47 protein-coding genes and 1 tRNA gene (1 of these 48 running past the window's edge) are annotated in these 57,671 nt (G+C 60.2%); 19 read left to right on the top strand and 29 right to left on the bottom strand.

Going from position 1 to position 57,671, the window contains the following annotated elements; genetic code table 11:
• Nucleotides 1-58, bottom strand: the start of a protein-coding gene (gene rho, locus AAAX75_RS06530; protein WP_232219741.1) for a transcription termination factor Rho. 2,498 nt of this gene lie to the left of the window's left edge; only the first 58 of its 2,556 coding nucleotides appear in the window; the start codon lies at nucleotides 56-58; the stop codon falls past the left edge of the window.
• 528 nt (nucleotides 59-586) lie between these two features.
• A complete protein-coding gene (gene argS, locus AAAX75_RS06525) occupies nucleotides 587-2,440 on the bottom strand; it encodes an arginine--tRNA ligase (RefSeq protein WP_055286535.1) in 1,854 nt (617 codons plus the stop codon).
• A 342-nt stretch (nucleotides 2,441-2,782) separates the two neighbouring features.
• Here argS and AAAX75_RS06520 point away from each other — a divergent pair, with 342 nt between their 5' ends.
• The gene (locus tag AAAX75_RS06520) at nucleotides 2,783-3,268 is read left to right on the top strand and encodes a CarD family transcriptional regulator (RefSeq protein WP_006235480.1); all 486 of its coding nucleotides are present in this window, start codon (nucleotides 2,783-2,785) and stop codon (nucleotides 3,266-3,268) included.
• 359 nt (nucleotides 3,269-3,627) lie between these two features.
• Nucleotides 3,628-4,386 carry a transposase gene (locus tag AAAX75_RS06515; RefSeq protein WP_055310672.1) on the top strand — a complete coding sequence of 253 codons (759 nt, stop codon included), beginning with the start codon at nucleotides 3,628-3,630 and terminating at the stop codon, nucleotides 4,384-4,386.
• Between the two features lie 169 nt (nucleotides 4,387-4,555).
• On the opposite strand, the gene AAAX75_RS06510 is transcribed toward AAAX75_RS06515, so the two are convergent.
• Both AAAX75_RS06510 and AAAX75_RS06505 read right to left on the bottom strand, forming a co-directional pair.
• A complete protein-coding gene (locus tag AAAX75_RS06510) occupies nucleotides 4,556-5,155 on the bottom strand; it encodes an HD domain-containing protein (protein ID WP_349091515.1) in 600 nt (199 codons plus the stop codon).
• A gap of 171 nt (nucleotides 5,156-5,326) precedes the next feature.
• Entirely contained in the window at nucleotides 5,327-6,613 is a 1,287-nt protein-coding gene (locus tag AAAX75_RS06505; RefSeq protein ID WP_349091514.1) for a glutamate-5-semialdehyde dehydrogenase, read from the bottom strand.
• A 112-nt stretch (nucleotides 6,614-6,725) separates the two neighbouring features.
• Here AAAX75_RS06505 and AAAX75_RS06500 point away from each other — a divergent pair, with 112 nt between their 5' ends.
• Complete coding sequence (locus tag AAAX75_RS06500; protein WP_349091513.1) at nucleotides 6,726-8,144, top strand: alpha/beta fold hydrolase; 1,419 nt, start codon at nucleotides 6,726-6,728, stop codon at nucleotides 8,142-8,144.
• Between the two features lie 99 nt (nucleotides 8,145-8,243).
• Here the strand turns inward: AAAX75_RS06500 and proB are convergent, their stop codons facing one another.
• From proB to AAAX75_RS06475, 5 genes are all read right to left on the bottom strand, one after another.
• Nucleotides 8,244-9,371, bottom strand: coding sequence for a glutamate 5-kinase (proB, locus tag AAAX75_RS06495; protein ID WP_035137237.1), 1,128 nt, complete (start codon nucleotides 9,369-9,371; stop codon nucleotides 8,244-8,246).
• Between the two features lie 79 nt (nucleotides 9,372-9,450).
• Nucleotides 9,451-10,956: a nicotinate phosphoribosyltransferase gene (locus AAAX75_RS06490; protein ID WP_349091512.1), complete on the bottom strand. Its 1,506-nt coding sequence runs from the start codon at nucleotides 10,954-10,956 to the stop codon at nucleotides 9,451-9,453.
• Between the two features lie 84 nt (nucleotides 10,957-11,040).
• Nucleotides 11,041-11,499 carry a hypothetical protein gene (locus AAAX75_RS06485; RefSeq protein WP_349091511.1) on the bottom strand — a complete coding sequence of 153 codons (459 nt, stop codon included), beginning with the start codon at nucleotides 11,497-11,499 and terminating at the stop codon, nucleotides 11,041-11,043.
• A gap of 64 nt (nucleotides 11,500-11,563) precedes the next feature.
• Nucleotides 11,564-11,636, bottom strand: a tRNA-Ala gene (locus AAAX75_RS06480).
• A 150-nt stretch (nucleotides 11,637-11,786) separates the two neighbouring features.
• Nucleotides 11,787-12,725, bottom strand: a complete 939-nt coding sequence (locus tag AAAX75_RS06475; protein ID WP_349091510.1) for a radical SAM protein — start codon at nucleotides 12,723-12,725, stop codon at nucleotides 11,787-11,789.
• Nucleotides 12,726-13,250: 525 nt separating this feature from the next.
• Here AAAX75_RS06475 and AAAX75_RS06470 point away from each other — a divergent pair.
• On the top strand, nucleotides 13,251-14,450 hold the full coding sequence (locus tag AAAX75_RS06470) for an MraY family glycosyltransferase (RefSeq protein WP_349091509.1): 1,200 nt from the start codon (nucleotides 13,251-13,253) through the stop codon (nucleotides 14,448-14,450).
• Nucleotides 14,451-14,609: 159 nt separating this feature from the next.
• On the top strand, nucleotides 14,610-15,659 hold the full coding sequence (gene trpS / locus AAAX75_RS06465; RefSeq protein ID WP_217107927.1) for a tryptophan--tRNA ligase: 1,050 nt from the start codon (nucleotides 14,610-14,612) through the stop codon (nucleotides 15,657-15,659).
• Nucleotides 15,660-16,052: 393 nt separating this feature from the next.
• On the opposite strand, the gene AAAX75_RS06460 is transcribed toward trpS, so the two are convergent.
• From AAAX75_RS06460 to pckA, 5 genes are all read right to left on the bottom strand, one after another.
• Entirely contained in the window at nucleotides 16,053-16,373 is a 321-nt protein-coding gene (locus tag AAAX75_RS06460) for an MGMT family protein (protein WP_217107928.1), read from the bottom strand.
• 80 nt (nucleotides 16,374-16,453) lie between these two features.
• A complete protein-coding gene (locus AAAX75_RS06455) occupies nucleotides 16,454-17,308 on the bottom strand; it encodes a DegV family protein (RefSeq protein ID WP_349091508.1) in 855 nt (284 codons plus the stop codon).
• Nucleotides 17,309-17,427: 119 nt separating this feature from the next.
• Entirely contained in the window at nucleotides 17,428-17,877 is a 450-nt protein-coding gene (locus tag AAAX75_RS06450; RefSeq protein WP_022093866.1) for a MarR family transcriptional regulator, read from the bottom strand.
• Nucleotides 17,878-18,050: 173 nt separating this feature from the next.
• Nucleotides 18,051-18,770, bottom strand: a complete 720-nt coding sequence (locus AAAX75_RS06445; RefSeq protein ID WP_349091507.1) for a B3/4 domain-containing protein — start codon at nucleotides 18,768-18,770, stop codon at nucleotides 18,051-18,053.
• A gap of 227 nt (nucleotides 18,771-18,997) precedes the next feature.
• Nucleotides 18,998-20,668 carry a phosphoenolpyruvate carboxykinase (ATP) gene (gene pckA / locus AAAX75_RS06440; RefSeq protein ID WP_349091506.1) on the bottom strand — a complete coding sequence of 557 codons (1,671 nt, stop codon included), beginning with the start codon at nucleotides 20,666-20,668 and terminating at the stop codon, nucleotides 18,998-19,000.
• A gap of 351 nt (nucleotides 20,669-21,019) precedes the next feature.
• Here pckA and AAAX75_RS06435 point away from each other — a divergent pair, with 351 nt between their 5' ends.
• The gene (locus AAAX75_RS06435) at nucleotides 21,020-22,600 is read left to right on the top strand and encodes a lipopolysaccharide biosynthesis protein (protein ID WP_349091504.1); all 1,581 of its coding nucleotides are present in this window, start codon (nucleotides 21,020-21,022) and stop codon (nucleotides 22,598-22,600) included.
• Between the two features lie 31 nt (nucleotides 22,601-22,631).
• Here AAAX75_RS06435 and AAAX75_RS06430 read toward each other — a convergent pair whose 3' ends face one another.
• Nucleotides 22,632-23,471, bottom strand: coding sequence for a metallophosphoesterase family protein (locus AAAX75_RS06430; RefSeq protein ID WP_238023057.1), 840 nt, complete (start codon nucleotides 23,469-23,471; stop codon nucleotides 22,632-22,634).
• A 253-nt stretch (nucleotides 23,472-23,724) separates the two neighbouring features.
• Between AAAX75_RS06430 and AAAX75_RS06425 the strand changes: the two genes are divergently transcribed.
• On the top strand, nucleotides 23,725-25,326 hold the full coding sequence (locus AAAX75_RS06425; RefSeq protein WP_349091503.1) for a potassium/proton antiporter: 1,602 nt from the start codon (nucleotides 23,725-23,727) through the stop codon (nucleotides 25,324-25,326).
• A gap of 327 nt (nucleotides 25,327-25,653) precedes the next feature.
• On the opposite strand, the gene AAAX75_RS06420 is transcribed toward AAAX75_RS06425, so the two are convergent.
• The 10 genes from AAAX75_RS06420 to AAAX75_RS06375 all read right to left on the bottom strand — a co-directional run bounded on the left by AAAX75_RS06420 (nucleotide 25,654) and on the right by AAAX75_RS06375 (nucleotide 41,848).
• Nucleotides 25,654-25,845, bottom strand: coding sequence for a hypothetical protein (locus AAAX75_RS06420; protein WP_349091502.1), 192 nt, complete (start codon nucleotides 25,843-25,845; stop codon nucleotides 25,654-25,656).
• 28 nt (nucleotides 25,846-25,873) lie between these two features.
• Nucleotides 25,874-27,238, bottom strand: coding sequence for a hypothetical protein (locus AAAX75_RS06415; protein WP_349091501.1), 1,365 nt, complete (start codon nucleotides 27,236-27,238; stop codon nucleotides 25,874-25,876).
• A 74-nt stretch (nucleotides 27,239-27,312) separates the two neighbouring features.
• Nucleotides 27,313-29,679, bottom strand: a complete 2,367-nt coding sequence (gene brxL / locus AAAX75_RS06410; protein WP_349091500.1) for a protease Lon-related BREX system protein BrxL — start codon at nucleotides 29,677-29,679, stop codon at nucleotides 27,313-27,315.
• Between the two features lie 11 nt (nucleotides 29,680-29,690).
• A complete protein-coding gene (gene pglZ, locus AAAX75_RS06405; RefSeq protein ID WP_349091499.1) occupies nucleotides 29,691-32,399 on the bottom strand; it encodes a BREX-1 system phosphatase PglZ type A in 2,709 nt (902 codons plus the stop codon).
• 23 nt (nucleotides 32,400-32,422) lie between these two features.
• Entirely contained in the window at nucleotides 32,423-33,391 is a 969-nt protein-coding gene (locus tag AAAX75_RS06400) for a hypothetical protein (RefSeq protein ID WP_349091498.1), read from the bottom strand.
• 149 nt (nucleotides 33,392-33,540) lie between these two features.
• Complete coding sequence (locus tag AAAX75_RS06395; RefSeq protein ID WP_349091497.1) at nucleotides 33,541-34,194, bottom strand: hypothetical protein; 654 nt, start codon at nucleotides 34,192-34,194, stop codon at nucleotides 33,541-33,543.
• Between the two features lie 9 nt (nucleotides 34,195-34,203).
• Nucleotides 34,204-36,696 carry a BREX-1 system adenine-specific DNA-methyltransferase PglX gene (pglX, locus tag AAAX75_RS06390; RefSeq protein WP_349091496.1) on the bottom strand — a complete coding sequence of 831 codons (2,493 nt, stop codon included), beginning with the start codon at nucleotides 36,694-36,696 and terminating at the stop codon, nucleotides 34,204-34,206.
• Between the two features lie 66 nt (nucleotides 36,697-36,762).
• Nucleotides 36,763-40,425, bottom strand: a complete 3,663-nt coding sequence (gene brxC, locus AAAX75_RS06385; RefSeq protein WP_349091495.1) for a BREX system P-loop protein BrxC — start codon at nucleotides 40,423-40,425, stop codon at nucleotides 36,763-36,765.
• A 78-nt stretch (nucleotides 40,426-40,503) separates the two neighbouring features.
• Complete coding sequence (locus tag AAAX75_RS06380) at nucleotides 40,504-41,196, bottom strand: DUF1788 domain-containing protein (RefSeq protein WP_349091494.1); 693 nt, start codon at nucleotides 41,194-41,196, stop codon at nucleotides 40,504-40,506.
• A 1-nt stretch (nucleotide 41,197) separates the two neighbouring features.
• Complete coding sequence (locus tag AAAX75_RS06375; RefSeq protein WP_349091493.1) at nucleotides 41,198-41,848, bottom strand: BrxA family protein; 651 nt, start codon at nucleotides 41,846-41,848, stop codon at nucleotides 41,198-41,200.
• Between the two features lie 342 nt (nucleotides 41,849-42,190).
• Here AAAX75_RS06375 and AAAX75_RS06370 point away from each other — a divergent pair, with 342 nt between their 5' ends.
• The 5 genes from AAAX75_RS06370 (at nucleotide 42,191) to AAAX75_RS06350 (ending at nucleotide 46,981) form a co-directional block, all read left to right on the top strand.
• Entirely contained in the window at nucleotides 42,191-42,364 is a 174-nt protein-coding gene (locus tag AAAX75_RS06370) for a hypothetical protein (protein WP_158554612.1), read from the top strand.
• 132 nt (nucleotides 42,365-42,496) lie between these two features.
• Nucleotides 42,497-43,621 carry a 3-phosphoserine/phosphohydroxythreonine transaminase gene (gene serC, locus AAAX75_RS06365; RefSeq protein WP_349091492.1) on the top strand — a complete coding sequence of 375 codons (1,125 nt, stop codon included), beginning with the start codon at nucleotides 42,497-42,499 and terminating at the stop codon, nucleotides 43,619-43,621.
• 69 nt (nucleotides 43,622-43,690) lie between these two features.
• A complete protein-coding gene (locus AAAX75_RS06360) occupies nucleotides 43,691-44,854 on the top strand; it encodes a phosphoglycerate dehydrogenase (protein WP_349091491.1) in 1,164 nt (387 codons plus the stop codon).
• A gap of 177 nt (nucleotides 44,855-45,031) precedes the next feature.
• The gene (locus AAAX75_RS06355; RefSeq protein WP_349091490.1) at nucleotides 45,032-46,252 is read left to right on the top strand and encodes a M20 family metallopeptidase; all 1,221 of its coding nucleotides are present in this window, start codon (nucleotides 45,032-45,034) and stop codon (nucleotides 46,250-46,252) included.
• A gap of 39 nt (nucleotides 46,253-46,291) precedes the next feature.
• Complete coding sequence (locus AAAX75_RS06350) at nucleotides 46,292-46,981, top strand: DUF1015 family protein (protein ID WP_349091489.1); 690 nt, start codon at nucleotides 46,292-46,294, stop codon at nucleotides 46,979-46,981.
• A gap of 129 nt (nucleotides 46,982-47,110) precedes the next feature.
• Here AAAX75_RS06350 and AAAX75_RS06345 read toward each other — a convergent pair whose 3' ends face one another.
• From AAAX75_RS06345 to AAAX75_RS06335, 3 genes are all read right to left on the bottom strand, one after another.
• Complete coding sequence (locus AAAX75_RS06345; protein ID WP_349091488.1) at nucleotides 47,111-47,746, bottom strand: histidine phosphatase family protein; 636 nt, start codon at nucleotides 47,744-47,746, stop codon at nucleotides 47,111-47,113.
• A 17-nt stretch (nucleotides 47,747-47,763) separates the two neighbouring features.
• Entirely contained in the window at nucleotides 47,764-48,306 is a 543-nt protein-coding gene (locus AAAX75_RS06340; protein ID WP_346978777.1) for a histidine phosphatase family protein, read from the bottom strand.
• Nucleotides 48,307-48,389: 83 nt separating this feature from the next.
• A complete protein-coding gene (locus tag AAAX75_RS06335; RefSeq protein WP_349091487.1) occupies nucleotides 48,390-49,061 on the bottom strand; it encodes a nitroreductase family protein in 672 nt (223 codons plus the stop codon).
• Nucleotides 49,062-49,325: 264 nt separating this feature from the next.
• Here AAAX75_RS06335 and AAAX75_RS06330 point away from each other — a divergent pair, with 264 nt between their 5' ends.
• Nucleotides 49,326-49,928: a DUF308 domain-containing protein gene (locus tag AAAX75_RS06330; RefSeq protein WP_117797862.1), complete on the top strand. Its 603-nt coding sequence runs from the start codon at nucleotides 49,326-49,328 to the stop codon at nucleotides 49,926-49,928.
• On the top strand, nucleotides 49,929-50,411 hold the full coding sequence (locus AAAX75_RS06325) for a DUF188 domain-containing protein (protein WP_006235439.1): 483 nt from the start codon (nucleotides 49,929-49,931) through the stop codon (nucleotides 50,409-50,411).
• A 133-nt stretch (nucleotides 50,412-50,544) separates the two neighbouring features.
• Here AAAX75_RS06325 and AAAX75_RS06320 read toward each other — a convergent pair whose 3' ends face one another.
• Nucleotides 50,545-51,633, bottom strand: coding sequence for a putative manganese transporter (locus AAAX75_RS06320; RefSeq protein ID WP_349091485.1), 1,089 nt, complete (start codon nucleotides 51,631-51,633; stop codon nucleotides 50,545-50,547).
• A gap of 172 nt (nucleotides 51,634-51,805) precedes the next feature.
• Between AAAX75_RS06320 and AAAX75_RS06315 the strand changes: the two genes are divergently transcribed.
• The 5 genes from AAAX75_RS06315 to AAAX75_RS06295 all read left to right on the top strand — a co-directional run bounded on the left by AAAX75_RS06315 (nucleotide 51,806) and on the right by AAAX75_RS06295 (nucleotide 57,436).
• Entirely contained in the window at nucleotides 51,806-52,774 is a 969-nt protein-coding gene (locus tag AAAX75_RS06315) for a 3'-5' exonuclease (protein ID WP_148332813.1), read from the top strand.
• A 351-nt stretch (nucleotides 52,775-53,125) separates the two neighbouring features.
• On the top strand, nucleotides 53,126-54,316 hold the full coding sequence (locus tag AAAX75_RS06310; protein WP_349091483.1) for a hypothetical protein: 1,191 nt from the start codon (nucleotides 53,126-53,128) through the stop codon (nucleotides 54,314-54,316).
• A 420-nt stretch (nucleotides 54,317-54,736) separates the two neighbouring features.
• Nucleotides 54,737-55,102 carry a metalloregulator ArsR/SmtB family transcription factor gene (locus AAAX75_RS06305; RefSeq protein WP_035137284.1) on the top strand — a complete coding sequence of 122 codons (366 nt, stop codon included), beginning with the start codon at nucleotides 54,737-54,739 and terminating at the stop codon, nucleotides 55,100-55,102.
• Nucleotides 55,103-55,164: 62 nt separating this feature from the next.
• A complete protein-coding gene (locus tag AAAX75_RS06300) occupies nucleotides 55,165-55,383 on the top strand; it encodes a heavy metal-associated domain-containing protein (protein WP_035137286.1) in 219 nt (72 codons plus the stop codon).
• A 100-nt stretch (nucleotides 55,384-55,483) separates the two neighbouring features.
• Complete coding sequence (locus AAAX75_RS06295) at nucleotides 55,484-57,436, top strand: heavy metal translocating P-type ATPase (protein WP_349091481.1); 1,953 nt, start codon at nucleotides 55,484-55,486, stop codon at nucleotides 57,434-57,436.
• Nucleotides 57,437-57,671: the final 235 nt, after the last annotated feature.

The following is a 57,671-nucleotide window of genomic DNA, read 5'->3' as shown; positions in this document are numbered from 1 at the left end:
GTGCAGCGGGAGCGGCTTGCGTCGTCGTTATTTCGTTTTCTTGCTGTTGATCAGACACAGTGTTTGCTCAACTTTCTTTTCAAGCCCTGTGATCACATGCTCCCTGCATAAACCTTCAGGGCGGCTAAACAGTCTAGCTCCGTCAAATACCGACGGACATCATTGATCTGTATCGAGATATTTGCGTCATATACGCAGCGTTAGTGTAACACAACCGCAACCACCTGCAACTTAGTCATTGAGGACGTTCTTAAACGACTAGTCAAAAGGGACAATCTTTGGTTTAACACCCACAAATCTGACTGCCTCCGCCAAAACTGTGGCGGTTTACTACGATGAATCGCTCAACCGCGATCACTCCGAAACTTGTTGAACTAAAACCGCAGGTAGATGCCTTGCACTTTTTTGCGAAAAGCCGGCGTAGTTGGAATTTCTCATTTCATCGTAGTAAACCGGCATAGTTTCGTATTTCCAGCAGTTCCAAATTCGTCAATACGTCGGCGTTTGCAAAAAGCCCGACCTCCGTGGGAGATCGGGCTTTCAAGGCTTAGTTAAACCAAGTCTGTACGGTCAAATGACCCGTAGCTTACATCTGCTCGGGCGCGGAAACGCCAACGAGGGTGAGCACCAGGGCGAGCGTCACACGGACGGCATCGCAAGCGGCCAGACGGGCACGCGAAAGCTCGGGGTCGACGGGACGGCCCTCGCTCGGCAGCACCTGACAGGCAGCGTAGAAGCTGTGGAAGTCGCCGGCGAGTTCCTCAGCAAAGTGCGTCAGACGGAACGGGGCGCGGTCGCGAGCGCAGCTGGCGATGAGGTCGGTGAGCTCGTTGAGCTTGCGCGAAAGGGCGAGCTCGGTCGGGTCGGTCAGCAGCGAGTAATCGACGTTCTCACCGATGGCCTTGGCGGCGACGGCCTTCATGCCCATCTCGTCAGCCTGCTCGGGCGTAACGTCAGCGGCACGGCGCAGGATGGAGCACACGCGGGCGTGAGCGTACTGCACGTAGTACACCGGGTTGGAGTTGTCGCGCTTCTTGACGGCCTCAATATCGAAGTCGACCATCTGGTTGGAGCTCTTGGAGATGAGGGTGTACCGGGCAGCGTCGGAGCCGACCTCGTCGACGAGCTCCTGCAGGGTCACCATGGTGCCCTTACGCTTGGACATACGGACGGGCTTGCCGTTGCGCAGCAGGTTGACGAGCTGGCCCAGCAGAACCTCAAACTTGCCGGGGTAACCCAAGGCATCGCAGACGCAGCGGACGCGCTCGATGTAGCCGTGGTGGTCGGCGCCCCAGATGTCGATGACGTGGTCGACGCGCTGGAACTTATCCCAGTGATAGGCAACGTCGGAGGCGAAGTAGGTGTACTCGCCGTCGGACTTGATCAGAACGCGGTCCTTGTCATCGCCCAGGTCGGTGGAGCGGAACCACAGGGCGCCGTCCTTGGTGTAGAGATAGCCCATCTTGTCGAGCTTCTCAAAAGCGCGGTCAACGGCGGAGGTGCCGGCGGTCTCGCCCTCGGTGTCCTTCACATACAGCGAGCGCTCGGAGAACCAACGATCGAAGTCGCAGTTAACGGCATGGCAAAGGTCGCGCATGTTGTCGACCATCTTTACATAGCCGCGCTCGCGGAAGCTCTCCATGCGCTCCTGCGGATCGGCGTTGACCCACTTATCGCCGTCGGTGCGCCAGAACTCGGCGGCCTCGTCGATGATGTAGTCGCCGCCGTAGGAGTCCTTGCCCAGGGTCTCGGCAAAGTTGTCCTGATACGGATGGGTCTCGGGATGCTCGTCGTTCTCGTCGGCAACAAAGGCGTCGCGGTCGGCGATCAGCAGCTTGTGAGCCTCGTCGATATCCACGCCCTGCTTGGCGATGATGTCGGCAAGCTGCATATAGCGCGTGCTGATGGAGTTGCCGAAGGTGTTCATCTGAGAGCCGTGGTCGTTGATGTAGAACTCACGCTGGATGTCGTAACCGGCGTGATCCATAACGCGGCAGAGCGAGTCGCCCAGCGCGGCCCAGCGGCCGTGGCCGATGTGCATGGGGCCGACGGGGTTGGCGGAAACGAACTCGACCTGGGTCTTCAGGCCACCACCGACGTTGGACTTAGCGAAGTCCATACCCTTCTCGCGAGCCTCGCCAAAGATGGCATTCTTGACGGCAACGGAGAGGTAGAAGTTGATGAAGCCGGGGCCTGCGATCTCGACCTTCTCGATCGCGGGGTCCTCGGGCATATGGGCAACGATGGCCTCGGCGATCTTGCGCGGGGCGCAGTGGGCCAGCTTGGCGGACTTCAGGGCCATGGTAGAGGTCCACTCGCCATGAGAAGTGTCAGCCGGTCGCTCGATAGCGCAATCGTCAAGTTCAAATGCGGAAAGGTCGCCGGCCTCCTGGGCCGCAGCAAGCGCAGCGCGTACCAGCTCTTCAATCTTCTCGGGCATAGATCCTCCTTGTGTTAAAGCCCCCGAGCTCTTGGTCACTCGTAGGGCAAAAGCCAGAGTTTGTAGCACTCTATCACAAGCGACGGGCACTGTCGCAGGGTAAAGCTAATAGATATTGCATATGCACAAAAATGACTACAGCTTGTATGGAGTCACTCAAAGATGCCGGTCTGCCTGCAGATTATGCAGGCGTTGAAAATGCATAAAGGTGTGAATGAGCTGCGTCTGTTATCGAATACTCTTACCTATCAGAGTTGTGTGCTTTTCCTGCATAAAGTACGGGTTTGCGCACGTCAGCGTGTTATTCTAGACATACGTAAATTCGTATAAGTTGGAGGTAGCATGTTCTCAATCGGTCAACACGTCATTCATCCGGGCCAGGGAGTCTGCACCGTCGTCGGTTTTAGGGACGACACACCGCAGCCCATGCTGTTGCTCGAGACCAAGCAGGGACATGCGCAGACGATCCTCATGTACCCCGTGGCGCAGGCCGACCGTCTGCACGCCGCCATCTCTCAGCAAGATGCCGAGCACCTGCTGAGCCACTATGACGAGCTGGAGTGCGACACCTTTACCGAGCGCAACAGCTCGCTTGAGGAGACACACTTTAAGCAGCAGCTCAAGCTGGGCGCGCCCGAGACGGTCCGCGTGGCAAAGACCATGATGCACCGCATTCGCCAGGCCGAGGAAGCTGATAAAAAACCCAGCTCCTACTACATGCGCGTACTCAAGGAGGCCAAGCGCCGCTCCATCGAGGAGTTCGCCGTGGCCTTGGGCGTCACCGAGGAGGCCGCCGAAGCCCGCCTAGCCCAAGCCGCCCTCAACTAACCTGCCAAAAAGGGACAGGTTTATTTTGGCAGGTTTTATCTGGCCAAACGTCAACAAACAATCAGTAAATGGCCGAGTTCTCCGTTTTGTTTGTGAGCGCCCGGCCATTTTTCTATCGCCGTAGAAATGCGTGAAGCCCATTTGCGATGACATCATGCGAGGGGGACCGTCCAGATCGACGCAACTAACGCCCGCATCCACAACAAGCGCGCCCGTCTTGTTCAATTACCATTAAAAAGCATCAATTTGAAAACGCAATAACATTTCGGCAGGTAGCAGCTATGGTCGGTGAACTGAATCTCGACAACCGAAGCCTCCGAATGAGGTATCTTCAGCCCATCCAAGCTAAAGGAGGGGCCATGCCGAGAAAACCTCGTTCAAAGTCACCAACCGGTTATTTCCACGTCACGTTGCGTGGAAACGGAGGGCAATTGCTGTTTGACGATGCCGAGGACCGAATCGCCATGCTTCAGATCCTCGATGCGATTCTCCCCAAACACAATATCGAGCTTATCGCTTGGTGCCTTATGGGAAACCACATTCATCTGCTCATCGACGATCCGGACGACCGCAAGAGCGACGCGATGCACGCGGTAGCCGTATCGTATGCGGGCAGGTACAATGCGCGGACGGGACATATCGGCCACGTGTTTCAGGAGCGGTTTTGGGATTCGCCCATTAAGTCGGAAGTATATTTACTCGAGGCAATTCGATACATTCATCTGAATCCACAAAAAGCAGGACTGGCGGCATACGACGAATATCCCTGGAGCAGCCATCGCGAGTATCTAATGAGTGCCAGGTCACGGCCGCATGTCACCGGCAGCGTTGTCGGTGTTTTATTCCCAACACCTCGCTCATACCTTCAGCTCATGGAAAGTGCGCCGTCGCTTCCCTATCGCCCCAGCGCAACAGCCAAGGTTCGCGAGGAAGATCTATGCGAATTTGGCACGGCAATCGTGCAGAGTGTCGCAGGATGTGCTCCGACGGAACTCAAATCCGTCTCCAAGCCACTTCGCAATGAGGCGATTCTCGCGCTTCGAAAAGAAGGGTTAACGGTTAGGCAGGTTCAGCTGTTGACCGGACTAGGGACATGGATTATCAAGAACGCGTCCTAGCGTCGCGCTTGCCGAGTTACGAGTACGGCGAAGCGCAGCTGCCTGCCGCGAGGCGCCGCCATTCGCCAACGTCACCATGTCAAACAGAAAACGCTTCCGCTGAATAACGTCCAACGGAAGCGTTTTCCCAGATAAAACCTACCAAAAAAACCTGTCCCTTTTTGGCAGGTTAGGCCTGGAAGGTGTCGCGGTCGGGCGCGAAGGACTGCATGGCCGCGATGGTGCGGTCGAAAAGCTCGGGGAGCTCCCAGCCCAGCATCTCGGCGCCCTGCGTAATCACGTCGCGCGAGCAGCCGGCGGCAAAGCGCTTGTCCTTGAACTTCTTCTTGAGCGACTTGGTCGTAAAGTCCATGACGCTTTTGCTCGGACGCATGATAACGGCGGCCCCGATCAGGCCGGTAAGTTCGTCGCACGCAAATAGGATCTTCTCCATCTGCGACTCGGGCTTGGGCAGCGAGGCGTTGAAATCGGACGTGTGCGTCTGGATGGCGCGGATGAGCTCGGGCGATGCGCCCTCGCCCTCCAGAATCTTGGCAGCATAGATGGTGTGGTTCACGGGGTCGTCCTCATGCTCCTCCCAATCCAAGTCGTGCAGCAGGCCGACGATACCCCAAAACTCCTCGTTCTCGGGGTCGAACTCGCGTGCAAAGTAGCGCATGGTGCCTTCGACCGTCTCGCCGTGGGTGATGTGGAACGGATCTTTGTTGTGCTCGTTGAGCAGTTCGAACGCACGGTCACGGGTGATTCCGGCGGAAAGCGTCTGAGACATGGCAATACCTCCAGGTGAGTCGGTGCTAGGACACGGTGTCACTATCGTATATCGCCGCGGCTCAAGCCGAAAGGCAGAAAAGGCATACGGAGAAAAAAGCCGGGCGAACGCGTCGCCCGGCAAAACCGCAGATAAAACCTGCCAAAATAAACCTGTCCCTTTTTGGTAGGTTTAGGGGCGGACCTGGCCGGTGCCGCGGAGCTTGTATTTGTAGGTGGTGAGGGCCTCGGCGGCAAAGGGGCCACGGGCGTGGAGCTTTTGGGTCGAGATGCCGATCTCGGCGCCCAGGCCAAACTCGCCGCCGTCAGTGAAGCGAGTGCTGGCGTTGGAGTACACGGCCGAGGCATCGACCGCATCCAGGAAGCGCTCGCAAGCATCCGTGTCCTCGGCAACGATGGCCTCGGAGTGCATCGTGCCGTAGCGATTGATGTGTACGATGGCCTCGTCCTCGTTTGCCACGACCTTCACGCTCATCTCGAGAGCCAGGTACTCGCGACCCCAGTCCTCCTCAGTCGCGACGACGTAGTTGTCGCCCTCGGCAAGCCCAGCGTCGGCGCATGCGGCGCACGTGGCCTCGTCGCCGTGAATCAGTACGCCGTGGTCGTGCAGCACGACCAAGACCGCCGGCAAAAACGAATCTGCCACGGCACGGTCGACCAGCAGCGACTCGGCGGCATTGCACACGCCCACGCGCTGGGTCTTGGCATTGACGATAATGTTGAGCGCCTTATCAAAGTCGGCGGATTCATGCACGTAGATGTGGCAGTTGCCAGTGCCCGTCTCGATCACCGGCACAAGCGACTCGCGCACGCAGCGCTGGATCAGGCCTGCACCGCCGCGCGGAATGAGCACGTCGACGATACCGCGGAGCTTCATGAGCTCGCCAGTGGCTTCGCGGTCGGTGGACTCGATCATCGACACGGCCTCGCGCGGGAAGCCCTTGGCCTCGAGCGCATCGGCCAGCAGCTCGGCGATCATGGCACACGAGTGATAGGCCAGCGAGCCGCCGCGTAGAATGCAGGCGTTGCCGGTACGGATGCAGATGCCTGCGGCGTCGGCCGTCACGTTGGGGCGCGCCTCGTAGACCATGGCGACCAGGCCCAACGGCACGCTCACGCGGGTCAGGTCCACACCGCTCGCAAGCACGCGGTGGTCGAGCACGCGGCCGACGGGATCGGGCAGCTCGGCGAGCTTCTCCAGGCCGGCGGCCATGCCCTCGACGCGCTCGGGCGTCAGCAGCAGGCGATCGAGCAGTCCGGCCGAGGTGCCCGCATCGCGCGCGGCGGACATATCGAGCTCGTTGGCGGCGACGATGGAGTCGACACCGTTGCGCAGTGCTGCGGCCATGGCGCGCACGGCCTCCTGACGCTGCTCATCGCTCGCCGTGGCAAGCGAGGCCGACGCTGCCTTGGCGGCAACGGCAAGATCGTGGACATACGTGGCTATATCGACCGACATGGGCGGCCCTTTCTCCTAGAAGTTTGCAACCATGGTAGCCGATTTGCGCATGGCCTCGCCCGCGGCGGTAGAATTGGTCAACCCGAAACACCGCAACGAACGGAAGACTCACATGGCCCTCATCACTTCGTACCACGTCCCCGGCCTTTATGTCGAGGACCACAGCATCGACGTCCCCCTTGACTGGCGCGGCCTGGAGCCGATGCTTTTGGCCGTCGGTAGCACCATGCGCCGCGGCGCTATGCCGGCACCAATCGCCGGCGCGCCCGAGAGCATCAAGCTCTTCTACCGCGTGGTTTGCGCGCCCGACCGCATCAACGACGATCTGCCGCTGCTCCTGTTTTTGCAGGGCGGCCCCGGCGGTGAGAGCCCGCGTCCGCTGTCGCCCACAAGCGACGGCTGGATCGAGGAGGCCGTCAAGCACTTCCGCGTCGTCCTGCCCGACCAGCGCGGCACCGGGCGCAGCAGCTGTGTAGACGGGCGCACGATTGCCGCACTGGGCGAGCGCGCGACGGCGGCCGACTCCGATGCCGCACGCTCGCAGGCTGACTTCCTCAAGCGCCACCTCGCCAGCTCCATCGTGCGCGATTTTGAGTACCTGCGCCTGGTGGGCTTTGGCGGCAAGCCCTGGGTCACACTCGGGCAGAGCTACGGCGGCTTTTTGACGTTGAGCTATCTGTCGCTCTTCCCCGAGGGCATAGCGGCAAGCTTTACCTGCGGCGGCATCCCCCACGTGCCGGCGAGCGCAAGCGAGGTCTACGCGCACACCTTCCCGCGCATGGCCGCCAAGACGCAGCAGTATTACGACCGCTACCCCGCTGACGTCGACCGCGTGGCAGCCCTGGCCGATGCGCTCGAGGCCCAGAAGCCCGTGCTGCCCGACGGCTCGCCGATGACGGTCGAGCGCCTACAGCTCATGGGCAGCGACTTTGGCATGAAGCCGAGCTTTGAGCGCATGCATTGGATTATCGATCACGCGTTTGTTACTGGCGACGGTACGCTTAGCTGCGGCTCCTCGGTATCCGACAGCTTTTTGATGCGCGCCTTCGAGCGCACCAACACGCGTACAAACCCGCTGTACTGGACGCTGCAGGAGTTTATCTACGCCGACGGCGACACCATGCCCATTCGCTGGGCCGCAGCAGAGGAGAAGGCCCATCGTGCCGAGTTCGACACACTCGCGCGCCCGCTCATGTTTACCGGCGAGGCCATGTTCCCGTGGATGTTTGAGCAGATGCCCGAGCTTATGCCGTTTAAGCCCGCCATGGACCTGCTGATGGAAGACACCAGCTGGGACAAGATCTACGACCCGCAGCGCCTAGCCTGCAACGAGGTGCCACTCCAGGCCGCGGTGTATTTCGACGATATGTACGTCGATTCGGGCATGCAGCTCGATACGCTCAGCCGCGTGGGCAACTCGCATGCCTGGGTGACCAACGAGTTCGAGCACGACGGCCTGCACGGCAGCGTGGTGTTCAAGCACCTCTTCGACGAAGCGCTCAACCGCGGAGACCTGCGCCGGATCTTCTAGCTAAGGAGTGTCCCAAAGTGCCGGCACATAAGGAACGTCCCCAAGTGCCGGCACGAGAAAGACAGCGCTGCAGGAAACGATCCGCAGCGCTGTCTTTCTTTATGCAAATACGATCAAGTTATCCCTGTGTATCGCCGGCTTCTCGGCCAGGTTAGCGAGCAGGCGGTTGCTGGCGATCTGGTCCTGGCGGCGGCCGGCTGCAAGCTCCAGCACGTCCGAATCGGCCTCGGCGATACCGCGGGCGACGACCATACCGCTCGGATCGCACACGTCGAGCACATCGCCCTCGGCAAACTGGCCATCGACCTCGCGAATACCCACCGCAAGCAAGGAAGAGCCACGGCTAACCAGCGCCTTCGCAGCACCATCATCAACCGTCACCGACCCATGTGCCTTGTCGCCCAGCGCGATCCACAGCTTGCGGGGTGCGATGTCCAGACGCTCCGCCGGCGGATCGAACAGCGTGCCCACGCTCTCGCCGCGGGCGAGGCGCACGAGCGCATCGGGCTCCTCGCCCGAGCAAATCACGCTCTGAATGCCCGCCGTCATCAGGATGCGGCTCGCGCGGATCTTGGTAATCATGCCGCCCGTGCCCACCGATGTGGAAGAATCGCCCGCCGAGGCAATAATCTTGGCATCGATCTTATGCACGACAGGAACAAACTCGGCCGTGGGGTCCTCATGCGGATTGGCAGTATAGAGACCATCGATGTCCGAGAGCGTCACGCACAGATCGGCAGATACCAGGCAGCTCACGAGCGCCGCCAGTGTGTCGTTGTCGCCAAACTTGATCTCGTCGACGGTAACGGTGTCGTTCTCGTTGACGACCGGCACCACGCCCAGCTCCACCAGACGCAGCAGGGCGTCGCGCGCGTGCAGGTAGGACGTGCGACGCGCCGTGTCGTGACGCGTGAGCAGCACGAGCGAGGTGAGCAGGTCGCGCGCATGGAACTCCTCGTCGTAGGCCGACGAGATGATGCACTGACCAGCCGAGGCGCAGGCCTGCAGGCTCGGAAGGTCGCCGACCGGCTTGCGGTCGAAGCCCAACACGGGATAGCCACAGGCAATAGCGCCCGAGCTCACCACGACCAGACGCCAGCCGAGCTTGCGCAGCGCTGCGGCTTGATCGGCAAGTCCGCCGATAAAGGCGCGGTTGACCTTGCCATCGGCGCCCACCACCGTGGACGAACCGATCTTTACCACCATCGTTTTATAAGAAGTCGTCATACGTCAAACCAATCAACTGTTCAGCGAACGGCCGAGCTGGCGGCCAAGGGAGCGTGACTCGCCCCTACCGCCCAAGGAATCATTTTGCCCAGGGGAAAGCCGAGGACGCGGCCATGTTCTTGCGCACGAGCTCGTCGCGCACCTGAGCCAGGCCCTGCTCCATGCCCACCACATAGGTCTGCGGGTACAGGAAGCGCTTGAAAGCTGCGTCCAGATGATCGAGCGCCCAAACACAGCGCTCGCGCGCGTCCTGGATGCTCTCACGCGGAGCCACTGCACTGCCATCGCGCACGATCGGCACCAGCAGCTCGCGATACTCAAGCTCCGACACGTCGGTCACCAGGGCGGCATCATTCACGGCCACGAGGGTATTGCCGCGCGCGGCGCCCTCCCCCACCAGATGGTCCTCGTCGTAGATCATGTCGCAGACCGGGCCGCCAAAGCCGTCGTAATAACGGCGCACGCGCTGCACGCCCGGGATCGTGCGCTTGTAGGGCTGTTCGGAGAGCTTGACCACCGGCGTCCACGGGTCGGCCTCGCTCGCACGGCGGGCGGAAAGCTTGTACACGCCGCCCAGCGCCGGCTGGTCGTAGCAGGTCGCGAGCTTGGTGCCCACGCCAAAGCTATCGATGGGCGCGCCCTGGTCGAGCAGCGACTGAATCGTGTACTCATCCAGATCGTTAGAAACCGAGATCCCCACATAGGGCAGGCCCTCGGCATCGAAACGACCGCGGACATACTTGGAGAGCTTGGCGAGATCGCCCGAGTCAATGCGAATAGCCGACAGGCGCTCGCCCACCGCCTCCATCTCCTTGGCGACCGTAATGGCATGCTCGCAGCCCTCGCGCACGTCATAGGTGTCGATGAGCAGTGTACAGTTCTTGGGGCTCGACTTGGCAAAGGCGCGGAAGGCCTCGAGCTCGGAATCGAAGCTCATCACCCAGCTGTGCGCATGCGTGCCAAAGACGGGAATACCGTAGCGGCGGCCGGCGAGCACATTGGACGTAGAGGAGCAGCCGGCAACGTAGCTCGCGCGCGCAACGGCCAGGCCGCCATCGGGACCCTGGGCTCGGCGCAGGCCAAACTCCGCCACGGGGCGACCGTCGGCGGCGAGCACCACGCGCGCCGTCTTGGTGGCGACAAGCGTCTGGAACCCGACGATGTTGAGCAGCGCCGTCTCGAGCAGCTGGCACTCCAGCGCGGGGCCGGTGACGCGCACCATGGGCTCGCGCGGAAAGACGAGCTCGCCCTCGGGCACGGCGTCGATGTTTACATGCGCACGAAAATCGCGCAGATAGTCGAGGAATGCGGACTTGAACATCGCGCCGCCGGCCGGGGCCTCAAGCGAGGCAAGGTAGTCGATGTCCTCGGGCGTAAAGCGCAGATTCTCGACTAGCTCGGGCAGCTCGGCGGTGCCGCACATGACGGCATAGGCGCTGCCAAAGGGATGGTCGCGGTAAAACGCGGTAAAACAACCCTGCTCATTGGCCTTGCCGCTCTCCCACAGGCCCTGGGCCATAGTGAGTTCGTACAGATCGGTGAGCATTGCGATGTCGGTGGGATGAGAGATATCGGTCAAAGCCATGGGGCGACCTTTCGGATGTGTGGTGCAGAATTTGAGGGTTGGACGAGAGCAGAGCATGCGGACATGACGCCCGATGCAAATCGGTTAGAGCAGGCCCATGCTGGTCAGGATCGTGTAGCCCATAAAGATGACAAACGCGATGAGGGCAAGGACAATGATGATTTTTTGAGCCGGCGCCATGCCAGGGATCTCGTTCTCGCCCGTAGGTTCCTTGGAGGTAACCATGCGCTGGGCAAAGGTCATCTCGTCACGGCTCGGCTTGGGCTCGACGGACTTAAGACGAGCGGCCTTTTTAGGCTGAGGTTTGGGCGCGGCAGGTGCAGGCTTCGCAGCAGCGGGCTTGGGTGCGGGCGCGGGCTTGCGCTCGGATGCGGCGTTCGAGGCGACCTCCTCGGCCTTCGCACGCTCGGCGCGCAGGGCAGCCAGCTCCTCACGCTCGCGACGGGCCTCTTCCCGAGCCTCGCGGCGGGCCTTCTCAGCGCGGAGCTCTTCCAACTCAGCGCGCTCCTCGTCGGACAATGGTTGGGACTCAAGCTCTGCCATGGTATAGCCCTTTCTTTTAAAAAAAGCCGCCGACACAATGTCAGCGGCTTATCAAATCCAAGGGTGGAGACGAAGGGAGTCGAACCCTCGGCCTCTGCCATGCGACGGCAGCGCTCTCCCAACTGAGCTACGTCCCCAGGACAAGTCGATATTTTACCTACGGCTCGCCAACTGTCAACGCCCAATAACCAGTCTTTTTGGGGCGCGGCTATTTTGGCAACTTTTCGAACAGGCGATCCTCTCGATGATTTTTTATCCCCGTCCCAGAAAAATCATCGACGAACGCACTACTTTGCGCTGGTAAGAACACCGGTGGTGTCGAAGGCCGGGGTGAAGCTCTCGTCTACCGCGCCGCCCTCTTGCCAGAACATCGTCGTAAAACCCAGGTCGTCGGCATGGTCGAGCACCTGCTCGTACTCCTCACGCGTCACGGCGCGTGCCAGGTCGCCGCCCTGCTCGCGCATGAGCGCATTGGGCGTGTACTGGTTCATGACCGAGATCGGCACGTCGCCCACCGTCTGCCACACTAGGTCCAGTACGCGACACGAATCGTCCGCATGCCCCGGAAGCACCAGGTGGCGCACGATCATACCGCGCTTCATAAGCCCGTCCTCGTCCACCAACTCTCCCCCGCGGCGCTCGATCTCGCGCGCCATCTGGGCCAGGCCCGACACGGCCACACACGGATAGTCCTTAATATGAGAAAGCGACTGCGCAAGCTCGGCATCGGCATATTTAAAGTCGGTAAGCCACACATCGACCAGGTCGCCGAGCGCCGCCACGGCACTCGCGCGCTCATAACCGCTCGTGTTGTAGACGATTGGGATGACCAGCCCGCGCGCCCGTGCCGCGGCAATCGCGGCAGGCAACAGGTGCGCATAGTGCGTCGCCGTCACCAAATTGATGTTGTTGGCACCCTGGTCCTGCAGTTCCAGCATAATCTCGACCAGGCGCTCAGGCGAAATCTCAAGGCCAAAATTGCCGGTCGAGATCTCGTGGTTCTGGCAGTAGATACATTTGAGCGAGCAGCCGCTAAAGAAGATCGTGCCCGAACCGGCCTCGCCCGAGATAGGCGGCTCCTCCCACATATGAAGCGCGGCGCGGGCCACCTTGAGCGTGTCGTTAGCACCGCAGACGCCGTGCGCACCCTCATCGCGCGCCGCACCGCAACCGCGCGGACACAAATGACAGGCGGGCGAAAAAAGTTCGGTCAACGACGTCGGCATAAAACCATGCTCCAAAACAACGATTCAGCAGCTCAAACGTAAAGGGATCAACCCCACAGACGGCTCGAGCCCAAGGCGCCGTAATCGTCCGACACGATTTTTGTAATGTCAAGACTGGAATCGATAAAGTGCCGCTTTATGATGTAGGTATTCCGCCCCCCGCGGAGCAACTGGGTGAACCGTCGCGTTTATTTAGGGAGCCCACACAGTCGTACCTAGTACAGGTATCCTTCGTTGTTAAGGACGCTGGAACAGTCGATGAGGGCACCCACCTGTTTTAGGTGGGTTCATTTTCGTAACGTGGGGGGTGGTTTTCTTTTGCCGAAAATCACCATTACAGTCCATATGGATCCCCGCCGGCATCCCGACAAGCCATCGACAACATCCCAATATCTGGTAAGCGCGTGATTATCGCTGCGTGCAATTCCATGCACCCCCCTTGGTCGAGTATTATGGTCCGGCTATGCCCTTTGCGCATGGCGTTCTTCTGACCTTTTCCTTCGACGCTTGGCGGTTTTTAGATTCATGGCTTCATCCCCGAACTACATACCGTACCTATGCGTGGCAGCGGCGGCCTTTATCACGACCTTCCTCGCGGTGCCCCTGGTCAAGCGCTTGGCAATTAAGCTCGATGCCGTCGACTATCCTTCTAAGCGCCGCATCAACACCAAGCCCATCCCACGTTTGGGCGGAGCGGCGGTGTTTTTGGGCCTGGTCGTTGCCTGCATTGTGCAAATCCTAGGCACCTGGTACCTAGGCTGGCCACCCGTCCTGGTGCCGCACCCGCGCCTTCACATTAGCTATCCCATGCTGGCGCTCTCCTTTACCGTCATCTTTGCGACCGGCGCTATCGACGACGTCTTCCAGCTCACGCCCAAGCAAAAGCTGGCCGGACAAGTCCTCGCCGCGCTTATCGCCTGTATCGGCGGCCTAAAAATCGGCGTCATCGTCAACCCGTTTGCCCCCGGCGAGATCATGCTCGGATGGCTCGCCTACCCCATCACCGTGATCTATCTGGTGGCATTCACCAACATCATTAACCTCATCGACGGCCTCGACGGCTTGGCCACGGGCATCTGCGGCATCGCGTCATTCACCATGTTCTCGATGGCCGTGCTCTCGGGCCGCATCGACGCCGCCGCGCTCTCTATTGCGCTCTTTGGCGCCTGTCTAGCCTTTTTGCACTACAACTTCAACCCCGCAAGCATCTTCTTGGGCGACTCGGGGTCGCTGCTGCTGGGCTTTGCGCTGGGCTCCATCTCGCTGCTCAACGTGAGCCGCACCGCCGCACTCACCTCGCTTATCATCCCGCTCATCGTTGCCGGCGTGCCCATCATCGACACGTTTAGCGCCATTGTGCGCCGCAAGCGCGCCCACATTAGCATCGGGCAGGCCGACAAGGGCCACATCCACCACCGCCTGATCCAAGAAGGCTACAACCAAAAACAGGCCGTGCTGCTCATCTATGCCTGGTGCATCATGCTTTCGGCCGGCGCCGCCGCGATTAACCAGGTCGAGGTGCCCATGCGCGTGCTCATCTTTACCGTGCTCGCCATTGGCTCGGCGGCCTTTGCCAAGCATCTACATCTGTTTGAGCCCGTGCTGCGCCACCATTACAACAAGCGCACGCACGAGGACGAGCTCGTCACCCCCGACGACCCCGCCTTTAAGCAGGAGGAGCAGGCAGCCGAGGAGCGCAAAGAAGAGCGCCACCACAAGCTCTAGGGTAAGCTGCCGAGGATGTGCCAAGGCGTTGGCAGCCGTTCGCGCGAACGCCGCGGCGGACTTGAAAGCCGGCCCCTGGCAGTCCCTCACCCACTCACGCCCACCCCTCTCAATAAACACGCTATCATCAAAACCTGCGAACGAACGTTAGGAGCAATCATGCCAAACGAGAACAGCTACGAAGTCGCGCTGCAAAAGAGCAACGCCATTCGCGAGGGCCTGACCAAGACGCCCGAGAAGTTCACCATGCTTACCGGCGACCGCCCCACCGGCCGTCTGCACCTGGGTCACTACTTTGGCACCCTCAAGGGCCGCGTGGAGCTGCAGAACATGGGCGCCAGGACCAACGTACTCATCGCCGACTACCAGGTCATCACCGACCGCGACACCACCGAGCACATCCAGGACAACGTGTACAACATGGTCATGGACTACCTTGCCTGCGGCATCGACCCCGACAAGACCATGATCTACGCGCACTCCGCCGTGCCCGCCGCCAACCAGCTCATGCTGCCGTTCCTGTCGCTGGTGTCCGAGGCCGAGCTGGCGCGCAACCCCACGGTCAAGGCCGAGATGGAGGCCTCGGGGCACGAGCTCACCGGCCTTCTGCTCACCTACCCGGTGCACCAGGCCTGCGACATCCTGTTCTGCAAGGGCAATGTGGTGCCCGTCGGCCGCGACCAGCTGCCGCACATCGAGCTCACCCGCACCATCGCCCGCCGCTTTAACAACCGCTACGGCAAGGTGTTCCCCGAGGTCGACGCGCTGCTGTCCGAGACCCCGCTGCTGCCCGGCCTGGACGGTCGCAAGATGAGCAAGAGCTACGGCAACGCCATCAACATCTCGATGACCGCCGAGGAGACGGCCAAGCGCATCAAGAAGAGCCAGACCGACTCCGAGCGCATGATCACGTTCGATCCCGAGAACCGCCCCGGCGTGTCCGGCCTGCTTTCGACGGCCGCCATCTGCACCGGCCGTTCCGAGGTCGAGATTGCCGAGGAGATTGGCATGGGCGGCTCCGGCCAGCTCAAGAAGTACGTGACCGAGGCCGTCAACGAGTACTTCGCACCGATCCGCGAGCGTCGCCAGCGCTACGAGAACGATCTGGACTATGTGAAGGACGTCCTTCACGAGGGCAACCGTCGCGCCAACGAGATCGCCGATCAGACCCTGGCAGAGGTTCAGGACGCCATGGGCATGGTGTACTAGACCGATTTGCTGGCTTGAGCTTTCGATTGCTTTAGGGCGGGCGCTACGACGTCCGCCTTTTTCGGAGCCGGACTGCTTCGGCTCCGCCCATTGCACTCCCCCGATAAACAGGAACGGGCCCGCCGGCAGTCAGTTGCCGGCGGGCCCGTTCCCGAAGTACACCGTTGAATCGCACAGAGGGGAGGAATGCGAATCAAACTCAACAGGGCAGGCTTTTTCATCGCCTATTGCCTGCTCCGTTGCTGAAACCAATATAGTTCACCGTGGTTTACTTTGCAGGATCAATATCCGCCGCCATAGCTTCTCCATAAGTTAGCCCTGGTAAACCTGAAACAGAAAACCACCACAAAGGGGACAGGCACCTTTGTGGTGGTTCTGGCCACGGCAGAGCTGTTAGAGTCCGGCAGGCCAACGACAGACGGCCAGGTCGACGTGCATGTCGTCCTTAAACGCCACACCCTCCCCTAGCAAAAGCTCACGTTGAGCATCGGGACCGCCAAAAGCAAAACCCTCGCATATGCGCCCGTCGGCAAACACCACGCGGTGACAGGGAATCTCGCCGGGGCGCGGATTGCTATGCAGGGCATACCCCACATACCGCGCACTTCGTGGTCGACCGGCAAGCAGCGCCACCTGACCATACGTGGCGACCATCCCCTCGGGGATCTGCTCGACCACCTCGTACACCCGTTCAAAAAAGCCCTCAGACGCCATTGCTCGCTCCCTTCTACCCTGAAAAGCATAAACCACCGCAAAGGGGACAGGCACCTTTGTGGTGGTTTATGGCAGGTCGGTTAGTTGGCGGGCTGGAAGAAGGCTACGGCTACGGCGCCAGGGCCTACGTGGGTACCGATGGTGGCGCCGATGGTGTGAACGGGCAACTCGCCCTCGGTGTGGCCAGCCCAAAGTGCCGCGCTGTCCTCGATATACTTCTTGAGCACCGCATCCGAAAGACCCGTATAGCCGAGCGCCAGCGGCATGGAAAAGTCGATGCCGCCCGCCTTTTCGACCTTTTGGTTCAGCAGGTTGCGGCCGTTCTTGGAACCGCGCGCCTTGTCCAGCTGCACGATCAGACCGTCCTCGACAGCCACCACAGGCTTTACGTTGAGCAGCGTGCCCACGGCGCCGGCCGCAGCAGACAGACGACCGCCGCGCACCAGGTACTCCAGCGTCTCGAGCAGGCCGATGACGACCACGCGGTCACGGACGGCCTCGACGGCCGCCGCGATCTGGGCCGCACTACGGCCCTCGTTCACCAGGCGCAGGGCATACTCGACCAGGACACGCTCGCCCAGAGTGACGTTATTGCTATCCACCACGTACACGTCGCCGCCCGGCGCCTCGGCAAGTGCGGTACGGGCACTCTGATTTGTACCCGAAAGCTTAGCGCCCACGGTAATAATCACGGCCTCGTCGCCGGCCTCACGCGCCTCGGCGATGGCCTGCGAAAACGCGTACGGGTTGACCTGGCCGGTCTTGGGCAGCTCATCGCGCTCCACGAGCATCTCGTAAAAGCGCTGGTGATCGATGTCGATGCCATCCATGTACACATCGGTGCCAAAGGTGACGGACAGCGGCAAAACGGCCAGTGCTGGGTGCTCGGCCGGCGACATATCGCTTGCGGAATCGGTAATAATGCGGACGGACATAGCGAATCCTTTCTTGCGCAGGTCCCGCGCAGGGAATTTTGACAGCAAGGCCCCGGCACGGTATACGCGCTCAAACGGGACTATGCAGTTGTTAATGGGAAGCAAATACCTTGGCGGCCTTAGATCTCGCGCAAGGTATTGAGAATCGTGCGCAGCGACGCGTACATCTGCTCGCGCTGCTCCACGCCCATGGCCTTACCGGTGGTGTCGAGCACTTCGCGAATGATGCGATCGGCCTCGCTCATGCTCTCGCCGCCCAGGGCAGTCAGGCGCACCGGGGCACGGTACTTGACGGCCGCATCACCCGAGTCATCGACCTCGACGTAGCCGCCCTCCTCCAGATGTGCCAGTGTGCGCGAAACGGCGGCTCGGGTAACGCCGGCCATGCGGGCGAGGTCGGCGCCAGTCAGGCCGTCCTTGCTGCGCTCAAGATAGTACAGGCACATGACGTCGGAGCCCTTGAGGCCCAGCCTTGCACCTTCGGACGTCTTGATGCGCTGAATCTCCTTGTAGAGCCCGCTGATCAGTCCGACAAAGTCCTCGAAACGTGTCTCGTCGTTCTGCTGCATGGGAGACGACCGCCTTTCGCTTGCATAATGCTTACGGGTAAACATCTTAGTCGCATAAGGCGACACCCGTACCCAAATACCCCATTTGTTAACCCATCAACATAAAAACCACCACAAAGGGGACAGGCACCTTTGTGGTGGTTTTGACCGGCGAACATGATCCGCAGGCGTCGCTACAGCTCCACGCAGGGATTGTCGCGGGTCACAAGCGTCTTAACAAGAACGTTGGCGCCCAAATAGTGCTCAAGAAGCTCGGCCAAGCGATCGATGGCGGCCTGACAGTCCTCCATGCGCTCGGGCTCAACACATTCAATCGCCAAAAACGCGTCGGCCGAATCGTCGGACAGAGCCGTTCGAACGCCGTCGCGCCAGTTCCAGCAGCGGCACACGGCGCCCGCATCGTCGATGTAGGCCAGCTCGCCGGGCAGCGTCGGGTCATCCGCTTCCTCGCCAAGCGGCAAGAACGCATCGCCACCATCGGTCACCTTCAAGCGAAGATCTCCCTCAATCGCATGCAGGTCCTCGCCGCCAACGGGCAGCGCATAAGTCAACGAAATCGTGTTGTAGATATCCACCGCCGGTGTGATGTGGCCGACCGGCTTGCCTTTGAGCACGCGCTTGAGCAGGTTCTCAACTGAGCAACGCGCGCCCTTCTTGGTCTTGAACAGGCGATACGCCTCGCGCCATGCCTTAACCGGCGCGTTCTCGCTGATAGTGTCGCTGGTCAGATGACGCTCCGCATCGATATTGGCGCGGTCGAGCAACGCCGCAATCGCATCCACGTCCTCTTGAGGAATCTGAGCCGTGGGCTTCATGCCCTCCACGACCACAACACCGACCGCTGCCTGCGGAAACAGCTCCCAGAATGAATCCTCGGCAATAAAGCTCTTCATACGCTCTCCCTTCATTATGCGCGCCCGAGTGAGGGCGCCTAAACAAAAAGCGCCCTCACGACGGCCACCTTCAAAGTCCTACGGTGCCGTCACAAGAACGCTTGCGCTGTCCCCATCCGGAGAAGGGGACGATATGTCAGGCGTATTGTAACCCGAGTCATCCACGCGAGCAAAACCACCACAAAGGCGCCTGTCCCCTTTGTGGTGGATATGGACTCACGGCGAAGCTAGTGGCGAAGTCCCAGCAACCCGCGGCCGCGATGACGGGCGTCGGCGTGTACTTGAGCGTGCGGGCCGGCGGCTTTGACGGACTCGGGCAGGTGCGAGTACTTCTTCTCGAAGTTCTCCTCGAACATCACTGCCAGGTTGTGCGCGGCCTCGTCATAGCGCGCGGTGCTCTGCCAGTATTGGCGCGGCATCAGGATGCCATCGGGCACGCCGTGGCACGTCGTGGGAATGTCGACGTTAAAGATGTCGTCGTGCACGAACTCGCTGTCCTCGATGGTGCCGTCGAGGGCGCGCGCGACCAGCGAGCGCGTGTAGGCAAGCTCGATGCGATGGCCCACGCCGTAGCCGCCGCCAATCCAGCCGGTGTTGACCAGGTACACGCGCGTGCGGCCGTCGGCAATGCGCTCGCCAAGCATCTTGGCGTAAACCATGGGGTCGAGCGGCATAAACGGCTCGCCGAACAGCGAAGAGAACGTGGGCGTGGGCTCGGTGACGCCGACCTCGGTGCCGGGAATCTTAGCCGTAAAGCCCGTCACAAAGTGGTACATAGCGGCATCGGCCGTCAGGCGTGAGATGGGCGGCAGCACGCCAAAAGCGTCGCAAGTCAGGAACAGCACGACACTCGGAGTGGTGCCCATGCCCTTAGTCCACGCGTTAGGAATGTGCTCCACGGGATAGGCCACGCGCGTGTTGTGCGTGATCGAGATGTCGTCGTAGTTGGGTTTGCGGTTCTCATCGAGCACCACGTTTTCGCAAATGGCGCCAAAGCGGACAGCGTTGAAGATCTCGGGCTCGTGGAAGGCGTCCAGGCCCTCGCATTTTGCGTAGCAGCCACCCTCGATGTTGAAGATACCCATGTCGGACCAACCGTGCTCGTCGTCGCCGATCAGCAGGCGCGTGGGATTGGCCGAAAGCGTGGTCTTGCCCGTGCCGGACAGGCCAAAGAACACGGCAGTCTCGTGCGTGACGGGATCCATGCTGGCCGAGCAATGCATGGGCAGCACGTCGTCCTCGACGGGCAGCAAGTAATTCATAACGCTGAAGATGGACTTTTTGATCTCGCCGGAGTAGCCGGTACCCGCGACCAAAATCACGCGCTCCTGGAAGTTGATGACCACGGCGGCGCTGGAGTTGAGGCCCTTGATGGCAGGGTCGCATTGGTAGCCCGGCGCGGCGAGCACGCAGAAGTCCGGCTCGCCGGTGCGCGCGATTTCGCGGGCGAGCGGGCGGGCGAGCATCTGCTTAATGAAGAGCGCCTGGCTGGCACGCTCGCAGGCGACGAGCAGGCGGCGCGTGTGGTTGCGGTCGGCGCCGGCCATGCCGCGGGTGACGAACACATCGCGCTCGTTGAGATAGTCGACGATGCCGGCTTTGATGACCTCGTAGCTTTCGACGGACAGCGGGCGGTTGACGGCGCCCCAGGCAATCTTGTCGTGGACATCGGGGGTGTCAACGATAAAGCGGTCGTTGGGCGAACGTCCGGTACGCTCCCCCGTCTCGATCACCAGCGCGCCGTTGGATGCCATGCGGCCTTCGTTGCGGCGGATGGCATGCTCGACGAGCTCGGCGGCGGGTAGATCGACCAGCAGACGGGGCTGATTCTCGGCGGGATCTTCAACGAGCGTAATACCAAAGTTGGACAAAACTTCTGCAGGGGTAACACCAGGCATGGGGCCTCCTTTAAAAACGCGACACATGGACGCGGCGCGCACTTTACTCACGTAAAGCCCGTTGTACCCGATATGCAAAAACGTTTTTGCGGCAAGGGTGCCAAGCCCGCCCAACGGTCAAAAATCGCAGGCAAGCGGCCTAGTCATTGGGGACGTTCTTAAACGACTAGTCGTTGGGGACACTCTTGAACAGGCAACATTCAAGGAGTGTCCCCGGATGCCGGCACTTAAGGACGTTCCCAAAGTGCCGACTACTGAATGGCGCCGCCGAAATTATTGAACAACCTGTTCAAAAATACGAATGGATACCACCGCGACTATACTAGAGTGCAGCAATAGAAAGGACCTACTTTGAGCATCACGCCCCTCGATAGCATTCGCCGCGCCATCGCCCGCCGCAATGGCGTCGCCGACCCCGCCGTAGCGGGCAACGGCACCGCAAGGGCCCAGGGCGGACGCATCGAGAACGGCCTGTTCCCCGCCTCCCACACGGCCGAAGAGCTCGCGCGCATCCAGGAGCTGAGTCAGCGCAACGCCGGCGGGCCCGATAGCAGCCAGGCCACGCGCCGTCGCCGCGAGCGCGATCGCCAGCCCGGCCCCGTCCGCCGCATGGTCAACGCTTGGTGGAACCGTCTGCTCGGCGCCGTCTACGGCGGCGGCTTCTCCATGCAGGAAGCGGAATACGAGGAGCACGCCACCAGTCGCGACTATCTTTGGAACACCCTCGGCACCGCCGTGTGGGGCTTGGCGTTTCCGCTGCTCACCATCGTGTCTACGCAGCTCGTGGGCGCCGAAGAAGCCGGCAAGTTCTCCATCGCCTTTGTCACCGGCACGCTCATCATGATCGCGTGCAACTACGGCGTGCGCAATTTCCAGGTCTCAGACATCGACGAAAAGACGTCCTTTGCCTCCTACCAGCTCAACCGCTGGCTTTGTGGAGCGCTCGCCCTAGGCTGCGGCTTCATGTACAGCAGCGCCCGCGGCTATGACGCGCAGATGGCGACGATCGGCCTGGGCGTCTACCTGTATAAGGTCATCGACGGCGTCGCCGACGTGTACGAAGGCCGCCTGCAGCAGGCCGACAAACTCTACTTGGCTGGAATGAGCCAAACGCTACGCTCCGTCGGCGTCATCGCGGTCTTTAGCGTGGCGCTGTTCCTCACGCGCAGCATGCCCATCGCGGCCATGGTCATGGGTGTCACCGCGATCGCCTCGCTCGTGCTGGTCACCGCGCCGCTTGCCCTGCTCGAGACCGAAAAATCGCGCCGCGTGAGCCTGCGCGAGGTCGGCCACCTGTTTGTCCAGTGCGCCCCGCTCTTTGGTGCACTGTTCCTGTTCAACCTAATTGAGAGCATGCCCAAGTTTGTGATGGAAGGCACGCTGGCATACAAATATCAGCTGTACTTTAATGCCCTGTTCTTTCCGGCGCAGGCTATTTTGCTGAGCATTGGATTTATCTATAAACCGCAGCTTCTGCGCTTGTCGAGCATTTGGGCTAATCCTCGCAAGCGTCATCGCTTTGACCTGATTATTGTTGCCGTTATGGCGCTGATCGTGGTCATCACCGGCGTGTGCGCCGCATTTATGGCAGGTCCCGGTATTCCCCTCATGAGCTTGATGTACGGCCTCAGCTTTGAGCGCTACCGTACGCTGGCGTTGCTGATGGTCGTCGCCGGCGGCGTCACCGCGGCCATCGACTTTATCTACGCCATCATCACGGTGCTACGCCACGCTGGAGACGTCACCAAGATCTACCTGATCTGCTTCGCCGTAAGCGTGGTGCTGCCGGTGATCCTGGTTAAGCTGCTGGGTCTGATGGGCGCTGTGGTGAGCTACCTAGCCATCATGGCCCTACTCCTGGTGCTGCTGATAATCGAGTACGCCAACATCCGCCAACGCATCGAACGCGACCGCAACCCATACGGTGCCTAATTGCAGCGGTGGGGGTAGCTAATTTGGGACATCATTCGCCCGGGTTGATGTTCGCGTAGAACTCGGCCCCGTCGTCCAGGCGCAGGATGCCCACGCGGCCGAACTCGGAGCCGGTGGCGGCGGCGCAGTCGATGTCGATGCGATCGGGCACACCAGCAGTGTCCTCGCCGCCCAAGCGCACGATCTGCCCGCGTCCCGATTCCTCATCGAGCCCCGCCAGACCACCGACCTCGCAATAGCGCCCAAGCGATACCGTGGGCGTGTGACCGCTCACCACGACCGGGCCCTTGCCCTCGGCAGAAAGCAGCCCGGTCGACGCATCCCAATAGCCATGACGAATCCACAGCAGGTCATCGGACGACTGCACCGCGAGCATCTGCTGCAGCAGCTCGCGATCGGCACCCACCGCTCCAACGCCATCGGCACAATCGACGCCATGCTCAAGCAAAAACGCCTGCGCCGCCTCGGTCTCAATACCGGCATGTACCAGCAGATACGGGCGCTCCTCGGTCTCGACCACCGCGTAGAGCGGCAGCGCGGCCATCCATCGCACGAGCTCCTCGTATGCCTCAAATTCCATGTCGTTGAGCTGCTCACGCGTCGTCCAGCCACCGTTGATATCCCAGGTCTCGGCATCGAGTGGATCCTGGCCAATGATGGCATCGAGCATGATCTGCTCGTGATTGCCCTTGAGCACGCGGGCGTTGGGCAGCGAGCGCACGAGCTTAATAACGCCGACCGGATCGGGCCCGCGATCGATCATGTCGCCCAACACGTACAGCGTGTCGTCGGACGTCAACGAGATCTTAGACAGGGCCTCGTCAAGCGCACGCACGTGCCCGTGAGCATCAGATGTCACATAGATCGCCATGGTACGCCTCTCCTTGCATTGCGGCCGAAGCCCGGTGCCGCAACTAAAACTTCAAGTTGAACTTAAACGTTACCCATTGTACTCCGTTGCAATAAAGCTGGAAAGGGTTTCCGAGCAGAGGCAAAGACGGCGGCCGTCTATGACGATATCGCGCACGCCCGCAATCCAACCCCATAAACCCACCATCTTTGGGTACAAATAACCGCAGACAACTGACCGTGCCACGCCAACCACCCAGGAGCGGACACCATCCATGAACCAGATCCTTCTTTTTATCGGCCTCGTCATCATTTTGTGCCTGACCATCAAACCCGTCGGCAAAAAACTCCCCTTCCCCACCCTGCTCATCTTTATCGCGCTGGGCATGCTGTTGGGCGTCAACGGCCCGGCGCATATCGACTTTAGCGACTATGCGCTCACCGAAACCGTCTGCAGCACGGCGCTGCTGTTCATCATGTTCTACGGCGGCTTTAACACCAACATCGACCGCGCCAAGCCCGTCACCATACCTGCAGTGCTGCTGAGCACGCTCGGCGTCGTCATCACTGCCGGCATCACCGGCGTATTCGCCCACTTTGTGCTGGGTTTCGACTGGATCGGCGGCCTGCTGCTGGGATCGGTCGTGGCGTCCACCGACGCGGCCAGCGTCTTTAGCGTTCTGCGCGAGCACAGCCTTTCGCTGAGGGGCGGCACCGACTCGCTGCTCGAGGTCGAATCGGGCTCCAACGACCCCGTCGCCTACATGCTCACCGCCGTGCTCGCCACACTCGCGGCCGGCGGCGACATCAACATTCCCGCACTGCTGGCCAAGCAGATTATCCTGGGCGCGGGCCTGGGTCTTGCAATCGGCTGGGCGGCGGGCCGCCTGATTGAACGCGCGCACGCAACGGCCGAGGGCGCGCAGACCATCTTTTTGTTCGCCGTGGCGATCGTCGCCTACGCGCTACCAAGCTATCTGGACGGCAACGGCTTTTTGGCTGTATACCTGGCCGGCATTGTGCTGGGTGCCAGCGACATCACCGGCAAAGTCGAGATGGCGCACTTCTTTGACACCCTCACCGAGATGGCAGAGATGACCATCTTCTTTTTGCTGGGCCTGCTCGTTACACCCGCACGCCTGCCGCAAATGCTGCTGCCGGGCCTGGCGCTCATGGCGTTCATGCTCTTCGTGAGCCGCCCCATCGCCGTCGGCGTGCTCCTGGCGCCCTTTAAGACGAACCCCCGCCAGGTCGCGCTCGTAAGCTGGGCGGGCCTGCGCGGAGCAGCTTCGGTCGTCTTTAGTCTCTTTGCCGTGGTGGCCGGCGTTCCCGGCGGACACGACCTGTTTGACCTGGTGTTTGTGATTGCCGTGTCGAGCATTGTGGTGCAGGGCTCGCTGCTGCCGGCGGTGGCGAAGAAGCTCGATATGATCGATGCGACCGGCGACGTGCGCCGCACCTTTAACGACTACCGCGACGAGGACGGCATGTCGTTTGTAAAGCTCAAGGTGGGCGCTGGACATCCGTTTGCCGGACGCTCGCTCGCGGACATTGGCAGCGCCACAGACATGCTCGTGGTCCTGGTGCTGCGCGATGGCGCGCACCCGGTGTTGCCCAATGGCGATACCGTCATCGAGGAAGGCGACCTTCTGGTTATGGCCGCCCCAACATTTGAGGAGCGTGCCGAGGTTACGCTGCGCGAGGTCACCGTGACACCCCACGGGCGTCTGGCCGGCCAGCGCCTGCGCGACGTGCCACAGGGCAAGCACCCGTTTATCGTGGTGATACTCAAGCGCGACGGCCAAACGATCATCCCCGACGGCAACACCCTCATATACGCCGGCGACGAAGCCGTCATTGCCACGCTAGCGTCGTAGCGGCCAGGGGGTTGCCATCCCAAATTAGCTACATTTGAGCATCAATCGCCCCGGCTGGAGTCTCGTTGCGGACAATTAACGTCTCTCAAAACTAAGTGAGTAGACTTTTGTCGAATCGCCGACCACGTCACCAAAGCACAAGTCTGTGACCTGCGGGTTTGTTGAGGCAAATACGTCGGGTGCTCAGGATTTCCAATAAAGCCTACTCACTTAGCCAGCTAGCAGTCAAAATAGAACGGTCGCGAGCTCGTTAGACTCCATTGCGACGGCTTGTCTTGCACTTTCGCGCAGCTGCGGGCGCAGACGCCCCGTCCCAAATTAGCCACTCTAGTCATCGTCGACGGCAAAGTCGCTGAGGTCGAGGCCTTCGCGTTCGGCTCGGGCCAGGAGCTCTTGGGGCGGCTCGTCCTCGATATCCATCACGTCGAGCATGGCAGCAGGAAAACCCACGCCCGCCGCAGACCCCGCGCGGTCGAGCAGGCTCTCGCGCAGCTGATCTACGTCAACTTCGATCTTCATGATGAAACCTCCTACCAGGCCAGGACCCCTACTCAGCAGCGCCAAGCTCATCCACGGCAGCAACAAAAGCCGCAACCTGCTTGTCGTCCATCTGTGCAGCCAAACGTCCCACGGGCTCATCGTAGGCGAACTGCACCTTATCGATAAAGCAATCCCAAGCACGCTCATCCACACGCACGGCGGCCTCGCAATACTGGCTGAGCTTTTTAAGTCCATACCAAAACGCATTCACATGGCGCGCAGGATCCTCATCCAGCACACCATCGTAGCGACGCCCGTTAAACTCGCGCATGCGCGCCACGGCAACCTTGAGCGAATCGCCGCCCTCGGCAGAAGCCCCATCCACCAGCTCGGGAATCGCAACCTCATGCCGAACAGTATGCCTGGTTGCACCATCGTACTCGCCCACCAGCACGTCCTCATCAAGCCGAGAATCGTAGTCCAAATAGCTCGTACCACAACAAATGCCGTGCGGCGAGCCCGTGCCAAACGCGCAGAACAACCCGCCGTCGGCAATAACACGACGGTAGGTCTCAAACGACTTCTTAACCTGAGCGAGCAACTCGGAAAGCTCCCCGGCATCGCACGCCGTCTCGCACGCAGCGCACGCAGACTCGGGCAACGATACCGGCTCCACCGTGCTCCCCGCAACGCGGGTGGCGCGCTCGGCCCGATACGCCTGCGCCGCCAAGCGCGCTCGCTGCGCAGCGCCGCGCACGTTGGTAAGTTCACGCTCCAACGCCACGTCACCAGCAACATCGCCAGCCAAATCGCCCGTAAACCCGTCAGCGCCCAGCGACCCCGTCGCACTCAGCTCGGACTCAAACGTCGCTGTGATCATGCCCGCAAGGTCCGTCGCGTCGGCGGCACAACGCAACTGCTCCAACTGCGTACATAGCAGATCGGCATCCAGGGGCACGGCATCCACAACGCGCACGTCACTCAGGCGTGCCACGTCCTGCAGCACCATAGCCCCCGCCGCATCGTACGCCGCGCGCACCTTTTCCGCCGTATTCGCACGCAGCTTTACCTCGATAAACGCAAGCGTCTGCTCCAAACGGGCCAGCAACTCGGCCTTGTCCTCCATGCGCAAAAAGGCAGCATAGCGGCGCTCCATCCGCAGCGGACCAACAATGCCCGCCCGCTTGCGAGCGCGTGCAAGCGCGGCGCCCTCAACACGGCGAACATACCCGTCAACAGCCCGCACGGCAGACTCGCGCGCAGCGTGCTCGGAAGCCTCGACGCCCCTAAGCACGCCCAGCAGCTCGCGGGAGCGCGCCCTGCGCACCAGCTCACCGCGATCGTACTGCTCAAGCGCCGTCTGACGCTTGGCTACCGACTCAAAGCCAAACAGCTCGTCGAGCAACTCGCCAACAGAACGCTCGCTCGCCATGGCAAGGCCTCCCTACTCGAACACGCCAACACGCCCGCGGGCCCACGCGCACGCAAGCCCGCACGCCCGCACTCCTACAGATCCAGCGCCTTCTTCGCGGCATCAACCGGGTCACCATCCATGTAGAACACCGGACTCAGTCCCGAAATAATCTCGGACGAAACACTCTGCAAGCCCGCGATGGCGCTCAGCGGCAAAATCACGCGCTTGGCGCCGGCGTTTTTGGCCACGCGCATAATGTCCTCGAGCCCTAGGATCTCGTCCATAGAACCCGACATGCGCAAGATTCCCGGAATCGCCAGCGCGGACATCACCGGGCGGTTGCACGCCGCAGAGCAAAGGCCCACAAACTCGGCGAGCGAAACTTCCTCGGACAGGCCCTTGCTCTGCAGGTCGTTGTAGAACAGCAGATAATCCTTGGAGCCAATGTGCATGCCCGGCGCCACGCGGTTCGCCAGGTTCACAAAGTTGTCGAACGCGGCTTCCAGCGTATCGCGCACCGGCTTGTTAAAGGCCACGCCCTCGTGCTTAAACTTGCACTCGCCGGCAACGGCCTTATTCTCCAGCTTGTACACGGCAACCTCGCCGCCCTGCGACCTGCCCACGCCAAACACGTGGCCGGACAGCAGCGGCCCGTCGGGAATCAGCGTGTCCTCGCTCTGCTCGGGCACGCGCACCACATGCACATCCTGCGGGTTGTCGGCATCCATATAGCCCAGGTTAACGTCGATAAACTCGACGCCCGCCATAATCTTGAGCTGCTCCTTTACGCGGCGACGGCCCTCGATGGCGTAATCCAACAGCCAGCGCACGTCGTCCTTGTCCATGGCTTCGTCAGGGAACAGGAGCTTGGCCAGGCCGCTAAAGGTCTTGCGCACGGCGATCTCGTCGCGCTTGTTAAAGTCGCTGTTAAAGCGGAAGTAACGGTCGATATGGTGCGTAAAGTCCTTGCGGCGCATCTCCTTGCAAAACTCCGACAGGCAGTCGGTGATCAGGCCATAATGCCCGGTCAGCAGGCTCGACCGCATCTTGGGAATCTCCCAGCCCGGCAGGTAATAGTGGATACGGTCGAAGAAGGCCGAATCGTTGTTGAACTCCGGCGGGAACGGGTCAAACAGGTGCGTGGTCTTAAGGACGTTTTGCACGGTGTCGTTGATGTTGCCCTCAAAGACCATGGAGGCATCGGCGTTAATCTGGTCGCGGCCACGCGCGTAGCTGCCGCTGGCCATGTAGTCCTTCATGATCTGCACGGCGTTGGTGTCCTTAAAGCGCATGCCGGCGACCTCGTCGAACGTCACGCAATCCCAATGGCCCACCAAGCCCACGCGATCGGCGCGCATGGAGTTCATGCGGCCGAACAGGTTGGCCGTGGTGGTCTGGCCGCCCGAAAGCAAGATGGCGTAAGGCGAGACCTCTTTGTAGATATGGCTCTTGCCGGTGCCGCGGGGACCAAGCTCGCACAGATTGTAGTTGCGCTCGATCAGCGGCACCATGCGCTCGATAAAGTGCAGGCGCTCCTTCTCCGAAAGCTCGCTGGGCTCATAGCCGGCAGAGCGCAGCAGCATGTTGAGCCACTCGTCGCGCAAGAAATACTGACGCTCCTCGATCATGGCGTCCAGGTCCAGGTTGGGCATCTGGATGGGCGTGAGCGACGCCACGCTAAACGGAGAGTCCTCGGGCCCGCGCTTTTTGCGCTTGGCCTTGGAGCGGCGAGGCGCATCGTCGCCAAAGACTTCCATGCCAAACTCGTCTTCCTCTTCCATGGGACGACGATACTCGATGCTCATAATGCACCAAATACCACCCTGGAGAATCTTGGAATAGTCGCGCACGTACTCGGCAGGCATCACAAACGGCTCAATGGTCAGGTTGGCAAACGACGCCACGTAGATGTCTTTGTACTCGTCGAGCTTGGCCGTCACCTTATCGATGATGGTAAAGCGACCCAGCTCGCGAATCTTGGACTTAATGCGCTCGGACTCGTCGGGACGCACGTAGTTATCGGTGAGGATCTTGCGGATGCGCCCCAGGCCCTCTGCCACGGCATCCTCGTCGTCGGTTGAGCAGTACATACCCAGCAGGTACTCCAGCACAAAGGTGGGCACGTTGGCGCCGCGCTTCATAAGGGCCGTCAGGTCCTTGCGCACGATCTTGCCAGCAAAGTGCTCAAGCAGCTTGCCGTCCAACCCATCCATGTCGTAGCCGTCGTCCTCAGGAGCCTCGGCCACAGCCTGATCATAACCGTCGGTCGAGAATTCGTCCTCGGCGTTCACCGCAGCCTCAACGGGCACGGCAGCAACCGGCTCCGGGGCAGGCGCAACAGCCTCAGTCGCCGGGGCCTCCGCAGCAGCCGCGGCCTCCGCAGGCACCACACCCTCCGCCGGCACATCCACATCAATCGAGGGAACTTCCCACAAATCGTCGTCATGGCTATCAAACATAGGGCACACTCCTAAAAACCAAAGTCAGCAACAGGGGCAAACGAAACAGCGATGGTATACGTCTCGCGCCAAACGATCTTGCCCGTCTCGCGCTCGCGGCAGACCAGATAGTACGGACCCTTGGCCGAGAATCCATCCGCCGCATGCAGCGCAAACTTGACATGCACTACACGCTCCTGCGAGTTAGCAGAAGTCTTGTTGGCATGCGCCTTGACCGTATCGCTCACCTCGTTGCCGCTTGCGTCGGTAAACACCAGCTCGTACTCGCACGGCAAGACCTTGCCTTGGGCGGGTTCCTCCTGAATCAAGTTGACCGAGAAAAGCGAGTTGGTCACTCGGCGCCCCTCACTTAGCACGCGCAGCGTCGCCACGCGCGTGTCGACAAAGTCCTTGGAACCCGAGCGCGCACGCCAAAATCCGACAACGGGCACGCACAGCTCCTGCAAGCTCATGCCGCCGTGGACATAGTTGTTAGTACCGCCGGGACGCCTAAAGTGCACGTTCTCGCGCAGGGCAAACCCCTCAAAGCCGGCACCCAAACGTCCCATGTCAACAGTAACAAACACCCCGCGTGCCTCGTCCGAAAGCTTGGCCACGGCCTCGTTGGGCACCACCAGATGACGCTTGCCGTGCATGACGGGAGCGTCAAGGAAGGGAAGATCTGGCTTGCCGAGCATCTGACACTCGCTGAGCTCCCGGCGCGTGTAGATAAAGCCGTGATCCGCCGTTATAACAACACGCGCACCCGGGGCGTCGGTGCACACGCGGCGCGCCAACGTGGCAAGCTCCTCTACGGTGTCCGTACAGGCATCGAAGACGTCATCCTGCGTAGCGGCCTTCTCGCCCGTGGCATCAATCTTGTTGTGATAGAGGTAGACAAGTCTTGAGTCCTTGAGCATCGCCTTACGCTCGGTTCCCGCCATGTTGAGGTATGCGCTCGAGCGCAAAGCACGGGCCGTAGGCTCAACATGGGTAAGCACGGCCTCGCGTTGCGGAGTCGTTGCGGTGGGCATGCCGTCAGCCAACACAAACGAGCCATCCGCTGCAAGTTCAAGCGCTTGGTGTGGCAGTAGCGCAGGCATACCTACCTCGGTAATGGAGGGAAAGACCGCCTGCATACTAGAAACCTTGACGTTGCCGCCGCGCTCGCGCTCGAGCAGCGCCGCAACGTCGCGGGCCACCTCATAGCGCAACGCGTCACTCACGATAACGACTGTCGTTTTAGCAGAGCCCACATAGGTAGGCAGCACATGCCAGTAGAACTCATCCTGCCGTGCAGGGCCATCGATGTAGCCGCAATCGGCCCACTCCCCTTGCGCAGCGGCCGCCCAGCAGGTATTGGCGTCGACCAAGAACCAGTTACTGTAGAGATTCTCCGCCCAATCCACCACAGCTCGGGCAGGTTCCTCGAGTACATCGCACTCGACGGAGCGCGCCCGCAGATACGCGGTGCACATATGACGATAGGCAGCATCCATGGCATACCAATCGGACATGTAGGCATCCCACACCTGCTGGGGCTGCGCCAGATGGAAGCCGCCCGCGTGCGCCTGCCTAAACGCGCACATATCGGCCACAGCGGCAAGCAGGTCAAAGTAGCTCTCGACACGACGGTACCAGCTTAGGTCGCAGCGACGCGCCGCAAAGGCGCGCGCATCCTCAACACGGTCCGCGCCCTGGGCAAACGAGAAGAACAGCTGCGAGAGCACGGCCTCGTTGACGCACGGAAACACATCAAGCGAGGTCAGCACATCGATCGGCAGAGCCTCAAACCGCGCAAAGAGCCCGCGGACATCCTCCACCAAACGACAGATCTCAAATAGGTCCTCGCTCGATGCCTGGGTATCGGCGGCCTGGTCCCACGTGCGCACCGCCTCAAGGCAATAGGGGCCGTAGGCGGGAGCCACATAGCTTTCGAGTCCCTTGAGCGCTCCCTCGGGAAGCGCGGTAGACGCCGCTGTAAGGAGCACATGGGATGAAAGCATAAGCAATGAGTCGCGCTCATACAGCGGTCCCTCAAACCCATAGCAGCGAAGCATAAAGGCAGAGAGCACATCGCGCACGCAGTACTTGTCCATCAACTCGGCCAGCGCCTCGGGACCCTCGTGCAGCAGCATGGTCATACAGCCACGCAGCACAAACGCGGGGCGCTCGTCACCAAGCTCTTTACCGCCAAAAATCACCGTAAGGATGCCGAGTTCGATATCGGATGCGCCCGAGGCATGCGGAACGCATGCGACAAACTTAGCGCAGCGGGACTTGGCGACAAAGAACGCCTTGTGCGCTCGCAAGCTCTCGCGCACGGCATCGATATTCTCGATACCCAGCTGATCGGCCAAAAGCGAAAGATAGTCAGCTTGAAACCGGTCAGCATACAGCTCAACATCGGCAAGCCAATCGCCCTCAAGCCTGCCGCGCGGGCAACGGCGATACAGCAAGATATCGCTCACAAGGTCATCGCGGTTGACGAGCTTCTTGACGGCAAACATGCGGCCCTCGCAGGCCTCAACAAACCGCACTGGGCGCTCAAAGTCACCGTAAGCGGGCATAACGCCGTCATCAGTCCCCGCACCGTCGAAGCCCTCGGCGGCCAAACGTTCAAACTCAGGAGCAAACTCGCCGTCTGCATCGTGCCAAACCACCACACGGCGGGGCATGCATGCGGGCAACGGTTGCAAAAACCGCAGCTTGAGCTGTTCTTCTACATCGATCTTGGGCATGAATATCCTTACCGTATCTGCAGTTACTTAATCTTTGCTAGCACATCCTGAAACTTGGCGTAGTTGACCTTGACGCCGTCATCCAGGTCGATCTTAATCATCTGGTCTGCCAAGTGGTGCAGTTTCTCCTCGTAGGCAATGGTCTCTTTGAGCTGGTCGTTGAGCTTTTTGATGCGCTTATCCAAGCGCACGCGCTCGCCGCGCTCGGCACTGACAAGGGCATCGTTGGCATACCCGATCTGGGCACGGTAGCGCTCCTGCTGCTCATGCACATAGTCGGTGCGGATGCGAGCCAACAGGTCGGGCTGATAGCGATGCATGTAGACAAGGCACTTAAAGCCATTCTTTTTGCCACTGTCGAACAGCCAGTAGATGGGACGCTTCTTGTAGGTCTGGCAGTGGTCCTTAAAGAAGTCCTTCAAAAAGTAGGTGCGGATTACCTCGCGCGGGGTACCCTTACCGCCGAGTGCCTCAGCAATAAAGGCCAGGTTTTGCTCAAGCGTCTCCTCGCCATACACGGTGCGCACAAAGTCGATAAAGTAGCGCACGATGTCGTCGTCAAAGTACTCGTCATCGGTAATGGGCAGCACGTTATCGCTATCGGGCATAAAGGTCACATGATCAGAGTTGGGCATCTTGGCCAGATAGTTGTCGACCGTGGCGCCCTGGTCGGCCAGAACCAGACCGTCCACATCCAGCGAATAGCGACCGAACATGCAGCCCGCGGCATAGCTTATGAGCGAGGTGATCTCGTCGCGCTTGGTACGCACGTACTTGTTGCCCTTGTAGCTCTCTGGAATCTCTTCTGCCGTATCGAAGATGCGCGCCACCGAGACGTACTTGTCCTCGACCTCGATAGGCACCTCGCCCTCCATGTTGTAGATCTTGGCAAAGATCCGGTTGAGTTCCTCCTCGTTGGCGCGAAGCTGCTCAAAGCGAGCGTTGACCTCGGCCTTGCGAGCCTCGTATTTATCGGAAAGTAAGATTGACATGAATTTCCCCAAACCATCAAAATCGTTGTTAGGCCATTTCACAAGATGCTATTCGCCGCAGAAATTAATATCGGATGAAGAAATCCGATTTGGAACTTGTGGAAATCTAAAAGCGATGCAAAAACGGCTCAATGAATCTCGGATGCAATCTACTCATGCTTTTTGGGCTTTGATCGCACTACCAGAGTTCGGTAGTCACCTCTAGCGCTATTTGGAAAATAATACTTGCCATCGATATCGATGATTTTTATCCAATCGAGAAAAGAAGATTGCGGTAGCAATATCATTGCTGTTGTTTTTCCGCTCGAACCGGCAGCCCTGTCTTCTAGCAGCATATTTCCATTGTCAAAAAAATATGTACACCCATGGGCAAGCGAATTCCTCATATGGGTCAGCAAGGTCACACCCTTGCCTCCGCCCTTTGCAACGGGTTTATTTCTATCGGCTATTGAATACGGCTGCATGCACACCAGGCGTGGGCTATCGATTTCAATAGGAATTTCGACGACCTCTTTAGTATTGGGATCCTTGCCCATATAAACAAACCCATATTCTTTTAGGACGCCATCAATTCTGTCAGCCATCAACATTTCCCGCTTCTCCGCCAAAACGCCGGAATAGTCGAGAAGAGTATCAAACGGCATTTCTTTTAATCCGAAATCCTTAGCAGCTCTTTGCTGGGATGCAGAAGCAGCGACCGATTTGGTAACGTAAAAATCCCAAATAATAGATACTTCTTCAGACGACCAGATTGCTGAATCCCTAATTGATTTTTTATATTTAGAAATAAGGGCAGTAGACACAGCAAACACCTACACCAGCGGATGACGTTTGAAATCCCAGGAGGTTTCAAACGAATCCCAATCGGTTTTTGATAGTTCGCGACACGAGTTGACCATGGCGTTAACCGATGGCTCCAGTTCCTCGCTTTGAACAATCGGGTACGTTGCGATTTGACCCACCTCGAAGTTGAGCGTTGGCGAAAGCATGCTTGCGACGCGCATAATCACAGAGCTATTGCATGCGCCCTGCAAATATTTGAGAGTCATTTCATCACCGAAAACACTAGTCCCGGCAACATCAAACAAACTTCCACTTGGTCTGTACCTAAACGCAATAACCCCACTAGACACCTTTGACCAGGTAAGCATCGGCTTGAAATAGAGATGTCTTGAGGGAAGGTGATTGCCTAGCGTGGCCAGAATTTCAGAGTTAGCCCGATTGAAAGTAACTACCCAATCGTTATTCCCATACCACTTGCGGTAGTTACCCCCCTTATTGTATGGAAACCATTTACCTCCGCCCTCAAAAGCTTCTTCCTCCGACTCAACACCAAAACGCGCTTTATCGACTTCAGGCTCCCACCACAAACGCGTGAAACGCTCGTTGTCACCAGTGGCAAGACCCTGGCGAGGTTTACCGAACTCGTTAAGCTGCTTAGCATTGGCAAACGCATCAAGAAGGGCATCGCTGGCCCAGTAGGCGATGGGGGTGCCGGGAATCTGCTTGAAGGTCTCGGCGTCGCGGCGGTAGAACCAGCCGCAGTCGGGGTTTCGGATCGCCTCGAGAGCCTTCTTGCGCTTGGCATCGCTGCCGTTGATGTCGACGAGGCGCACGTAGGCGCCCCCGCATGCCGCGCACCCGTTGTAGACGACGTCGGCCGTGACGTTGACGACCTCGCCGCCGATGGCGTCGAACGCGCGGGGGCCCAGGTGCAGCATGGACAGGATCGACTTGGACCCGATGAGCGAGGAGCGCATCTTCTCGAAGCTGCCCAGGAACATCCAGCTCTGCATGGTAACCATGGCCGCGTAGCCGCGGTCCCTGGCAAGGCTGAATCCGCGCTCGATAAAGCACGTGCAGAGGTCGCTCTTCACGTCGGGGTAGTTCTTCTTGATCCACTTGCTCATGAATGGATTAAAGCTGCTGCTGCCCATATACGGAGGATTCGCCACGGTGCAGGTAAAACGACGGGACAGCTTCTCGCAGATGGCGGCAGCGCTTTCGAGCTTAGTTTTGGCCGTAGCGGCAAAAAGGTCATCGGAACAACTCGCGGCGGCGGCCTTGAGCTCGTCGATCTCGTCCTCTGAGGGATTGAGCAGCGAACCGATCTCGCCCAAATGACTCAGCTCCTCGGCGAGCTTCTTGTTACCCGGCAGCTCGTCCTCCCCTAGCGGGATGCTCGAGAGCACGGCAACGTCGGCGCGAACGCCACGCCTAAAGAAGCGACGATCGTGCTCGCGGGCGCACATGGCAAGCGCCAGCTCCGCGATCTGTGCCGCGCGGGAATCGATTTCCATACCTGCAAGGTTTTTAGTAAGAATGAGCTCGGGAATCTCGCGCTCACGATAGCCACGCTCCTCGTACATATGGAAGAGCAGCTCAAACGCATAGACCAAAATATGGCCCGAGCCGCATGCGGGGTCGCAGATGGTTATCTCCTCGGGGCTCGAAATGCGGATGAAGTCCTCGTGCTCAGTATCAGGCTCGATGTAATACTCCATGCGCTCGCGCAGCGAACTCCCCGGGTTGTTGAGCATCCACAGACGGCCGAGCGAGTTCTGGACCATATAGCGCACGATCCACTCGGGGGTGAAGAGCTGCGTGGCGGGCGCGATGTCCGCCGCCGCTGCTTTGCGTTTTGCCTTGAAGAACTCGTCTTTGACGTCAGCGTTGTAGTACTGATACATCCAGCCCAGAACGGTCACGCCCTCGCGCCAGTCCTCGTCAGCGAGGACGGCATTGAGTTTGCCCACCACGCCGTCGGACATCATGAGGCCCTGGGGCAACAGCAGCTCCATGGCACCGCCCACGCGTTCAAAGACGCCCGGCAGGCAATCGGCAAGCTCCTCGCACTGAGCCATAAACAGGTAGCGCCACAGCGGTTCATCCAAGCCCGCCATCTTGAGCTCGGCTATGCGATCGGTATCGGCCGTCGCTATCTCCACGTCCAGTGCATTCTCCACGGCCTCGCTGCCATGGCTGCCGTCCGCACGACTCAGCATGCGCATACGGCTGGGGAGCCATCCGCGTGCATCCATAAAGCGAATGGCCACGATGCGGTTGAACCAGGTGTAGGCCGCTCGGTCGCGCAGCGCCTCGTGACCCACCTCTGTCTGTATGCGCAGCAGCTCGTCACGCTGCTCAACCTCAGCAGGACTTAGGGGCAGGCCGTTGACGGTCTCGGACCCAACGGGCGAAGGTGCAGGTTCGGTGATGCCGTAGCGCACCATCTGTGCCTCCACGCCTTTGATGAGCTCTGTACGGGCCCAGGTGCAGAAGCTCTTAAGAGCAGAATCGTTCATGGTTGATGAGCCTTTCTAAACGCCATAAACCACCGGTGCTCGCTTTGGCACCGGTGGCTCCGCGAGTTAGTTGATACGAATCTCGTCGTTTGCAGCGAGCTCCTGCATAAGGCGGGAGCGCAGGTCGTCCACGTAGCGCTCCACGTCCTCTGCGGACAAGAGGCGACTCGGCTTGGCCAAATCGGCGCGGCGCACGGTCTTGATCTTGCGCTGGGGCTTAGACGCGGGCACGGGCGCAGACGATGCGGCGCCCTTGTTGGAGATCTTCTTGACCACCTCACCCGTACTCGTGACCTCGGTGGTGCGGCGCTCGTTGTCCATTCGCATACGGGCCTCATCCACGGCGTCGTATATCTTGTTGGTTGCAGCAACGATCCAGTTTTCCCAGTTTGCCGCGAGGGCGTTAAGCTCGTTGAGGCTCTGGACGCCATGGGCGCGGTTCTTGAACGACTCATACCTGGTGTTGGCGTCCGCGATGGCATCCTTGGCCTGCTTGACAAAACCTTCTTGGCTCTCGGCCTGCTTCCGCAAATCCTGCAGGTCGTTTTCGATACGACACAAGAACTCGTTGCGGCGAATGCCCAGGTGCTTTTTGATGTCTTCCTTGACGGGTGCCATCAACGGCTGGAGGTCTTTAATGCGGCCGTAGGGCTTTGGGTCTTTGAGGATCTCGCGCACCTTTGCCACGTTCTCCACCGCGTTGGGAATGTCATCGGAGGCATACTCGATACCCTCGGTGCGGCTCAAGAAATCCTTGGCGTGGTCAAACGCTGTTCGTTGGTTGGACTCGAAGAACTCAACCACCTTGTCAAAGTCTTCCTTGGCATCGAGCAGGCGGTCCTCGTGCTTGGTGAACGTGGTCAAGAACGCCTCGGAATCGCTCTGGTCCTTAAGAACGTCGACCACCTCCGAGCGCATCTTCTCGCACTCGTCCTCACCGGGATACGGGTAGGCCGGCTTGATACCCGTGTAGTAGTCGCGTGCCATGGCGACGCACACCTCACGCAAGCCCTCAAGGCGCTCCTTGAGCTCGGCCACGAGCTTATCCTCGTTGGAGGGCACGGTCTTGAGATCAAACAGGTCACGCATAAGCTCGCCCGTGGCGCGCAGCAACCGGTCGCTCATGCGCACGCGCAAACGCACCTGGGCCTTATCGGCATCCTTACGCAGGAGCGACACCATGCGGCTGTCGTTAGCTTGAACCGTCTGACCGCCAAACAGCACCTGCGCGCGCTGCTCCACTACAAGCTGCGCCACCACATTTGCGATGTCAACCTCGCGCCAGCCATAGGGCTTTTGCTGGTACCTGCGCTGGATATCGCCCATAGCGGTATCCAGGTGGCGCTGGTGCTGAACTTTGAGGTAGTCCTCGACCTCCTTGAGCGCACGCGTGTTGCCCGCGTCCATGCCAGCGAGCCCCGCTTGAACGTTGCCCGCCAGAGTGGAGCGGATATCGGAATCGCTCGTGACCGGCGCGCCGATATAGTCGGCCTTTTCAAAGACCACATCGCACAGCTGCGCCAGCACTTGCTCAAAGACCTGAGCGGGTTTGGCCGCGCGGACCTCAATTATGCGGCCGTTGACCGCGCAACGTGCATGGAGTACGGCCTCGCTCAAAAGGACATCGGCCTCTTTCTCGTTATAGGCTGCCTCGCGCATCTTGGACTCGACGATCTGGCGCGTACTCGGCTGAAGCTCCTGGAGATTTCGCGTCTTGGCGTACTTGCGGATCTTGGCGGCGTTGACGAGCGTCTCCCAATAATCCGCCTCGTCGCTCAAAGCCACGATGGCTTTGCCCGAAGAAGCCAAGGCCAGCTCGGTATCGTCCGCACGGCCCAGATCGCTCGCCATAGTCGCCACGCAAAGCTCCATGCCGCCCATGCTGGCACCGTGGATTGAGCCGTCCACATAGCGGTCAAACGGAAAGCCGTTGGCCCCGCGGTTGAGTTTACGCGCGGTGTAGATGCTGTCGAACAGGCGCTTTTTGATAGACTCGATCACCTGCGCGTTATCGACCGGAGTGCGTGCGATCTCCTGCGCTATCTCCTGCTCCTCGTCGGTGAGGAAGCTATAGGCATCGCCCTGGCGTGCCACGTAGTTCTCGCGCTCCAGGCGGGCAAGGGACTCCTTGACGCGGTCCTTGAGGGCGCGCATGTCCACGTCGAGGCCGTCGATCATGAAGATGGAGATGTTCTCGACCGTGGCCTTAACGTAGCCGATGTAACGAATCAGGTACAGGAGCTTGAGCACCTGAACGTCGTAGGGTTCAAGGCCCTTTGCGTCCTCGGCCGCACGGACCGCGCGGTCGACCACCTGGTTGATGCCGTGCTCAAGGTCTTTGGAGATAGTGTCGAAGAAGCACCAGAACGGCACGAGTGCACCGGTCTGGTCATACTGGATGGCCTGAGCGCTCTCCTGGAACGCGCTCAGCATGGAGCGCTCGCCCGTTGACATGTGCTTGGCCTTGACACCGTGCTTGCGCACCTCGGTCATCACGTCGGGCAGGAGCTTAAACTGGTAGCCCACAAACGGGTAGCTGGCCACAAAATCCTTGGAGTTGGCGTAGCCGGCAAGGTCGGAGCGCGAGCCGCCCTCAAAGGTAAAGTTGTTTTTAAGCACGGCGGCGTCTTGCTCGTAGACCTGTGCAAGCATATCGGCCGCCGGCGCGGTCTTCTCGAGCACACGGCGCTGGATGACCTCGTCCACGCTGGAGCTGGAGAGCGAAAGGCGGGTATTGAAGCGGCCCTGGATCTTTGAAAAGTCGTTGCCCACGGGCAGGCTCAGGTTGTCGATGGCCTCCTGGCTCGTAACCATCACCCACACGCGGCCACCGCAGGCGGCACCCAGCTCCTCGACGATGGTCTGAAGGCTCAGCATAAGGCTTGGGTCCTTGTCGTTTGTAATAAACTGACCCACCTCGTCGACCATAAAGAGCAAACGGAAGTTGCCGCCGTGGGCCGCTGCCTGAGCGTCTACGTAGTCCTTGACCTTTTTGGCAAAGACATCGGGGGCCAAAACCTCGTCCTCAGAACCCTCGAGCCAGTTCCATGCGGCCTTTTCGCTCATGCCGAGCACGCTCTGCAGCACCTCGACCACGTCGTCCTCAAAGTAGCTGTAGGTGTCGCGGGTCTGGAGCCAGGACTCGCCGTTCACGCGCTCAAAGGCCTCGCGGAACTCCTGGGTCTTGCCCAGGGAATCGATGTAGTCCTCGAGCTTTGCAAGCTTGAGGTCCTCGCCGTAGAAGCCGCGCGCCTCGTAGAACATGCGCTCAAAGCCGCGAAGCAGCGCCGTGGGAGCCGTATCGCCCTGCTTCCACTGGCCCGCCTTGCTATCGATGTTAAAGAGGATGGCCTGCGTGGGCACCGAGCAGGCGCGCTCCATGGCAGCCGCGACCATGGGGTCGACGATCTTGCCGTCAAAGTAGCGGATGGCGCTCTTACCGCCGATCTGGCGATTCTCGAGCAGGTAGCTCAGCATCTTGAGGAAGTGCGATTTACCGGAACCGAAGAAACCACTGATCCACACGCCGATCTTGTCGGTGCGCGCGTCGATGGCATCGCCGTAGGCCTTGAAGAACGTGGCAAGGTGCCTCTGCAACTCGCGCGTCACCACGTACTCGTCAAGCTCTTGGCGGATGGACCCATCTTTTGAATCCTGGACCTTGACCACGCCGTTGATGGAGCGGTTAATGTCTTTTGCAAAGAGGTCGCGAATGATCGTGTTGTCCATGGGTGCTCCTTTGGGTTTGGGAACGTTATGGCAAAGGGTTGTTACCGGCAGCAGGGACTTGCCTGCGGGGAGCCGTGCTTACGAGATATCGATGGCGCGGTAGTAGTTGTCGGCCGGCAGACGGTTAAAGAGCTGGAAAGAAGAGCCGTTGAAACTGCCCGGATAGGCGGCGACCACAGGCACCTCATCAAAATCCGCAAGCATGCAGTGGAGAAGCGTGTGCATGCGAAAGAACGGGAAGACCTCACCTGCACCGGTGAGGAGAATGACGTCTCCGGGCGCGAACGGCTCGGTCTGCTCAAGGATGTACGCGGCAACTTTCTCGGGCGAGGCGAACTTGGCCACGTCCTCGAGCACGCGCTGGGTACCGTGGCGCTCCTCTTGGCGCGGGATAGCCTTGAGGACACGGCGCTTTTCGAGAATTGCCAGCACGGCGTCGTAAAGGTTCACGACCTTGAGCGTGCACGGAAGCTTGTCGGCCTCGGCATCGCATGAAAGGGTGTCAAATAATGCACGCGCCTCAAACTCCAGCGCGGGGTCATAGCAAAAAGTGTGGAAGCCGATCTCATTGCCTATGCCCTTGTTGGCCAAAAAGTCCTCGCTGCACAGGCACTCGCGCAGAAGCTGCGCACGGCGCTCAAATTCCTGACAGGCGCGCTCGGAGCGGGCATGCGCCGCCACGACGCTCTTGCGGGAATGGATGCCGATATTGGTGGTGAGATCAGTCGCCGGGGTGATAACAGGGTCGACGGCGTTTTTGACGGGAGCCACGCTACATCACCGCCCTGCCGGTAAGGGCCGCGATAAGCGACTGCTCGCCCAGCTGAACCAAGGCTCGCTCGACATCGGAATCGAGGAAGAGTGGTGACAGGCGCTCGGACTCCGGGCCCAGGCCCTCGCCGATAAGGCCAGCATGGCGGAGCGTCTGGCGGAGCGAGCCCTTAATGCGCTTGACCGTAGCCTCAGTCCAGCGGGCCGCGTCCGGATACTCCGTGGTAAAGCGTGTCATAAAGGCGTTGAGGTCAACCGCCGTAAAGGCATAATCGAAGTTTTGTAGACGCTCCCCTACCTCGACGAGCACGAGCTCGCGCACGATATCGTAGCGGCAGATCATGCTGTAGAAGATGGCCTGGTCCGCCTGCGTGGGAGTGCCGGATGCCATGAGCCTGGTTAGGGATGACGCAGCCTCGACGGCGGTTTTGGGGTCGATGCCGCGCGCGGCGCATACGGCGTCCGTGGGCATCATGGCGTCAAGGCGGCGAAGGCACACGGTTGCGCGGTTGACGACCATGCGCTCCGTGGGATATTGAAAGAGGTTCTCGCTCTTTACGCGTACAATGACCTGCTCGTCGCTTGCGCCCCGCATACGAAGGGCAGCGACGATGCGCATCTCATGCGGGAGGAATTGCTCGCGGGTGAGCACCCCCCCCCCCGAACGCTTTTTGTGGTTATATCCACAGTACACGCTCCAAGGGTGTCAAAGGCTGTCACAAGTGCGCCGCAACCCGGCAGGCAGGCGCGGCGCACATGACAATAATCATACCTGTTGGTAAAAAAGTTACCACGCCCAGAGTGTCAAATGTTGAGCAACAAAATTTAATCCGGTTAACGGTCATTTTCGCAGCTTAGAAACTTTAACGAGGTCGCCCCAAATCACACTTGCCAGACAACCGCGCTTACGAATGCAGGCACGCACACGCCCAACGCCACCCTCCGCTACACTCAACATAGAGTTATACATATGATTCTATGTAAGGAGTTTCATATGCCTGTCGTAAAGCCTATTTCTGATCAGACGCGCGCGCTAACTACCATTCAGGAACGCGAAGATCACATTCAACGTACCATCGCTCATGGTTACGATGACCTCACCAACGGCCGCGTGCGCCCTTGGAAACAGGCAAAGGCAGAGGCAGATCGGATGCGAGCCTCCAGATAAACCCTCCCCCCATGTAACAACCCTGTAAATCATAGCGGCGCAGTCGAGTTTTACCGTGATACGGTCGCGCCTGGCGCTCCACTGTGCTAAAGTATCCCGAACGTCCAAACGACTACGAGGGGGAACTAGAAGATGGCACGTGTGCACAACTTCTCAGCTGGCCCGGCCGCGCTGTCTACAAGCGTGCTCGCCGAGATCGCCGACGAGATGATGGACTACCGCGGTTGCGGCATGTCCGTGCTCGAGATGAGCCATCGATCTAGCATGTACCAGCAGATCATCGACGACGCCGAGGCAACCCTGCGTCGCCTGCTGAGCATCCCCGACAACTACCGCGTCCTGTTTTTGCAGGGCGGCGCCACGCTGCAGTTTGCGGGCATCCCCATGAACCTCATGTGCCGCGGGCGCGCCGGCTACGTCGTGACCGGCAACTTTGCCAACAAGGCGTACAAGGAGGCCGCCAAGTACGGCGAGACCGTGCTGCTCGCGAGCTCCGAAGACACCAATTTCGACCACATTCCCAACATGGCCGACATCAACGCGCGCATTGCCGCCGAGGCCGCAGGCGACGGGCTCGACTACGTCTACATCTGCCAGAACAACACCATCTTTGGCACCATGTACCACGAGCTGCCCGCTTGCGGCGACGTGCCGCTGGTCGCCGATGCCTCGAGCTGTTTTCTGTCGCAGCCGCTCGACGTCGAGCGCTACGGCCTCATCTACGCCGGCGCTCAGAAAAACGCCGGCGCCGCGGGTGTGACCGTGGTCATCGTGCGCGACGACCTCATCGCAGATGGCCCCGCTTTTGCGCAGACGCCGCAGTACATGGACCTTAAGACCCAGGCCGCCAAGGGCTCCATGCTCAACACGCCCAACACCTTTGGCATCTACGTGTGCGGCAAGGTGTTCCACTGGGTCGAACAAACCGGCGGACTTGCAGCCATGGCCGAGCGAAACTGGGCCAAGGCCAACCTGCTCTACGTCCTGCTCGAGCACAGCGAGCTGTTCCATGGCACCGCGCAGGCCGACAGCCGCTCCATCGCCAACGTCACCTTCCGCACCGGCGACGCCGAGCTCGACGCAACCTTTGTCGCAGGCGCGGCCAAGCACCAGATTCAAAACGTCAAGGGCCATCGCCTGGTGGGCGGTATGCGCGCCAGCGTCTACAACGCCGTAACCATGGAAGACGTGCAGGCACTGGCCTCGTACATGAAGGACTTCGAAGCGCAGCATAGTTTGAGCCCGCGATCTAACTAGCCCGCAACCCGCGGGCCGACCAGCCACTTCAAACCACTTGTTTTAAACAAACCCGCTAAGGAGTTTTTCATGCGTAAGATTAAGACCATCGACGACATCACCAAGGACGGCAAAGTCGAGTTTGGCGAGGGCTACGAATTTGTGAGCACCGCCGAAGAGGCCGACGCGATCCTGATGCGCTCGACTGACCTGCACGGCTACGAGCTGCCCGAGGGCATCCGCGCCATCGCCCGCTGCGGCGCCGGCGTCAACAACATCCCCGTCGAGGAGTACGCCAAGAAGGGCGTCGTCGTCTTTAACTCCCCCGGCGCCAACAGCAACGCCGTCAAGGAGCTCGTCCTAGGCATGCTGGTGCTCTCGAGCCGCGGCGTGGTGCAATCGATGAACTGGGTGCGCGACAACGCCGACGACCCCGAGATCCAGGTCGATGCCGAGAAAGCCAAGAAGGCCTTTGTGGGCCGCGAGCTCAAGGGCAAGCGCATCGGCGTCATCGGCCTGGGCAACGTGGGCTCCAAGGTCGCCAACGCCTGCGTCGACCTGGGCATGGATGTCTACGGCTACGACCCGTTCATTTCCGTCGAGCACGCGTGGGTGCTGAGCCGCGAGGTGCAGCGCGTGGGCACGCTCGAAGATCTCTGCCGCGGCTGTGATTACCTCACGGTGCACGTGCCCAGCAAGGCCGACACCATCGGCATGATCAGCACCGAGCAGATCAACCTGCTGGCCCCGGGCGCCGTGCTCATCAACTACGCGCGCGAGACCATTATTGACGAAGACGCCGTCGACGCCGCCCTGCGCGAGGGCAAACTGAGCTGGTTTAGCTGCGACTTTGCCACGCCCAAGACCGTCAAGATGCCCAATACGTTTATCACCACGCACTCGGGCGCCGGCACTGGCGAGGCCGAGGCCAACTGCGCCGACATGGCCATCAGCGAGCTCAAGGATTACCTGGAGAACGGCAACATCGCACATAGCGTCAACTACCCCGCCTGCAGCATGGGCAAGGCGCGCGCCGCAAGCCGCATCGCCTGCCTGCACGCCAACGTGCCCAACATGATCGGCCAGATCACGGCCATTCTCGCCAAGGACAACGCCAACGTGCAGCGTATGACCAACGAGTCCGCTGGCGAGAACGCCTACACCATGTTCGACACCGACGAGCACCTGGACAGCAGCACCATCGAGGCGCTCAAGCAGATTCCGTCGATGTATCGCGTGCGCGTGATCAGGTAGCGCCGGCTGATCTGACGAGCAGTTCCCCATGTGGCCTGCCCGTCACTGACATTGAATGCCCACGGGGGCGCCTTTCGCACGAGAGGCGCCCCCGTTTTTGTGAGCGCTCCATTAAATGCACCGAGCCGCTTCTTGGCATACAATCTGTATGTTGACCTAACTATATGTGAGGTGCCTATGGTTGATACAGATTTTGCTTGGCGGCTTACGCAAGGGCTCGTGCGGATCGACAGTTCCGACCCAGGTGCGTATGAGGGCGAGATTGAACGCTATATCAAAGTGTTGGTTGAGGCTCAATTGGAGCGGTTGAGCCATCCGGTGCTCCATGCCGTGCAGGTTGAGGAACTCGAGGTGCTGACCGGACGCCGCAATCTCATGGTCACCGTGCCCGGTTTGAGCGACGAGCCACGGCTCGTCTACATCTGCCACATGGATACCGTCACCTTGGGCGACGGCTGGGACGCGGACATTGCGCCGCTCGGGGCGGTTGTGCGCAACGACAAACTCTATGGCCGCGGCGCCTGCGACATGAAGAGCGGTCTGGCCTGCACCATTGCCGCACTGGTCCATACGCTCGAGCGCGTGGCGGCGGATGGCGCGCTGCCCCGCCGCGGCTTTTCGCTCATCTGCTCGGTCGACGAGGAAGACTTTATGCGAGGCTCCGAGGCAGCCATCGATGCCGGCTGGGTCGGTTCGCGCGAATGGGTGCTGGACACCGAGCCCACCGACGGACAGATCCAGGTGGCGCACAAGGGGCGTACGTGGTTCGAGATTGAAATGGCTGGCGTGACGGCGCATGCGAGCCAGCCCTGGAAGGGCGCGGATGCCGTCGCCGCCATGGCCGAGGTCGTGTGTTCGCTCCGTCGCGCGTTTGTGGCGCTGCCCGCGCACGATGAGCTGGGGCCTTCGACCATCACGTTTGGACAGATCGAAGGTGGCTACCGTCCCTATGTCGTACCCGACCGCGCCAAAGTCTGGGTCGACATGCGCCTGACCCCGCCGACCGATACGGCCGCCGCGACGCGCATGGTAGAGCAGGCCATCGCCGTCGCCGAAGCCGCCGTTCCCGGTTGCCATGGCAGCTACACCGTGACGGGCGACCGCCCCGCCATCGAGCGCGACCCGAACTCTCCCCTTCTAGCAGCGCTCAAGCGTGCCGCCGATGACGTGACGGACGCGGACACGACCGTCGGCTTCTTTACCGGCTACACCGACACCGCCGTCATTGCCGGCAAGACAGGTAACCGCAATTGCATGAGCTACGGTCCCGGGTCGCTCGCGCTCGCGCACAAGCCCAACGAATATGTGCCCCACGCCGATATCGTTCGTTGTCAGCAGGTGCTAATCGCGCTCGCCGATAACGTGCTCTGGGACGCGAGCGGCCAAGTTGGGGCATAATAAGCCGCGAACAAACCGACTCGCGCGTTAGGACCGCCCATGAAAGCACTTCCGTTTCCCTGCATCCGCCCGGCTCAGGACCGCGTGCTCGAGGCGTTGCCCGCAATGGGCAGCATCCTGAGCGGCAACGATGCTCTGCGCGGAGCCATTGCCGATGGCCTGATGCTCAAGGACCCGGGTGCGGCGTATTACGTGTACGAATGCTCGGGCGAGCCGGGATGCGTGACGGGTGTCGTGGCGATTTGCCCGGTTAACGTGCTGACGGGTAGCGACGAGTCTGCCGCCGAGAGCGTCGACGCACTCGCCGCCGCGCGCGCGATCGCCGAGCTCAAGGTGCAGCCGCGCCCCGTGTCGCTCGCCTACGAGGCGTCGCCCGTCATGGACATCATCCTGGGCGCTGCCAAAGAGGGCGCCTCGCTCTACGCCGTCACCGATCCCGCGGGCATTACGCACCGCGTGTGGGAGGTCAAGCGCGAGGACGCTGTTGCCGCCATCCGTGCCATGCTCGATCAGGCGCCCAGTCCGGTGTTCGCCGGCGACTCCGCCTATGCCGCCGCGCTGGCTGGGGCATCTCAGCTCCTGGCCGACGATGTCCGTGCTGCCGGCACCTACACGGGCAAAGAGCCGTTCAACTTTGCCGTAGCTGTGCTCTTCCCCGCCGCGCAGGTCAGCGGCGCCGCGCCGCAGGTTCCGACAGGTCTGCTCACGCACCAGGTCGCGCGGTTCTAGCAAGACCAGACCGTCCAGCACAAAAATCGGCAGCTCAACAAACAGGGGGCGGAGATGCAGCAGATACATGCATCTCCGCCCCTTTTGCGTGGAGAAGTTATGCCGGCGACCCGTGGCGCCACGCTCGCGTTATCCGCGCTGCGGACCTGCAGTAGCCACAAGCGGTTCAAGCCCCAGCTCGCGCGCGTAATCCTCCTGCGTAAAAATCTCAATCAGCTCAAACGTACCGGCCTCGTCGTCAAACACGAAATGCAGCACCGAGCAGTTGCCCGGCACACGATCGCGTTCGTCGGCCGCCGCGCCCTTCACGTGGTCCATGAACTCCTTGATGGCAGAGCCATGGCTTACCGCGAGCACGCACGTATGGTCCGGACGCTGCATAAGCTCGGTCAACGTCGCCACCATGCGCTCGCGCACCTGCATCTGGCCCTCGCCGCCAAACTGGCGATAGAAGTCGCGCCACGGGCGCTCGGGCATGAGCACCACGCGCTCGGCCTCAAAGTCGCCAAAGAACCACTCACGCAGGCCGTCCAGGCGCTCGTACGCCAAGCCCGGCCACAAGTTGGCGATAGTCTGCTCGGTGCGATGAAGCGTGGAGGTGTAGGCATGATCGGGCTCAATGCCGCGCGCACGTAAAAACATGCCGGCGCGCGCCGCCTGGTCGCAACCCAACTGCGTAAGCGGCGAGTCACTCCAGCCCTGAATAATGCGCTTAAGGTTGAATATCGTCTGTCCATGACGGACCAGATACAGATCTTTATTCATAGGGGTCCTTTCGTTCGTTACCAACCCAAGAGCGAAAACGCCCCGTCGCAATAGCCAAAATGAAGCACGGCACCGTTGTCGGGTAGTTCTCCCTCGCCAGTCACATACTCAAGAAACTCCTGGCAGGCTGAGCCGTGGGAAACCGCCAGCACGCAGTCGTGTTGCGGCCTGGCCATGATGCGGGACAGCGCCGCGACCATGCGCGACTGAAGCTGCACTTCCGACTCGCCGCCAAAGGCCACCGGATAATCGCCCCAGGGCCGCGGCGGCATCTCGCGATTTGATGTGCCCTCCAGCGAGCCAAAATGCCACTCACGCAGGTCATCGACCAGCTCAATGGAACGGCCCTCGCCAACGATAAGCTCGGCCGTATGCCGCGCCCGGCCCAACGGCGAGGAATACACATGATCAAAGGCCACGCCACGCGCCGCAAACGCCGTACGCGCCGTCAGCGCCTGCTCGCGCCCGCGCGCCGTAAGCGGCGAATCGTGCCAGCCCTGCAAAATGCTCTGCACATTGAGCTCAGTCTGCCCATGCCGCACCAAATACAGATCTGCCACACACCCTCCCCTCGTACCACCACAAAGGGGACAGGAGTCTTTGTGGTGATTTTGCCGCCGGATTGCGCCGCAACGACGCACAACTACAGCAGCACGTCGGCAAGCGGACGCTTGGGTACGTGGTGCACCCGCGCCTCGTCGCGCCAATAATTGATGGAGCCGTCGGGGTTGGAATCGATCGCATCGATCACCTGTGTCTCGGCCGGAACGCCAAACGCCATGATCAGCTTGAGCTCATATTTGTCGTTATCGAGCCCCATGGCATCGATCGCGTGGGGCGTAAAGGCCTTGAACATGCAGGCTGCCACCTCGGGCGTGGCGCTGCGGGCGGCGAGCATCATCGTCTGCGCGGCAATGCCCGTGTCGACATCGGTAATGGGAGCGGCGGGCTTGCCCGGAACGGCGCGCTCAGCAAGAATCGCGATGTAGCCGGTCGGGCGCTCACCCTCGGCAGGACCCGGCCAGTCCTTAAGTGCGCCGGCCCATGCGAGCTCGTCAAATACACGCGCGCAGTCCTCTGCACCGCTTACCACATGAAAACGCAGACGCTGAGCATTGGCACCACAGGGAGCCAGGTGCGCAAGTTCCGCCAGCTCGAGCAAAAACTCGCGCGGCACTCGCATAGACTCGTCAAAGCGACGGCACGTGCGGGCGCGGCGAGCCAACGCATCAAACGCGTCCAAGCCGAGCTTTTCGCAACCCTGCTTTGCCATCGATTCGACACTCGACGGTGCCTCGGGAACTGCTTCGTTCATAGGGACCCCCAATTTCGGGCAATTGTTCTTAGGAGAATCTAACCTAAAACCTAGGCAATTACATACAGCGGCGTAATGTTCTACAATTGTTGATTAATCCTCACTGGGGCGGGAACAAAAGTAACAATTCGGGAATGTGGGGCGGCAATTCGTCCTTCCCGCCCCATGCATCGGCGCCCTTGGGCGATACTTGTTGCAGCACTTTTGGCGTACGCCGCACGGAGAGCAATGAACGCGACGTGCACCACACGGAAAGGAGACATTATGGGCATCTTTAAGAACGATGACCAAAAATCGAGCCAGTTTGGATTTGACGAGAAAAGCATGGCGGGCAAAGCCGTCAAGGCCGTACGCTGGATCTACGCCATCACGGGCGTCTTAGCGCTCATTGCTGGTATCGCGCTGCTGTTTGCGCCCGCCAAGTCCCTCGTCTTCCTAACGACCGTCTTGGGCTTCTACTTTGTAATCACCGCTGCCATCAGGCTGTTCACTGCCATTTTTGAGCCGCTGCTGCCCACCGGCTGGCGCGTGACGAGCATCATCTCCAACCTACTCATTATCCTGGGCGGCGTCATAATCCTGCGCAACCAGGCCTTCTCGACCGCGACGCTCACCACGATGGTGGTTATCGTGGCCGGCTTTGGCTGGATTGTCGAAGGTGTCATGTCCATTCTGGAGTCCGAGCTTTCGTCCAACCGTGCCCTCGCCATCCTGAGCGGCGCACTCTCCATCATCGCCGGCATGTTCGTGTTTATTTATCCGCTGTGGTCGGCCAAGATGCTCGTCATCTTTAGCGGCGCCGCGCTGCTGGTGTTTGGCGTAACGCTGATTGTTCGCGCTATTCAATTTGGCAAACTGGTGCACTAGATGCCGCGAACGCTCTTTATTGATGCCGACGCCTGCCCGGTCACGCGCGAGTCGATTGACTGCGCGCGGCGGGCGGGCGTCGCCGTTGTTATCGCCGGCAACAGCACGCAAAACTTGGAACGGCACATTCGCCGCGACGACCCGCGCGATGCCGAGCATGCGCGACGCGGCTTTTGGGTCACGACGCTCGATGTGAGCGTGGGCGCCGACAGCGCCGACTTTGCCATTGTCGAACGCCTGCAGGCGGGCGACGTAGTCGTGACGCAGGACATTGGCTTGGCGAGCATGGTGCTCGGCCGCGATGCCGCCGCAATCGGTGTGCGCGGGCGCGTCTACGACAAGGCGACCATCGACATGCAACTGTTTATTCGCCACGAGGAAAAGAAGGTGCGCCGCGCCGGCGGACGCACTCGCGGACCGGCGGCATTTACCAGCGAAGACCGCGCTCGCTTTAAGCGCAACCTCACCGAACTGCTGCGCTAACCAAGGTAGATTTTTGGGACATGTCCGGAAATCTGCTTTTTTGCTTTGGCGATTGACACGCATCCAACGCCCAGGTCATGGCGGTAGATTTTACGGCATGCCCCAGTTTTTACGGCATGCCCCAAGCATCTACTTAGAGGCCAAAGGCAGAAAGGATAAGACCCCAGCCCGCACCGATGACGTACATCATGATCAGGAACAGGACGTTTTCGCGGGCGCTGCGGTTGGTGCGGAACAGCACCAGGTAGCCCACACCTGCAGAGATGAGCGTGCCGGCGAGCATCGGGGCCAGCTGCAGCGCGCCTTCCAGGTACAGTTGCGTGATGACGACGCTGGCCGAGCAGTTGGGAATCAGGCCGACGAGTGCCGAGCCCAGGACCGCAAGCGTCTCGTTGCCGCGCAGGAACTGCTCGATTGCGGACTCGCCGAACGACTCGAGCACGGCGACCAGAATCAGCGTCACCAGAAAAATGAATACCGAGACCTGCACGGTGTGCGAAATCGCGCTGCATATGATCGACAGGACAGGCGTCCCTTCGTGGGAGTGGGAGTGACCGTGGCCATCATGGTGTTCATGCTCGCCCTCATGACCGTGATCGTGGCCATGTCCGTGGTCGTGCTCGTCCTCGTCTTCATCACAACCGCAATGGTCGCGCTCGCACAGCTCGTGGATGTGGTCGGCGCTCACGCCCGCCTCGGCCACCTCGTCGATGATGTCACCGCCAGTGTGGTCGTCGTGCGCGCAGTTCACGTGGGCCGGGTTGGCCGCGGTTCCCAGCACGGTGCGGCGAATCGCCGCATGCGCGCGAGCGTTACGACGCAGGCCGCGAATGGCGGCGTCCACGATAAAGCCCGTGACCAGCGCGATCAGTGCCTTCGAAGCCAAAAGCATCGCCATGGTCTGCACGGGCACCTGCTCGGCGAGCAACAGCGGCAGCATCTCATCGGAGGTCGAAAGGAACACCGCCACCAACGTACCCAAGGTCACGACACGACCGGCATACAGCGTGGCCGCCATTGCCGAAAAGCCGCACTGCGGCACCATGCCCAGCAACGAGCCAACCACGGGGCCCGCGGCTCCGGCACGCTTGATGGCGCCGTTAACGCGGTTGCCCGCAACATGTTCGAGCGTCTCGAGGGCCAGATACGTCACCAACAAAAACGGCACCAGCGAGAGCGTGTCCTTGCCGGCGTCGAGCAGAATATCAATCAACAAACCCATGACGGATGGAACCTTTCGTGTCTTTCGGCAGCATTGTAAAAGTCCTAGCGGTCAACTAGGGTATTGTAGTTATCCTAGGCGCGATGCCAATAGTTGCCCATGGTAAACTATCATCTCGCCACATCTTAATGACTCAAAGCCGCACGACGCGGCCCATCCAAGGAGCAGTTATATGAACGTTTCACAAGCACTCGAATACGAGCGCCAGCCGTTTATTCCCATGTTTATCTATGGCGATCATGGCGCCATGGAGTCCGAGCGCCAGAAGGGCGAAGAGGCCCTTAAGGTGCTCGAAACCGAGTACTTTACCGCCGAGGGCGACCCCAGCTTCGACTTTGCCACCGTGCGCGACCTGGCTGACCGCAACCGCGACCTGTGCGACCAGATTGGCGAGGCGCGCCTGCGCAACGTGACGCCCGCGACGCTTTCGCGCGGTCTGTCCGACGCCGACACCTGCGCCGCCATCGGCAAGATGCAAAAGCGCACCGCCGCGTCCGTCATGCGCGAGATCCGCGGCGACCGCGACGCGCTCGGCGTGGCGTACGCCCGCAAGCCTATCCAAGGCACAGTGCTCGGCATCGACATCGAGACCACCGGCCGTGCACCCGAGCGCGGCTACATCATCAACGTGGGCTGGGAGATCATGGAGCTCACCAGCGACGCCGTCCCGCACGACGCCGAGGCACACTACTGCGGCCTGCCCGATATCTACCGCGGCGAGGATGTGCCGCTGTCGAATATCCACCACATCACCTGGGACGACATCGACGGCAAAACGCCCTTCCGCGAGAACAAAGAGCTGCAAAAGCAGCTGCTCAAGCTTATGAAGAAGTACCCGTACATGGCACACAACGCCGCCTTTGAGGACAGCTGGTTCAAGATCCACCTGGACGGCTACGCCGAGGCACGCCGCGCCGGCAAGATCATCGTCATCGATTCGCGCCAGATCTGCCGCAGCTTGGACGCCGACGTGCGCTCGCTCCCCCGCGAGTCCGCGCCCGCCGCGCTCGAGAACTGGGCGCGCCGCCGTGGCACCCTCGCCGCCGACGCCAACGAGCAGCACCTGGGCCTCGACGACACCGACCTCATGCTCCGCACCGTCCAAGCCGAGTTCAACCTCAAGAACCTGTTTGACAAGTAGAAACGTCTACGACAAACTCCGGCGTAGATCACGGGCGGCCTCGCAGCGGGAAACCCCGCAGCGGGGCCGCCCTACGTTCCACAAATAAACCTGCCATCACAAATTCTGAACACTCATTGCGAACGATTTCGGCCAATTCCCGACACGTAATTCGTTGTCGGATGGTGATGCATCACTATCAAATGTGCAGCAATTGAGTATTTCTATGCTATAGCCGAGCTGCGAAAACGTTTATTTAGGGCATACCAACTCATAATTGCGTCAAGCTTTTGGACAGCATTTGGTTAGACCTCTAAAACGGCTTTTCCACTCAGCGCCGTCAACACGGCATTAGCTGACACGATATATACCATGAGTATCGTATTGTCACATACCACTGCAAAAGCGGTCTACCAGGCCGCGCATTCGGTGTCTGCGAAAGGCATCGAGTCCTGTAACCCTACCGCGATTTACGAATCATGTCCCACCGTAACGCTCCTTGACGCAGCCGCAGAATGGCTCACCAAACATGATGTTTCCCTCGATGCAAATGATTGCCTCGAGGTGATGGTGTTTCATCGCAGGAATGCGCGCTATGCAATGAACTGTCAATGCCACGTGTCTTCAAAACGATTCTCGAACTCACGCTTTATAGAGCTCAAAGATGGCATCTTCATTGTTGGCGTTGAGCTTTGCGCACTTCAGGCCGCCACCTATCTTTCTTTTCGCGAACTAGTGGAGTACTACTTTGAACTGTGCGGCGCTTATTCCCTTGGAACCGACTCTTCCACCTCCTATACCGAGCGTTTCGCGCTCACCTCGACCGAGAGGTTAAAGCAGTTCTTTAATTCCATTACCAGATGCGACGGTCTGGCCCTTGCCCGAAAGGCGATCCAATGTGTACGCGACGGATGCCGGTCTCCCATGGAAACGGCATTTGTCATGATGCTAACGCTGCCCAAAAGCGAAGGAGGGCTTGGTATTAAGGGAATTGAGACCGATTACGAGGTGCAGGTCACCACTGCCGCAAAGAATCTCACGAGACGCAAAAAGTTCTTTATGGATGCGTATCTAAAGAAATCTCGCACAGACATTGAATACAACGGTTTTTATCATGACGCGGAAGAAGGCCGCGCCATCGATGAGGAGCGCAAGAATGCACTTGCGTCCATGGGGTACGGAATCATCACCGTCAGCCGTTATTCCTTTATGCATGCCAGCTCTTTTGTTAGGGTCATGGAAGCAATCCAGCGGAAAGAGGGCGTACGCCCCTCGCGTCTGCCAAAAGACTTTCAAATCATGCAAGAGGACCTGAGACAGTTTGTGCTCAGAAGGTTTATAGAAGAGAAAAAGCAAATTCAGAAGCAGCTTCGCCAGGATTCCGAAGAGCGTCAACGAATCGACCTCGAAAAAGCAACGCTCGAAGGCATCACGCTGGATGACCCGACAATTAATGAAGTTCTGGCAATCGATGACATGCAGACTGTCGAATCCGACAGCCCATCATTTGCCCAAACAAGCAGCCTCGCGCCCGAGGGCAGGATCTTCGGGGCCGGAAGCTAGACCGGCTAACAAGGTGGGTACCCTAGCGATGTGCAAAATTGCGAGTATTCAGCAGGGTCGGGTGTCTATCACCCTCGAGTGGATCCAAATGTGGAGCGAAATCACTCTTGCGTGAGAGCGTTAGGCAACATTTGAGGAAGAACTCATCGGATTAACACCCTAAGATAACTCTTGAACTGCATTATATGACCTGCAATAAATTAGCGGACCCCCTATAGTTGCAGAATGCTCCATTTTTTGCACGGCACGAGGGTACCCACCTTGGCATCGACTATCAAAAAACGCTCAGTCCGGGATCTCGTCCACTATTCCCCATCATTTTGTACAACGAATTACCTGAACGTCATTGACATATGAACATGCACTCATATAATCGAAAGTAAATTATATGAGCGCATGTTCATATGAAAGGATATTGCAATGAGCATCCGCGTTGATGAAACGAAACTCGACATCGAGGCCACCGAACCCGCGATCCCGACCACCTGCTCGCCCGAGGACCTTCCCGACGAGGAGCTTCTCTACGACCTCGCCGACCTGTTCAAGGTCTTCAGCGACACCACGCGTATCAAGATCCTCTACGCCCTCATGGGCCGCGAGCTCTGCGTGGCAGACATCGCCGAAGCGACCGAAACCTCGCAGTCGGCAGTATCGCACCAGCTGCGCACACTCAAGCAGTCGCACCTGGTTAAATTCCGGCGCGACGGGCGCAATATCCTCTACTCGCTCGCCGACGACCACGTCTACACCATGCTCAACCAAGGCATGAGCCACATCTGCGAATAGCGACCAACCACGGTACCAGCGCGGCCTGCACCCAAGCCGCAAATACAGAGAAAGGAACCCCCATGAAAAAGCAGTTCAAGCTCGACGAGATCGACTGCGCCAACTGTGCGCGCGAGCTTCAGGACGAGCTGGCCAAGCTCGAGGGCGTCAAATCCGTGTCCGTCAACTTTATGACCCAAAAATTGACGCTCGAAGCCGATGACGCCGAGTTCGACGAGGTACTCAACCGCGTTGTAGAGTTTACGGCCGACGCCGAGCCGGACTGCGAGATCATTCTCTAGCCCAGGTTTACGCCAACCTGCAAGGCCGCGATTGCCGCGGCCTTTGCTCGCGAAATTATATGAGCGAGTGTTCATACATTCAAATGGGAGGATACGAGTCATGGCCACCGCCGACCCCAAGAAGAAAAAGAAGAAGCGCAAGAAGAAAGAGTCACTCGAGCATAAGCGCAACCGCATCCTGGTAGCGCTGGGCATTTTTGCCGTGGTGTACGCCCTCGATGAGTTCGGCACCCTCACCGCCGCATTCGGTACCCCGGGCGACATCTACGCCAGCTTTATGCTGTTCCTCATACCGTTTTTGATTGCCGGCTACGACGTGCTGCAAAAGGCATTCAATAACATCCGCCGCGGCAAGGCCTTCGACGAGAGTTTCCTTATGGCAGTCGCGACCATCGGCGCGTTTGCCATGGTGCTCTTCCCCGATACCGACCCGCACATGGCCGAAGGCGCCGCCGTCATGCTGTTCTACCAGGTCGGCGAGCTGTTCCAGGCGTACGCCGTGGGCAAAAGCCGTAAATCGATCAGCGCCATGATGGACATCGCACCCGACTACGCCAACGTCGAGCAACCCGACGGCACGCTCGAACAGGTCTTCCCCGATGACATCGCCGTCGGCACCGTGATTGTGGTCAAGCCCGGCGAGCGCGTGCCCATCGACGGCGTCATCGTCGAAGGCGAAACCCAGCTCGACACCGCCGCCCTTACCGGTGAGTCGGTCCCCCGCCCGGCCAAAACCGGAGACGATATCATCAGCGGCTGCATCAACATGACGGGGCTCATCCACGTGCGCACCACCAAGCCCTTTGGCGAGTCCACCGTCGCGCGCGTCCTGGAGCTCGTAGAAAACGCCAGCGAAAAGAAGGCGCGCACCGAGAACTTCATCACGCGCTTTGCCCGCATCTACACGCCCGCCGTCACCGGCGCTGCCGCGGTACTCGCGCTCGGCGGCGGCTTGGTCACCGGCGCCTGGTCCGACTGGATCCTGCGCGGCCTGACTTTCCTGGTCGTCAGCTGCCCGTGCGCGCTCGTGATCAGCGTCCCGCTCAGCTTCTTTGGCGGCATCGGCGGCGCGTCCAAGCTGGGCGTTCTCATCAAGGGTTCTAACTACCTCGAGACGCTCGCCGACGTGGACACCGTCGTCTTTGACAAGACGGGCACCCTCACCAACGGCACGTTCTCGGTGGTCGCGGTACACCCCGAGGCCGGCTATACCGAGCAGTCGTTGCTCGAAGTCGCAGCCCTTGCTGAGTCGTTCTCCGATCACCCCATCGCGCAGTCCGTACGTGTCGCCTACCAGGGCGAGGTCGACCCCAAGCGCGTTAGCAACTCCGCCAACGACGCGGGCCACGGCGTGACGGCAACCATCGACGGCAAGCACGTCGTCGTTGGCAACGCAAAGATGCTCGCCGCGGCCGGAGTCGAAGCGCCCGATTGCGAGGTCGTCGGCACCATCCTCCACGTGCTAGTCGATGGCATCTATGCCGGCCACATTGTAATTGCCGACACCATAAAGGCCGATGCAGAGCAGACGATCCGCGACCTGCACGCCGTCGGCGTCAAGCGCACCGTCATGCTCACGGGCGACCGCGAGGAAGTGGCTGCTGCGGTGGCCAAGCGGCTGGGGCTCGACGAGTTCCACGCGCAGCTGCTGCCGGGCGACAAGGTCGAGCGTGTTGAAGCGCTGCTGGCAGCCGAAAGCGGCAAGGGCAAGCTCGCCTTTGTCGGCGACGGTATCAACGACGCACCCGTGCTCACGCGCGCCGATGTGGGCATCGCCATGGGCGCTATGGGCTCGGACGCCGCAATTGAGGCGGCGGACGTCGTGCTCATGGATGACAAGCCGTCCAACATCTCCCGCGCGATCCGCGTGGCGCGCAAGACCATGTCGATTGTTTGGCAGAACATCATCTTTGCGCTGGGCATTAAGTTGCTGATTCTGGTGCTTGCGGCGCTCGGCATCGCCAACATGTGGCTTGCCGTGTTCGGCGACGTAGGCGTGGCGATCATCGCCATCCTGAACGCCATGCGCGCGATGGGTGTCAAGAACCTGTAGCGTTCGTGGGCTGTCCGGCCGGGGCCGGGCTTGGTTTTGAAAACGTCCTCGACCAATGAAGTGCCCCCGTTCTGCTCCTTCGGAGCTACGAACGGGGGCACTTCTGGTCTGACGCTCCTATTTGGCAAGGTGTTTTTTAGAATCCATTTTGCGCTCGGCCTCGAAGGCTTGCCTGTCCCAATCGAGCGGAAGTCCGGCCTCGACCCATGCCTCGTAGGCCCTCCTTATGGGCTTG

Origin of the sequence: Collinsella sp. CLA-ER-H7 (genome assembly GCF_040092345.1) — a bacterium.
In the GTDB taxonomy this organism is placed as follows: domain Bacteria; phylum Actinomycetota; class Coriobacteriia; order Coriobacteriales; family Coriobacteriaceae; genus Collinsella.
The sequence above is the reverse complement of the archived record's forward strand: the minus strand, read 5'-3'. Positions and strand labels throughout refer to the sequence as shown.

What these genes read in the sequence shown, in the direction of transcription:
- argS (WP_055286535.1), bottom strand. Translation starts at nt 2,440, where the DNA reads ATGCCCGAGAAGATTGAAGAGCTGGTACGCGCTGCGCTTGCTGCGGCC.
- AAAX75_RS06520 (WP_006235480.1), top strand. Translation starts at nt 2,783, where the DNA reads ATGTTCTCAATCGGTCAACACGTCATTCATCCGGGCCAGGGAGTCTGC.
- AAAX75_RS06515 (WP_055310672.1), top strand. Translation starts at nt 3,628, where the DNA reads ATGCCGAGAAAACCTCGTTCAAAGTCACCAACCGGTTATTTCCACGTC.
- AAAX75_RS06510 (WP_349091515.1), bottom strand. Translation starts at nt 5,155, where the DNA reads ATGTCTCAGACGCTTTCCGCCGGAATCACCCGTGACCGTGCGTTCGAA.
- AAAX75_RS06505 (WP_349091514.1), bottom strand. Translation starts at nt 6,613, where the DNA reads ATGTCGGTCGATATAGCCACGTATGTCCACGATCTTGCCGTTGCCGCC.
- AAAX75_RS06500 (WP_349091513.1), top strand. Translation starts at nt 6,726, where the DNA reads ATGGCCCTCATCACTTCGTACCACGTCCCCGGCCTTTATGTCGAGGAC.
- proB (WP_035137237.1), bottom strand. Translation starts at nt 9,371, where the DNA reads ATGACGACTTCTTATAAAACGATGGTGGTAAAGATCGGTTCGTCCACG.
- AAAX75_RS06490 (WP_349091512.1), bottom strand. Translation starts at nt 10,956, where the DNA reads ATGGCTTTGACCGATATCTCTCATCCCACCGACATCGCAATGCTCACC.
- AAAX75_RS06485 (WP_349091511.1), bottom strand. Translation starts at nt 11,499, where the DNA reads ATGGCAGAGCTTGAGTCCCAACCATTGTCCGACGAGGAGCGCGCTGAG.
- AAAX75_RS06475 (WP_349091510.1), bottom strand. Translation starts at nt 12,725, where the DNA reads ATGCCGACGTCGTTGACCGAACTTTTTTCGCCCGCCTGTCATTTGTGT.
- AAAX75_RS06470 (WP_349091509.1), top strand. Translation starts at nt 13,251, where the DNA reads ATGGCTTCATCCCCGAACTACATACCGTACCTATGCGTGGCAGCGGCG.
- trpS (WP_217107927.1), top strand. Translation starts at nt 14,610, where the DNA reads ATGCCAAACGAGAACAGCTACGAAGTCGCGCTGCAAAAGAGCAACGCC.
- AAAX75_RS06460 (WP_217107928.1), bottom strand. Translation starts at nt 16,373, where the DNA reads ATGGCGTCTGAGGGCTTTTTTGAACGGGTGTACGAGGTGGTCGAGCAG.
- AAAX75_RS06455 (WP_349091508.1), bottom strand. Translation starts at nt 17,308, where the DNA reads ATGTCCGTCCGCATTATTACCGATTCCGCAAGCGATATGTCGCCGGCC.
- AAAX75_RS06450 (WP_022093866.1), bottom strand. Translation starts at nt 17,877, where the DNA reads ATGCAGCAGAACGACGAGACACGTTTCGAGGACTTTGTCGGACTGATC.
- AAAX75_RS06445 (WP_349091507.1), bottom strand. Translation starts at nt 18,770, where the DNA reads ATGAAGAGCTTTATTGCCGAGGATTCATTCTGGGAGCTGTTTCCGCAG.
- pckA (WP_349091506.1), bottom strand. Translation starts at nt 20,668, where the DNA reads ATGCCTGGTGTTACCCCTGCAGAAGTTTTGTCCAACTTTGGTATTACG.
- AAAX75_RS06430 (WP_238023057.1), bottom strand. Translation starts at nt 23,471, where the DNA reads ATGGCGATCTATGTGACATCTGATGCTCACGGGCACGTGCGTGCGCTT.
- AAAX75_RS06425 (WP_349091503.1), top strand. Translation starts at nt 23,725, where the DNA reads ATGAACCAGATCCTTCTTTTTATCGGCCTCGTCATCATTTTGTGCCTG.
- AAAX75_RS06420 (WP_349091502.1), bottom strand. Translation starts at nt 25,845, where the DNA reads ATGAAGATCGAAGTTGACGTAGATCAGCTGCGCGAGAGCCTGCTCGAC.
- AAAX75_RS06415 (WP_349091501.1), bottom strand. Translation starts at nt 27,238, where the DNA reads ATGGCGAGCGAGCGTTCTGTTGGCGAGTTGCTCGACGAGCTGTTTGGC.
- brxL (WP_349091500.1), bottom strand. Translation starts at nt 29,679, where the DNA reads ATGTTTGATAGCCATGACGACGATTTGTGGGAAGTTCCCTCGATTGAT.
- pglZ (WP_349091499.1), bottom strand. Translation starts at nt 32,399, where the DNA reads ATGCCCAAGATCGATGTAGAAGAACAGCTCAAGCTGCGGTTTTTGCAA.
- AAAX75_RS06400 (WP_349091498.1), bottom strand. Translation starts at nt 33,391, where the DNA reads ATGTCAATCTTACTTTCCGATAAATACGAGGCTCGCAAGGCCGAGGTC.
- pglX (WP_349091496.1), bottom strand. Translation starts at nt 36,696, where the DNA reads ATGAACGATTCTGCTCTTAAGAGCTTCTGCACCTGGGCCCGTACAGAG.
- brxC (WP_349091495.1), bottom strand. Translation starts at nt 40,425, where the DNA reads ATGGACAACACGATCATTCGCGACCTCTTTGCAAAAGACATTAACCGC.
- AAAX75_RS06370 (WP_158554612.1), top strand. Translation starts at nt 42,191, where the DNA reads ATGCCTGTCGTAAAGCCTATTTCTGATCAGACGCGCGCGCTAACTACC.
- serC (WP_349091492.1), top strand. Translation starts at nt 42,497, where the DNA reads ATGGCACGTGTGCACAACTTCTCAGCTGGCCCGGCCGCGCTGTCTACA.
- AAAX75_RS06360 (WP_349091491.1), top strand. Translation starts at nt 43,691, where the DNA reads ATGCGTAAGATTAAGACCATCGACGACATCACCAAGGACGGCAAAGTC.
- AAAX75_RS06355 (WP_349091490.1), top strand. Translation starts at nt 45,032, where the DNA reads ATGGTTGATACAGATTTTGCTTGGCGGCTTACGCAAGGGCTCGTGCGG.
- AAAX75_RS06350 (WP_349091489.1), top strand. Translation starts at nt 46,292, where the DNA reads ATGAAAGCACTTCCGTTTCCCTGCATCCGCCCGGCTCAGGACCGCGTG.
- AAAX75_RS06345 (WP_349091488.1), bottom strand. Translation starts at nt 47,746, where the DNA reads ATGAATAAAGATCTGTATCTGGTCCGTCATGGACAGACGATATTCAAC.
- AAAX75_RS06335 (WP_349091487.1), bottom strand. Translation starts at nt 49,061, where the DNA reads ATGAACGAAGCAGTTCCCGAGGCACCGTCGAGTGTCGAATCGATGGCA.
- AAAX75_RS06330 (WP_117797862.1), top strand. Translation starts at nt 49,326, where the DNA reads ATGGGCATCTTTAAGAACGATGACCAAAAATCGAGCCAGTTTGGATTT.
- AAAX75_RS06325 (WP_006235439.1), top strand. Translation starts at nt 49,929, where the DNA reads ATGCCGCGAACGCTCTTTATTGATGCCGACGCCTGCCCGGTCACGCGC.
- AAAX75_RS06320 (WP_349091485.1), bottom strand. Translation starts at nt 51,633, where the DNA reads ATGGGTTTGTTGATTGATATTCTGCTCGACGCCGGCAAGGACACGCTC.
- AAAX75_RS06315 (WP_148332813.1), top strand. Translation starts at nt 51,806, where the DNA reads ATGAACGTTTCACAAGCACTCGAATACGAGCGCCAGCCGTTTATTCCC.
- AAAX75_RS06310 (WP_349091483.1), top strand. Translation starts at nt 53,126, where the DNA reads ATGAGTATCGTATTGTCACATACCACTGCAAAAGCGGTCTACCAGGCC.
- AAAX75_RS06305 (WP_035137284.1), top strand. Translation starts at nt 54,737, where the DNA reads ATGAGCATCCGCGTTGATGAAACGAAACTCGACATCGAGGCCACCGAA.
- AAAX75_RS06300 (WP_035137286.1), top strand. Translation starts at nt 55,165, where the DNA reads ATGAAAAAGCAGTTCAAGCTCGACGAGATCGACTGCGCCAACTGTGCG.
- AAAX75_RS06295 (WP_349091481.1), top strand. Translation starts at nt 55,484, where the DNA reads ATGGCCACCGCCGACCCCAAGAAGAAAAAGAAGAAGCGCAAGAAGAAA.